This is a genomic window from Enterobacter sp. 2VL, from assembly GCF_005503595.1.
Classification (GTDB): domain Bacteria; phylum Pseudomonadota; class Gammaproteobacteria; order Enterobacterales; family Enterobacteriaceae; genus Enterobacter; species Enterobacter cancerogenus.
The window spans coordinates 169,658-225,911 of record NZ_SCNE01000006.1 but is presented as its reverse complement, the minus strand read 5'-3'; the positions used below and the strand labels follow the sequence as shown (position 1 = coordinate 225,911).

56 protein-coding genes (2 of these 56 cut by a window edge) are annotated in these 56,254 nt (G+C 55.7%); 36 read left to right on the top strand and 20 right to left on the bottom strand.

Going from position 1 to position 56,254, the window contains the following annotated elements; all coding sequences use genetic code 11:
- The 4 genes in view from FFS28_RS15950 to araD are tightly spaced (at most 2 nt apart) and all read left to right on the top strand, a layout consistent with a single transcriptional unit that may run on beyond the window.
- A protein-coding gene (locus FFS28_RS15950; protein ID WP_137903449.1) for an FGGY-family carbohydrate kinase crosses the window boundary here: on the top strand, positions 1-62 show its final stretch. The gene continues 1,444 nt to the left of window position 1, outside the view; 62 of the gene's 1,506 nt are visible here — the last part of the coding sequence; its start codon lies off the left edge, out of view; it ends in the stop codon at positions 60-62.
- Positions 59-712: a 3-keto-L-gulonate-6-phosphate decarboxylase UlaD gene (gene ulaD, locus FFS28_RS15945; RefSeq protein WP_102891737.1), complete on the top strand. Its 654-nt coding sequence runs from the start codon at positions 59-61 to the stop codon at positions 710-712. The genes FFS28_RS15950 and ulaD overlap by 4 nt, the downstream gene beginning before the upstream one ends.
- 2 nt (positions 713-714) lie before the next feature.
- The gene (locus tag FFS28_RS15940; RefSeq protein ID WP_101736793.1) at positions 715-1,575 is read left to right on the top strand and encodes an L-ribulose-5-phosphate 3-epimerase; all 861 of its coding nucleotides are present in this window, start codon (positions 715-717) and stop codon (positions 1,573-1,575) included.
- A complete protein-coding gene (gene araD / locus FFS28_RS15935; RefSeq protein WP_137903448.1) occupies positions 1,569-2,264 on the top strand; it encodes an L-ribulose-5-phosphate 4-epimerase in 696 nt (231 codons plus the stop codon). The genes FFS28_RS15940 and araD overlap by 7 nt, the downstream gene beginning before the upstream one ends.
- Here the strand turns inward: araD and FFS28_RS15930 are convergent, their stop codons facing one another.
- Positions 2,265-3,083, bottom strand: a complete 819-nt coding sequence (locus FFS28_RS15930; RefSeq protein ID WP_137273072.1) for a helix-turn-helix domain-containing protein — start codon at positions 3,081-3,083, stop codon at positions 2,265-2,267.
- Positions 3,084-3,306: 223 nt separating this feature from the next.
- Between FFS28_RS15930 and FFS28_RS15925 the strand changes: the two genes are divergently transcribed.
- Positions 3,307-4,707: an MFS transporter gene (locus FFS28_RS15925; protein ID WP_137903447.1), complete on the top strand. Its 1,401-nt coding sequence runs from the start codon at positions 3,307-3,309 to the stop codon at positions 4,705-4,707.
- Positions 4,708-4,717: 10 nt separating this feature from the next.
- Positions 4,718-6,673, top strand: a complete 1,956-nt coding sequence (locus FFS28_RS15920) for a glycoside hydrolase family 127 protein (RefSeq protein WP_137903446.1) — start codon at positions 4,718-4,720, stop codon at positions 6,671-6,673.
- A 63-nt stretch (positions 6,674-6,736) separates the two neighbouring features.
- On the opposite strand, the gene FFS28_RS15915 is transcribed toward FFS28_RS15920, so the two are convergent.
- Positions 6,737-7,477, bottom strand: coding sequence for a MipA/OmpV family protein (locus FFS28_RS15915; protein WP_137903445.1), 741 nt, complete (start codon positions 7,475-7,477; stop codon positions 6,737-6,739).
- 119 nt (positions 7,478-7,596) lie between these two features.
- Here FFS28_RS15915 and FFS28_RS15910 point away from each other — a divergent pair, with 119 nt between their 5' ends.
- Positions 7,597-8,559, top strand: a complete 963-nt coding sequence (locus FFS28_RS15910; protein WP_137903444.1) for a LysR family transcriptional regulator — start codon at positions 7,597-7,599, stop codon at positions 8,557-8,559.
- Here the strand turns inward: FFS28_RS15910 and aldB are convergent.
- Positions 8,556-10,094, bottom strand: coding sequence for an aldehyde dehydrogenase AldB (gene aldB, locus FFS28_RS15905; protein ID WP_088209015.1), 1,539 nt, complete (start codon positions 10,092-10,094; stop codon positions 8,556-8,558). The genes FFS28_RS15910 and aldB overlap by 4 nt on opposite strands.
- A 165-nt stretch (positions 10,095-10,259) precedes the next feature.
- Between aldB and FFS28_RS15900 the strand changes: the two genes are divergently transcribed.
- Entirely contained in the window at positions 10,260-11,135 is an 876-nt protein-coding gene (locus tag FFS28_RS15900; RefSeq protein ID WP_042321363.1) for an ROK family protein, read from the top strand.
- On the opposite strand, the gene selB is transcribed toward FFS28_RS15900, so the two are convergent.
- From selB to FFS28_RS15875, 5 genes are all read right to left on the bottom strand, one after another.
- Positions 11,132-12,988 (bottom strand): selenocysteine-specific translation elongation factor, encoded by a 1,857-nt coding sequence (gene selB, locus FFS28_RS15895; RefSeq protein WP_137903443.1) that lies wholly within the window; start codon positions 12,986-12,988, stop codon positions 11,132-11,134. The two genes, FFS28_RS15900 and selB, sit on opposite strands and share 4 nt — an antisense overlap.
- A complete protein-coding gene (gene selA, locus FFS28_RS15890; protein WP_137903442.1) occupies positions 12,985-14,370 on the bottom strand; it encodes an L-seryl-tRNA(Sec) selenium transferase in 1,386 nt (461 codons plus the stop codon). The genes selB and selA overlap by 4 nt, the downstream gene beginning before the upstream one ends.
- Positions 14,371-14,472: 102 nt before the next feature.
- Positions 14,473-15,081 carry a glutathione S-transferase gene (locus tag FFS28_RS15885; RefSeq protein ID WP_088209012.1) on the bottom strand — a complete coding sequence of 203 codons (609 nt, stop codon included), beginning with the start codon at positions 15,079-15,081 and terminating at the stop codon, positions 14,473-14,475.
- 89 nt (positions 15,082-15,170) lie between these two features.
- Complete coding sequence (locus FFS28_RS15880) at positions 15,171-16,307, bottom strand: HlyD family secretion protein (RefSeq protein ID WP_137903441.1); 1,137 nt, start codon at positions 16,305-16,307, stop codon at positions 15,171-15,173.
- A gap of 2 nt (positions 16,308-16,309) precedes the next feature.
- Complete coding sequence (locus FFS28_RS15875) at positions 16,310-16,666, bottom strand: DUF3302 domain-containing protein (protein WP_137903440.1); 357 nt, start codon at positions 16,664-16,666, stop codon at positions 16,310-16,312.
- 647 nt (positions 16,667-17,313) lie between these two features.
- On the opposite strand from FFS28_RS15875, the gene FFS28_RS15870 reads away from it, so the two are divergent.
- The 10 genes from FFS28_RS15870 (at position 17,314) to trmL (ending at position 28,340) form a co-directional block, all read left to right on the top strand.
- Entirely contained in the window at positions 17,314-19,221 is a 1,908-nt protein-coding gene (locus FFS28_RS15870) for a PTS mannitol transporter subunit IICBA (RefSeq protein ID WP_006177761.1), read from the top strand.
- Between the two features lie 102 nt (positions 19,222-19,323).
- On the top strand, positions 19,324-20,472 hold the full coding sequence (mtlD, locus tag FFS28_RS15865; RefSeq protein WP_042321357.1) for a mannitol-1-phosphate 5-dehydrogenase: 1,149 nt from the start codon (positions 19,324-19,326) through the stop codon (positions 20,470-20,472).
- Complete coding sequence (gene mtlR, locus FFS28_RS15860) at positions 20,469-21,059, top strand: mannitol operon repressor MtlR (protein ID WP_137903439.1); 591 nt, start codon at positions 20,469-20,471, stop codon at positions 21,057-21,059. The genes mtlD and mtlR overlap by 4 nt, the downstream gene beginning before the upstream one ends.
- Positions 21,060-21,116: 57 nt before the next feature.
- Positions 21,117-21,479: a YibL family ribosome-associated protein gene (locus tag FFS28_RS15855; RefSeq protein ID WP_006177758.1), complete on the top strand. Its 363-nt coding sequence runs from the start codon at positions 21,117-21,119 to the stop codon at positions 21,477-21,479.
- A gap of 507 nt (positions 21,480-21,986) precedes the next feature.
- The gene (gene nudI / locus FFS28_RS15850; RefSeq protein WP_058610504.1) at positions 21,987-22,412 is read left to right on the top strand and encodes a nucleoside triphosphatase NudI; all 426 of its coding nucleotides are present in this window, start codon (positions 21,987-21,989) and stop codon (positions 22,410-22,412) included.
- Between the two features lie 275 nt (positions 22,413-22,687).
- Positions 22,688-24,343, top strand: a complete 1,656-nt coding sequence (gene lldP / locus FFS28_RS15845; RefSeq protein ID WP_058610503.1) for an L-lactate permease — start codon at positions 22,688-22,690, stop codon at positions 24,341-24,343.
- Positions 24,340-25,113, top strand: coding sequence for a transcriptional regulator LldR (gene lldR / locus FFS28_RS15840; RefSeq protein WP_137903438.1), 774 nt, complete (start codon positions 24,340-24,342; stop codon positions 25,111-25,113). The genes lldP and lldR overlap by 4 nt, the downstream gene beginning before the upstream one ends.
- Entirely contained in the window at positions 25,110-26,297 is a 1,188-nt protein-coding gene (gene lldD / locus FFS28_RS15835) for an FMN-dependent L-lactate dehydrogenase LldD (RefSeq protein WP_137903437.1), read from the top strand. Before lldR ends, lldD begins: the two co-directional genes overlap by 4 nt.
- A gap of 177 nt (positions 26,298-26,474) precedes the next feature.
- A complete protein-coding gene (locus FFS28_RS15830; protein WP_137903436.1) occupies positions 26,475-27,815 on the top strand; it encodes an MFS transporter in 1,341 nt (446 codons plus the stop codon).
- Between the two features lie 45 nt (positions 27,816-27,860).
- Positions 27,861-28,340, top strand: coding sequence for a tRNA (uridine(34)/cytosine(34)/5-carboxymethylaminomethyluridine(34)-2'-O)-methyltransferase TrmL (gene trmL, locus FFS28_RS15825; RefSeq protein ID WP_006177750.1), 480 nt, complete (start codon positions 27,861-27,863; stop codon positions 28,338-28,340).
- Positions 28,341-28,363: 23 nt separating this feature from the next.
- On the opposite strand, the gene cysE is transcribed toward trmL, so the two are convergent.
- The 5 genes from cysE to FFS28_RS15800 all read right to left on the bottom strand — a co-directional run bounded on the left by cysE (position 28,364) and on the right by FFS28_RS15800 (position 31,475).
- Positions 28,364-29,185: a serine O-acetyltransferase gene (gene cysE / locus FFS28_RS15820; protein WP_006177749.1), complete on the bottom strand. Its 822-nt coding sequence runs from the start codon at positions 29,183-29,185 to the stop codon at positions 28,364-28,366.
- A 76-nt stretch (positions 29,186-29,261) separates the two neighbouring features.
- Complete coding sequence (gpsA, locus tag FFS28_RS15815) at positions 29,262-30,281, bottom strand: NAD(P)H-dependent glycerol-3-phosphate dehydrogenase (protein ID WP_006177748.1); 1,020 nt, start codon at positions 30,279-30,281, stop codon at positions 29,262-29,264.
- Positions 30,281-30,748 (bottom strand): protein-export chaperone SecB, encoded by a 468-nt coding sequence (secB, locus tag FFS28_RS15810; RefSeq protein WP_006177747.1) that lies wholly within the window; start codon positions 30,746-30,748, stop codon positions 30,281-30,283. Before secB ends, gpsA begins: the two co-directional genes overlap by 1 nt.
- A 32-nt stretch (positions 30,749-30,780) precedes the next feature.
- The gene (gene grxC, locus FFS28_RS15805; RefSeq protein ID WP_058610502.1) at positions 30,781-31,032 is read right to left on the bottom strand and encodes a glutaredoxin 3; all 252 of its coding nucleotides are present in this window, start codon (positions 31,030-31,032) and stop codon (positions 30,781-30,783) included.
- Between the two features lie 11 nt (positions 31,033-31,043).
- On the bottom strand, positions 31,044-31,475 hold the full coding sequence (locus FFS28_RS15800) for a rhodanese-like domain-containing protein (RefSeq protein WP_137903435.1): 432 nt from the start codon (positions 31,473-31,475) through the stop codon (positions 31,044-31,046).
- A gap of 247 nt (positions 31,476-31,722) precedes the next feature.
- Between FFS28_RS15800 and gpmM the strand changes: the two genes are divergently transcribed.
- Genes gpmM through FFS28_RS15775 form a run of 5 tightly spaced genes read left to right on the top strand, consistent with a single transcriptional unit; the run spans position 31,723 to position 37,656 of the window.
- Positions 31,723-33,267 (top strand): 2,3-bisphosphoglycerate-independent phosphoglycerate mutase, encoded by a 1,545-nt coding sequence (gpmM, locus tag FFS28_RS15795; RefSeq protein WP_137903434.1) that lies wholly within the window; start codon positions 31,723-31,725, stop codon positions 33,265-33,267.
- Between the two features lie 33 nt (positions 33,268-33,300).
- A complete protein-coding gene (gene envC, locus FFS28_RS15790) occupies positions 33,301-34,560 on the top strand; it encodes a murein hydrolase activator EnvC (protein WP_249357442.1) in 1,260 nt (419 codons plus the stop codon).
- A 3-nt stretch (positions 34,561-34,563) separates the two neighbouring features.
- The gene (locus tag FFS28_RS15785; protein ID WP_137903432.1) at positions 34,564-35,511 is read left to right on the top strand and encodes a divergent polysaccharide deacetylase family protein; all 948 of its coding nucleotides are present in this window, start codon (positions 34,564-34,566) and stop codon (positions 35,509-35,511) included.
- A gap of 9 nt (positions 35,512-35,520) precedes the next feature.
- Positions 35,521-36,726 (top strand): glycosyltransferase, encoded by a 1,206-nt coding sequence (locus FFS28_RS15780; RefSeq protein ID WP_137903431.1) that lies wholly within the window; start codon positions 35,521-35,523, stop codon positions 36,724-36,726.
- A 15-nt stretch (positions 36,727-36,741) separates the two neighbouring features.
- Positions 36,742-37,656, top strand: a complete 915-nt coding sequence (locus FFS28_RS15775) for a hypothetical protein (protein ID WP_137903430.1) — start codon at positions 36,742-36,744, stop codon at positions 37,654-37,656.
- A 26-nt stretch (positions 37,657-37,682) separates the two neighbouring features.
- On the opposite strand, the gene tdh is transcribed toward FFS28_RS15775, so the two are convergent.
- Both tdh and kbl read right to left on the bottom strand, forming a co-directional pair.
- Positions 37,683-38,711: an L-threonine 3-dehydrogenase gene (tdh, locus tag FFS28_RS15770; RefSeq protein ID WP_006177738.1), complete on the bottom strand. Its 1,029-nt coding sequence runs from the start codon at positions 38,709-38,711 to the stop codon at positions 37,683-37,685.
- A gap of 9 nt (positions 38,712-38,720) precedes the next feature.
- Positions 38,721-39,917, bottom strand: coding sequence for a glycine C-acetyltransferase (kbl, locus tag FFS28_RS15765; RefSeq protein WP_006177737.1), 1,197 nt, complete (start codon positions 39,915-39,917; stop codon positions 38,721-38,723).
- Positions 39,918-40,132: 215 nt separating this feature from the next.
- Between kbl and rfaD the strand changes: the two genes are divergently transcribed.
- Genes rfaD through FFS28_RS15735 form a run of 6 tightly spaced genes read left to right on the top strand, consistent with a single transcriptional unit; the run spans position 40,133 to position 46,334 of the window.
- On the top strand, positions 40,133-41,065 hold the full coding sequence (gene rfaD, locus FFS28_RS15760; protein ID WP_137903429.1) for an ADP-glyceromanno-heptose 6-epimerase: 933 nt from the start codon (positions 40,133-40,135) through the stop codon (positions 41,063-41,065).
- 9 nt (positions 41,066-41,074) lie between these two features.
- Positions 41,075-42,121, top strand: coding sequence for an ADP-heptose--LPS heptosyltransferase RfaF (rfaF, locus tag FFS28_RS15755; protein ID WP_101736779.1), 1,047 nt, complete (start codon positions 41,075-41,077; stop codon positions 42,119-42,121).
- A 3-nt stretch (positions 42,122-42,124) separates the two neighbouring features.
- A complete protein-coding gene (gene rfaC, locus FFS28_RS15750) occupies positions 42,125-43,108 on the top strand; it encodes a lipopolysaccharide heptosyltransferase RfaC (protein WP_137903428.1) in 984 nt (327 codons plus the stop codon).
- A gap of 3 nt (positions 43,109-43,111) precedes the next feature.
- A complete protein-coding gene (locus FFS28_RS15745; protein WP_137903427.1) occupies positions 43,112-44,221 on the top strand; it encodes a glycosyltransferase family 9 protein in 1,110 nt (369 codons plus the stop codon).
- 5 nt (positions 44,222-44,226) lie between these two features.
- Positions 44,227-45,135, top strand: coding sequence for a glycosyltransferase family 2 protein (locus FFS28_RS15740; protein WP_137903426.1), 909 nt, complete (start codon positions 44,227-44,229; stop codon positions 45,133-45,135).
- Positions 45,123-46,334, top strand: coding sequence for an O-antigen ligase family protein (locus FFS28_RS15735; protein WP_137903425.1), 1,212 nt, complete (start codon positions 45,123-45,125; stop codon positions 46,332-46,334). The genes FFS28_RS15740 and FFS28_RS15735 overlap by 13 nt, the downstream gene beginning before the upstream one ends.
- 23 nt (positions 46,335-46,357) lie before the next feature.
- Here FFS28_RS15735 and FFS28_RS15730 read toward each other — a convergent pair whose 3' ends face one another.
- Positions 46,358-47,314 (bottom strand): polysaccharide deacetylase family protein, encoded by a 957-nt coding sequence (locus tag FFS28_RS15730; RefSeq protein WP_137903424.1) that lies wholly within the window; start codon positions 47,312-47,314, stop codon positions 46,358-46,360.
- Between the two features lie 150 nt (positions 47,315-47,464).
- Between FFS28_RS15730 and rfaQ the strand changes: the two genes are divergently transcribed.
- The 7 genes from rfaQ to coaD all read left to right on the top strand — a co-directional run bounded on the left by rfaQ (position 47,465) and on the right by coaD (position 54,357).
- On the top strand, positions 47,465-48,532 hold the full coding sequence (gene rfaQ / locus FFS28_RS15725) for a putative lipopolysaccharide heptosyltransferase III (protein WP_137903423.1): 1,068 nt from the start codon (positions 47,465-47,467) through the stop codon (positions 48,530-48,532).
- Positions 48,532-49,659 (top strand): glycosyltransferase family 4 protein, encoded by a 1,128-nt coding sequence (locus tag FFS28_RS15720; protein ID WP_006177728.1) that lies wholly within the window; start codon positions 48,532-48,534, stop codon positions 49,657-49,659. Before rfaQ ends, FFS28_RS15720 begins: the two co-directional genes overlap by 1 nt.
- A gap of 2 nt (positions 49,660-49,661) precedes the next feature.
- Positions 49,662-50,759, top strand: coding sequence for a glycosyltransferase (locus FFS28_RS15715; RefSeq protein ID WP_006177727.1), 1,098 nt, complete (start codon positions 49,662-49,664; stop codon positions 50,757-50,759).
- Between the two features lie 14 nt (positions 50,760-50,773).
- Positions 50,774-51,763 (top strand): glycosyltransferase, encoded by a 990-nt coding sequence (locus tag FFS28_RS15710; protein ID WP_006177726.1) that lies wholly within the window; start codon positions 50,774-50,776, stop codon positions 51,761-51,763.
- A gap of 66 nt (positions 51,764-51,829) precedes the next feature.
- Positions 51,830-53,104, top strand: a complete 1,275-nt coding sequence (gene waaA / locus FFS28_RS15705) for a lipid IV(A) 3-deoxy-D-manno-octulosonic acid transferase (RefSeq protein ID WP_137903422.1) — start codon at positions 51,830-51,832, stop codon at positions 53,102-53,104.
- Positions 53,104-53,874: a glycosyltransferase family 2 protein gene (locus FFS28_RS15700; protein ID WP_137903421.1), complete on the top strand. Its 771-nt coding sequence runs from the start codon at positions 53,104-53,106 to the stop codon at positions 53,872-53,874. Before waaA ends, FFS28_RS15700 begins: the two co-directional genes overlap by 1 nt.
- A 3-nt stretch (positions 53,875-53,877) precedes the next feature.
- Complete coding sequence (gene coaD, locus FFS28_RS15695; RefSeq protein ID WP_006177722.1) at positions 53,878-54,357, top strand: pantetheine-phosphate adenylyltransferase; 480 nt, start codon at positions 53,878-53,880, stop codon at positions 54,355-54,357.
- Between the two features lie 42 nt (positions 54,358-54,399).
- Here coaD and mutM read toward each other — a convergent pair whose 3' ends face one another.
- The 4 genes from mutM to radC form a co-directional block, all read right to left on the bottom strand.
- Positions 54,400-55,209, bottom strand: a complete 810-nt coding sequence (gene mutM / locus FFS28_RS15690; RefSeq protein WP_137903420.1) for a bifunctional DNA-formamidopyrimidine glycosylase/DNA-(apurinic or apyrimidinic site) lyase — start codon at positions 55,207-55,209, stop codon at positions 54,400-54,402.
- 71 nt (positions 55,210-55,280) lie between these two features.
- Positions 55,281-55,448 carry a 50S ribosomal protein L33 gene (rpmG, locus tag FFS28_RS15685; protein ID WP_003024094.1) on the bottom strand — a complete coding sequence of 56 codons (168 nt, stop codon included), beginning with the start codon at positions 55,446-55,448 and terminating at the stop codon, positions 55,281-55,283.
- A 22-nt stretch (positions 55,449-55,470) separates the two neighbouring features.
- A complete protein-coding gene (gene rpmB / locus FFS28_RS15680; RefSeq protein WP_002436699.1) occupies positions 55,471-55,707 on the bottom strand; it encodes a 50S ribosomal protein L28 in 237 nt (78 codons plus the stop codon).
- A gap of 218 nt (positions 55,708-55,925) precedes the next feature.
- On the bottom strand, positions 55,926-56,254 hold the 3' portion of the coding sequence (gene radC / locus FFS28_RS15675; protein WP_006177720.1) for a RadC family protein. The gene runs 337 nt beyond the window's last position; the window shows 329 of its 666 coding nt (coding positions 338-666); the start codon falls outside the window, past its right edge; its stop codon occupies positions 55,926-55,928.

The following is a 56,254-nucleotide window of genomic DNA, read 5'->3' as shown; positions in this document are numbered from 1 at the left end:
ACCAGTTACTGATATCAGCACTACAGGGCTATCACGCCCGCGTTAAGGAGTACGACTTATGAGCCGACCATTACTTCAGCTGGCGCTCGACCACACTTCACTGTCAGCTGCACAGCGCGACGTCGCGTTATTAGCGGACTGCGTCGATATCGTCGAAGCGGGCACCATTCTGTGTCTGACCGAAGGGCTGAATGCGGTGCGTGCGCTGCGTCAGCAATGCCCGGACAACATCATCGTCGCGGACTGGAAAGTCGCCGACGCCGGAGGAACGCTGGCGGAACAGGCGTTCGGCGCAGGCGCCAACTGGATGACCATCATCTGCGCCGCACCGCTGGCCACCGTCGAAAAAGGGCATGAGGTGGCTCAACGCTGCGGCGGCGAAATCCAGATGGAACTGTTCGGCAACTGGACGCTGGAAGATGCCCGCGCCTGGCACCGCGCTGGCGTTAAGCAGGCGATTTATCACCGCGGACGTGACGCACAGGCCAGTGGGCAACAGTGGGGCGAAGCGGATCTCGCCAGAATGAAGGCCCTCTCCGATATCGGTTTGCAGCTCTCGATTACCGGCGGCATTACCCCCGCCGACCTGCCGCTGTTTAAGTCAATCAACGTTAAGGCATTTATCGCCGGGCGCGCCCTGGCAGGCGCAGAACATCCGCCGCAGGTGGCACAGGCATTCCACCAGCAAATCCGCGACATCTGGGGAGAGTAACCATGCGACAGCATCCGTTGGGTATATACGAAAAAGCGCTGCCGAAAGATCTCTCCTGGCCGGAACGTTTAGTTCTGGCGAAAAGCTGCGGGTTTGATTTTGTTGAGATGTCGGTTGATGAGACGGACGAGAGACTATCGCGTCTGGAATGGAATACTACGCAGCGCGCCTCTCTGGTCGAAGCCATGCTGGAGACAGGCGTGTCGATCCCGTCGATGTGTTTGTCCGCCCATCGTCGCTTTCCGTTTGGCAGCCGCGACGAAACCGTGCGTGAACGCGCCCGCGAGATCATGACCAAAGCCATCAGGCTGGCGCGCGATTTGGGCATTCGTACCATTCAACTGGCGGGTTACGACGTTTATTACGAAGAGCATGACGCAGGCACGCAGCAGCGCTTTGCCGAAGGGCTGGCGTGGGCCGTTGAGCAGGCTGCTGCTGCGCAGGTGATGCTGGCGGTGGAGATCATGGACACCGCCTTTATGAACTCTATCAGCAAGTGGAAAAAGTGGGACGAGATGCTGGCATCCCCATGGTTCAGCGTCTATCCGGACGTCGGCAACCTGAGCGCGTGGGGCAACGACGTCACCGCCGAACTGACGCTGGGAATTGACCGTATCGCGGCTATCCACCTGAAAGACACCCAGCCCGTTACCGCACAAAGTCCCGGACAGTTCCGCGACGTACCGTTTGGCGAGGGCTGCGTCGATTTCGTGGGCGTGTTTTCCACGCTGAAGAAGCTGAACTATCGCGGCGCGTTTCTGGTTGAAATGTGGACCGAAAAAGCAAAAGAACCGGTGCTGGAGATTATCCAGGCACGCCGCTGGATTGAAGCCCGTATGCAGGAAGGAGGCATGACATGTTAGAACAACTCAAAGCCGAAGTGCTGGCGGCCAATCTGGCGCTTCCCGTCCACCGGCTGGTGACATTTACCTGGGGCAACGTCAGCGCCGTTGACCGTGAAAGCGGTCTGATGGCGATTAAGCCTTCAGGCGTGGAATACGACGTGATGACCGCCGAAGATATGGTTATCGTGGATATCGCCACGGGCCAGGTGGTTGAAGGCAGCAAAAAACCCTCATCAGACACGCCAACCCACCTCGCGCTCTATCGCCGTTATCCGGAGATTGGCGGCATTGTCCATACCCACTCACGCCACGCCACAATCTGGTCGCAGGCAGGGTTAGATCTCCCGGCCTGGGGCACCACCCACGCGGACTACTTCTACGGCGCGATACCCTGCACCCGGCTGATGACCACGGCAGAAATTGAGGGTGAATATGAGTACCAGACGGGTGAAGTGATCATTAAAACCTTTGAAGAAAGAGACCTGAGCCCAATGCAGGTTCCGGCGGTGCTGGTGCACTCTCACGGCCCGTTTGCGTGGGGCAAAGATGCTGCCGATGCGGTACATAATGCCGTCGTACTGGAAGAGTGTGCCTACATGGGCCTGTTCTCGCGCCAGCTTGCACCGCAACTACCGGACATGCAGCAGGCGCTGCTCGACAAGCATTATCTGCGCAAGCACGGCGCGAATGCCTATTACGGCCAGTAATTACCCGGAATTAATATGTTCCTTACAGTACCGCCGTTTCCAGACGGCGGGCGTCAGCCCGGTATGTTTAGAGAATATCTGCCGAAAATAGCCAACGTCGTTAAATCCGCAGCGGGTGGCAACCTCGGTTATTGACGCTGCATCGCTTAATAACAGCTTTTCTGCTGCCCTGATGCGCTGGCGGTGAATGGCCTCGGTCAGGGTTAAATGAAAGGTTTTACGAAATACCCTGCCGAGATAATCGGCATTACAGTGCAACGCTTTTGCCAGCTGCGAGGTGGAAAGCGGCAAATGAAATTGCGTGCGAATAAGCTGTTTGGCTTTCCACGCAATGGCCGTACTCGCTTCATCGCTTTTATCTTCGTAGCCCCGGGAAAGTGAGACCTGCTGTAAAATCAGCAGCACGATGATTTCCAGCGCCACGCTTCGCTGTAATTTTTCCTGTTCGCTCAGGAATTGTCGAAATAGCGCGGTGACATATTGCGGATCCCTGACAACGCAATATTGCTCTATTTCGAGCGGAAACGCCTGCGGCAGGGATTCATTAACGCGCTCAATATCAAAGTGCAGCCAGTAGAAACGCAGATCCCCGGGAAAGTCTTCTGTCCCCACGTGTCGACGGCCCGGCCACAGCAGTAAACTCTCGCCCGCTTTTACCTCAAACACCCTGTCGTCTTCCTGAATCGTTAATGTCCCCTTTTCGACAAAGATAATCTCCCACGACGTTAATTTACGCGACGGATGGCGTCCCACGCCCCGGGAAATAAATAACCCTCCGTTTTGTACTTTAATCGGAAGCGCTATGGATAATTCAAGCATAGATATTCACCATTCCGCTTTTATCTCCGAAGAAATTGCGTTTATTTATTGAATAATAACAAATAGTGCCAGCGCTGCTCGATCGAACTCACATTTTCAACATCAGGTCGGAATCGTCATCTTTTTATACTTTTCCCTTCCCTTGTTGGCATAGCCGTTCAATGCAAAATAAAAGAGGTACCTTGCAAAAAATAAAAAAATTCGCTTACCGAGGAGTGACCTGATGACTTCCACACCGATTACAAAGTCTGATGTTGCACAGCGGGCGAGAGATGACCGTTTATCCATTCGCGAAAAAATAGGCTATGGCCTCGGCGATGCGGGCGGAACGGTGATCACCTGCTTAATTATGAATTTTCTGACCTTTTTCTATACCGACGTTTTTGGCCTGACCCCCGCGCTGGTGGGGACACTGTTTATTGCGCTGCGCGTGTTTGACGCCATTTCCGATCCGGTGATGGGGGTTATTGCCGACCGCACGCAGAGCCGCTGGGGGCGTTTTCGTCCCTGGCAACTGTGGGTGGCGGTTCCCATCGGGATTATCGGCGTTCTGACCTTTACCGTTCCGGACGCCAGCATGGGGGTCAAAATCGCCTGGGCGTTCGGAACCTATCTGCTCCTGTCCGTAGGTTATACCGCCATCAACGTGCCCTATTGCGCGCTGATCAACACCATGACCACCCGCCACAACGAAGTGATCGCCTGCCAGTCATGGCGCTTTGTGTTGTGCGGCGTCGCGGGGTTTTTGGTCTCGGTTGGGCTGCCGTGGCTGGTCGCAGAGCTGGGGCAAGGTAACACCGCCCGTGGCTACCAGCTTGGGGTCGGCGTGCTGTGCGCCATCGCCGTGATCATGTTCCTGTGCTGCTTCTTCTGGGTACGAGAGCGCGTGCCGCTGGCGCTGATGGGCAAATTCACGCTACGCGAGCATCTCGCGGGCCTGCGTAAGAACGATCAGCTACTGCTGATGCTGGTGATGTCATTTCTGCTGATAAACGTCTTTAACATTCGCGGCGGCGGATACATGTACTTCATCACCTACGTTTTGCAGGGAAGTACCGTTTATACCTCACTGTTTTTCACCATGGTGACCTTTGCGGCGATCCTGGGCGCGGTGATCGTCAATCCGCTGTCCCGGCGTATTGATACCGTCAAACTCTACTATTACACCAACCTGGTGCTGGCCGCTGTTGCCCTGGGTATGTGGTTCCTGCCGGGCGGGCCGGCCCATCAAACGCTCTGGCTGGTCGTCATTCTCAGCAACGGCGTGATCCTGGGCTTTACCCTGCCACTGCACTTCTCCCTGATGGCCTTCGCAGATGACTACGGCGAGTGGAAAAACGGCGTGCGTTCATCAGGTATGAACTTCGCCTTCAATCTGTTTTTCATCAAGCTGGCGTGGGCGTCCAGCGCCGGGATCATCAGCCTGGTGTTCATCGCAGTCGCCTACCAGCCGGGCGCGGGTAACCAGACGCCGGCCTCTTTGCAGGGCATTACCGCCATGGAGACGCTGCTCCCTGCTCTTTTCCACCTGCTGCTGGCGATCTCTATCCGCTGGTGCAGGCTTAATAACCCGATGATGTCGCGCATTGCCACCGATCTGCGCCAGCGTCACGTCTCGTCCTGAGGAGAATGTCATGACCCTAATGGAAGCCAACCTGCATAACCTGAAAATTAACGATCCGTTTCTCGGCCAGTACCAGCGGCTGGTGCGCGACGTGGTGATCCCGTATCAGTGGAATGCGCTGAACGACCGCGTTGCGGATGCGGAGCCAAGCCACGCCATCACCAACTTCCGCATTGCGGCAGGTCTGGAGGACGGGGAGTTTTACGGTATGGTATTTCAGGACAGCGACGTGACGAAATGGCTTGAGGCCGTGGCGTGGTCGCTGTGCCAAAAACCCGATCCCGAACTGGAACAAACCGCAGATGAGGTGATCGAACTTGTCGCAGCGGCGCAGTGCGAGGACGGCTATCTGAACACCTACTTTACGGTCAAAGCCCCCGGCGAGCGCTGGACCAACCTCGCCGAATGCCACGAGCTTTACTGCGCCGGACACATGATTGAAGCGGGCGTGGCCTGGTTTCAGGGTACCGGAAAGCGCCGCCTGCTGGAGGTCGTCTGTAAGCTGGCGGACCATATCGACAGCGTCTTTGGGCCAGGGGAAAACCAGCTGCATGGTTATCCTGGCCATCCGGAAATTGAGCTGGCGCTAATGCGGCTCTATGACGTCACGCAAGAGCCGCGCTACATGGCGCTGGTGAATTACTTTATTGAGGCGCGTGGCACGACGCCCCATTTCTATGATATCGAATACGAGAAGCGCGGCAGAACCTCGCACTGGCATAACTACGGCCCGGCCTGGATGGTCAAAGACAAAGCCTACAGCCAGGCCCACCAGCCGCTTTCAGAACAGCAAACGGCTATCGGCCATGCGGTGCGTTTTGTGTACCTGATGGCGGGCATGGCGCATCTGGCTCGCCTGAGTAACGACGACGGCAAACGCCAGGATTGCCTGCGGCTGTGGAGAAATATGGCCCAGCGCCAGCTGTACATCACGGGCGGGATCGGCTCGCAAAGCAGCGGCGAGGCCTTCAGCAGCGATTACGATCTGCCTAACGATACGGTGTATGCAGAAAGCTGCGCCTCTATCGGCCTGATGATGTTTGCCCGCCGGATGCTGGAGATGGAGGCAGACAGCCAGTATGCCGACGTGATGGAGCGGGCGTTATACAACACGGTGCTGGGCGGAATGGCGCTCGACGGTAAGCATTTTTTCTACGTGAACCCGCTTGAAGTGCATCCCAAAACGCTGGCGTTTAACCATATTTATGACCATGTCAAACCCGTCCGCCAGCGCTGGTTTGGCTGTGCCTGCTGCCCGCCGAACATTGCGCGCGTGCTAACGTCGCTGGGTCATTACATCTATACCCTTCATCCGGAAACGTTATTCATCAATCTGTATGTCGGGAACGACATCGCCGTCCCGGTTGGCGACCAGCAGCTGCAGCTGCGTATCAGCGGAAATTACCCGTGGCATGAGCAGGTTAACATTGAGATTGCCTCGCCCGTCCCGGTCACCCACACGCTGGCGCTCCGGCTGCCGGACTGGTGCGAAAACCCCGAAGTATTGCTGAACGGCGCAGCGGTGACGGGTGAGGTATCGCGTGGCTACCTCTACCTGCGCCGCAGCTGGCAGGAGGGCGATGTGTTAACGCTGACGCTGCCGATGCCGGTTCGTCGGGTGTACGGTAATCCCCAGGTTCGCCAGCAGGCGGGTAAAGTCGCGTTGCAGCGCGGTCCGCTGGTCTATTGCCTAGAGGAAGCAGACAACGGCGCCGGGCTGCACAACCTGTCCCTGCCCGCTGACAGCGAATTCCGTGTTTTTGAAGGAAAAGGCATGTTTGCCCATAAAATGGTGATTCAGGCAGAGGGCATCGCGCGGTGCGCCGCGCAGGCAAATTCAGACGCGCTCTGGCAGTACGATCGCGCCCCGGTACATCGTGAGCCACACACGCTGACCTTTATTCCGTGGTTTAGCTGGGCTAACCGGGGAGAAGGGGAAATGCGGATTTGGGTCGATGAAGGCTAAATAGCGGTAGTCTGTTGCCCTCTCCCACGAGAGAGGGCGTAAACCGTCACCCGGCTTTCGACATCAAAAACGCCAGGCCACGCCGGTCATCAGCGCGACGCTGTCGTCGCGGTCGATCATCGGGCTGTTCTTCACGTCGTCCGGTAAGACCGTGTATACCGCGCTGGCCGTGATGAACAGGCTTTTTGTCAGCTGATATTTCGCCGCCAGGCCAACGTATGGCGTCCAGCTGTCATTCGCGGTGTAATCATCCAGCCCTGAGCGGCGAGACTCGCTGCCGGATACGCCATAGTAATAGTCGTTATAGCTTTTATCGCTGTAGAACACGCCGACGGAGGGGGTCAGGATCAGGCGTTCCATGCGAATCGGGTGGAAATACGAGATTTCAGCGATCGTGCCGCCGCTTTCATCCATCGCGTCGCCGGAGAGCGCCAGTTTCAGGCTGCCCCAGCGCTCATGACGATAATATGCGCCGCCCATGAAAGCCGATGCCTTGCGCTCGTCCAGGCGTTTCATCTGGTGGTCGTCATTGTCGTCCGGATCAAAATGCAGGGGCATCCAGGAGGCAGTGAGGCTGAGTTCGTTTTTATCGTCCTTCCACATAATCCACCCACCGGTGGTTTGACGCACATAGAAACGATCGCCTTCATAGCTGATTAACGGCACGGCGGTCGTATTTTGGTTATACCCTTTGTAAGGCGATTCATTAAATACCGCCCCCGCCCCGAGAGAAAAAACGCCAGCCATTGCGGAGAATGACGAAAATAACGCGGCAGCAATCAGTAAATTATATTTAACAGTCATTCCATGTAATCCATTTATACGCAGGTAAGCGAGGCGCATAATAATGGTTACAAATTTACCAAAGCAACGCGACTGATTATATAATAGTATATCGGCAATGATATAAATGGATACGCAAGATGCTTAACCTGCAGTTAAAGCCGCGAGATTTAAAAATAATTTCTATCATCGCCGCAACGCGCAGCATTGGAGATGCCGCCGCTCTGCTGGGGATGGCGCAGGCCAACGTCAGCAAATATCTCTCTGATTTTGAAAACCGCATTGGCCTTAAGGTGTTCGAGCGCACCACGCGCCAGCTCGCGCTCACGCCGTTCGGCGAGGCGCTGTTGCCCTACATCAATGCGTCGCTGGATAAGAACAACCAACTCGTTAATTTTATTGCTGATTATAAACATGAGAAGCGAGGAAAAGTGACGATATACGCCCCGACGGGCATTGTGACCTACCTGGCGCGCAACGTTATCCACCTTATTGAAGACATTGGCGACATCCGCCTCTCGTTGAAAACCTATAATCTTGAGCGCAGTGAATTCTCCGAAGGCGTCTCTTTTCCCGACGACTGCGATATTTTAATTACCTACGCCCCGCCAAAAGATGAAAGTTTAGTGGCAACGGTGTTGAGAAAGTATTCCGTTACGGCGTTTGCAACGGTCGATTACTTAAAAAAACATCCTATTAGCAGCCCACAGGATTTAAAAGATCACTCCTGCATTCTCATCGATTCGATGATGGTTAATGAGGCCAATATCTGGCCTTTCCGCGTCCCTGGCAGTAACGACATCTGTGATTATAAAGTCACCGGCAATTATATTTGCGATAATACCCAAACCGCGCTGGAGCTGGCCCGTAATAATCTGGGCATTGTTTTTGCCCCGAAAGTGAGCCTGAAAAGCGAGTTAACGCAAGGGACGCTCGTCCCCTGCTTTCCACACCAGGACGAGTGGTGGCTCGATCTCACCGCCATTTTCAAAAAGCGCGAGTACCAGCCCTGGCGCGTCCAGTACGTCCTGGACGCCATTCTTGACTGCCTGCGCCAGCAGCTGGTTCAGGCCACCCCCGGGCGGCCTGAACAGGATGATTAGAACAGCCCTAACGGTTTATCGGAGTAACTGACCAGCAGGCATTTCGTCTGCTGATAGTGTTCCAGCATCATCTTGTGGGTTTCCCGCCCAATGCCTGACTGCTTATAGCCCCCAAAGGCCGCATGCGCCGGATAGGCATGATAGCAGTTGGTCCACACGCGTCCCGCCTGAATGCCGCGCCCCATCTTATAGGCCAGATTACCGTTACGGCTCCATACGCCAGCCCCTAAGCCGTACTGGGTGTCGTTGGCGATTTCAAGCGCCTCCTCCATGGTTTTGAAGGTGGTCACGGCCAGCACCGGGCCGAAAATCTCCTCCTGGAAGACGCGCATGCTGTTCTTGCCAGACAGGATCGTTGGCTCAAGATAGTAGCCCTCCTGCAGATCGCCGCCCAGAAGCTTACGACGGCCACCGGTCAGCACATCGGCACCCTCTTTTTTACCGATATCGATGTAGTTAAGGATGGTTTCCAGCTGCCCGTGGGAGACCTGCGCGCCCATCTGCGTCACGCTATCCAGCGGATTGCCGCTGCGAATCGACTCTACGCGCCGGATCGCCCGCTCCATAAAGCGCTCATAAATCGATTCCTGAACCAGCGCCCGGCTGGGGCAGGTACACACTTCGCCCTGGTTGAAGGCGAACAACGCAAACCCCTCCAGCGCCTTATCGAAGAAGGCATCCTCTTCATCCATCACGTCGGCAAAGAAGATATTCGGCGACTTCCCGCCCAGCTCCAGCGTAACCGGGATGATGTTCTGGGTCGCATACTGCATGATCTGCTGGCCCACTTCCGTCGACCCGGTAAAGGCCACCTTGGCGATGCGTTTTGAGGTCGCCAGGTATTCGCCAATTTCGCCCCCTGCGCCGTTGACCACGTTGATGACGCCCGGCGGCAACAGATCGCCAATCACTTCCATCAGCAGTAGCACGGAGAGCGGCGTTAAGCGTGCAGGCTTGAGCACCACGCAGTTGCCCGCTGCCAGCGCGGGGGCCATTTTCCAGCTCGCCATCAGCAGCGGGAAGTTCCACGGAATGATCTGCCCCACCACCCCTAGCGGCTCGTGGAAGTGATACGCCACGGTGTCGCTGTCGACCTCGCTGATGCCGCCCTCCTGGGCGCGGATGCAGGAGGCAAAATAGCGGAAGTGGTCGATCGCCAGCGGAACGTCTGCCGCCATGGTTTCGCGGATCGGCTTACCGTTATCCCAGGTTTCCGCTGTCGCCAGCAGCTCCAGGTTTTGCTCCATCCGGTCGGCGATTTTAAACAGGATGGCAGCCCGATCCTGCACAGAGGTCTGCCCCCACTTATCCTTGACCTTATGCGCCGCATCCAGCGCCAGATCGATATCACGCTTGCCGGAGCTGGCAATTTCACACAGCGGCTGCCCGGTGACGGGCGTCAGGTTGGAATAGTATTCGCCGTCGACGGGGGCCACCCAGTCGCCGCCGATAAAGTTGTCATAACGGGGTTTTAGCTTAAGAGGAAAACCATACTCGCCAGGCTGAATGCGCGATGAGGGAGGATTATTTGTCATGACCGTCTCCTTGCTGTTGGTGTACATCAAGGGTAGTTCCGGCTGGCTATTTTCTCGCCAGCCGGTGACGGGTTTACGAGCCGTATCACGGATTACCGTACTTTACGTTTCGTTTCTGCCGCTGAGCCATACTTAATAGCTTAAAGGCTCATGAGGAACGATGCGATGCAGCTATTTATTGGCTTTGACGTGGGCGGAACCCACATCAAACACGGCGTGATTGATGAAAACGGCAAGGAACTGACGTCTGAGGAGTACGACACCCCGGAGGATGAAGCATCCTTTAAACAGAAATGGAAAGCGGTGGTGGAAGCGTACCAGCAGGAGCATGACGTTGTCGGCATCGGGGTGAGCTTTCCAGGCCATATCAATCACCATACCGGCGAAGCGGCGAAAGCAGGCGCGCTTGAGTATCTTGACGGCAAAAACCTGTGTGCGCTTTTTGCAGAGCTGACCGACCTGCCCGTGACCATCGAAAATGACGCCAACTGCGCGGCGCTGGGCGAACGCTGGCAAGGGGCAGGGAAAGATTACGAGCATTTCGTCTGCATCACCATCGGCACGGGTATCGGCGGTGGGATCGTGATGGAAGGCGACCTTTATCGCGGCTCGCACTATCGGGCGGGTGAATTTGGCGTGCTTCCCGTCGGCAATAACGGCGAATGCATGCACGAGGTGGCGTCTGCCAGCGGCCTGATGAAGGCCTGCAGTCGCGCGTTACGGCTCAGCGAAGATGAAATGCCCCACGGTGAAGAGCTGTTTAAACGTATGGACAGCGACGTTCATCTGCGTGAGGCCATTGAAGAGTGGGCGCATTTTTTGTCCCGCGGCGTCTACAGCGTGATCTCCATGTTTGATCCGCAGGCGGTGCTGATTGGTGGCGGCATCAGCGAGCAGGAGAAAGTCTATCTCCTGCTCGATAAGTATTTACAGCGTTTTGAGGAGTGGGAGGCGCTCAAGGTGCCGATCCTGCCGTGTAAACTGGGCAATCAGGCGGGCCGCCTGGGAGCCGTCTGGCTGGCAAAGCAGAACCGCGCTTAACGCGCCTCACCTTGTTCCGGGAACAGCTGCGCGTCGCGAAGCAGATGATCGTTGCCCCGACGACGCGTAAAACCTGTCCGGTTGAAATATTCGAGGATCTGAATCGCCAGCTTGCGCCCCACGTTCAGCTGGTCGCGGAAGTCCGCCGCACAGGTTGACCCCTGCACCCGATCGCGATGGCGGATCAGGTTTGCAAACGCCAGAATGCGATCGTTGCGGTAATAACGATCTTTCACGATCGCCACAATCAGCCCCTGCTGCGCCGCATGCCGTAAGACCTGACGCATGGTCTGCTCGTCGGTGTGGGTTTCTCGCGCAAGATCGCGCACCCACCACGGCTCATCGCCGAACAACGACGCCGCTTTTTGCCATATGGCCTCTTGCTCGGCGGTGAAGCCGGCTTTGTGTTCCGGCAGGTGCAGCCAGCCGTGGTGGCTTTTGATCGCGCCGCTTTCGCGCATTTTTTCAATCAGCAGCAGCACCAGCGCTTCATCTTCCATCGGCAGCGCCATGCGACGCAGGCGCTCGCGCCCCGGACCGGGTTCATCCTGATGCTGCTGGTGGTAGGTGGCGAGCGTGTTCAACACTTTACGCTGCCAGCGTGCTGCGACCGGGGCATTGAGCAGGCTGTTTCCGGCCTGGATAAAGCCCTCTTCCTGCGTCAGTTCCCCCAGGCCTTCACCGCTCAGCTGGCGCGCCCAGGCGAAATCACTCAGGTTTACCGCGCCGCGTTCGAGATGCGTTAGCAGCGCGGCTTTATCATCGTCGGCTTGCTCCAGCGCCGCCAGCCATTGCAGGTATTCCGGCTTACGTTTCCCGCGACGGGGCGGATCCAGCGTCACCACCCGCGCCCCGGCCAGCGTTTCCCGCGCCGAGATATCGCGCAGCACCAGGCGGTCGTTATCCGCGAGCCACAGCGGGGAATCAAGTACCAGCTCGGCGAGGTTGTTTTCCAGCAGCGATACCCGCCCGGTAATATGGCTGGCGGCATGATGGATGTGCAACGGCTGCCACTGCGTCAGCGGCGTGAAGCTGTGCAGAGAGACAATGACCCGTTCAGACGGCTCCGGTGGCGCAGCGGATAGCAGCCAGTCGCCACGGTTAAGGCGGTCTTTTTCAGCATCGCCCGCAATGTTCAGCGCGATGCGCTGCCCGGCATGGGCGTGTTCCACCGGCTGATTCTGGGCATGCAGACCACGCACGCGCATCGGCTTATTCACGCCCGTCAGCCAGAGCGTATCGCCGACGTTCACTTCTCCGCTCAGCGCGGTGCCTGTGACCACCAGACCCGCCCCTTTGACGGTAAACGCCCGGTCGATGGCCAGGCGAAAGCGGTGATGGCTCGCGCGCTGGCGCGACGGCAGCTGCTGCAAATGGTCGCGCAGGGCATCAATCCCGCGCCCCTCGGTCGCCACGGTGACAAAAAGCGGCGCATCGGCAAAACCGTATTCGCGCAGCACGCCCTGCACCTGCTCCCTGACCTCGTCCCTGCGCGTGTCATCCACGCGGTCGGCTTTGGTGAGGGCAACGGTGAGCTGCGGATTGCCCGTGAGCTGTAGGATCGCCAGATGTTCACGGGTTTGCGCCATCACGCCGTCATCGCAGGCCACCACCAGCAGCGCATGATCGATGCCGCCGACCCCGGCCAGCATGTTCGACAAAAACTTTTCGTGCCCCGGCACATCAATAAAGCCCAGCACGCGACCATCCGGCTGCGGCCAGTAGGCATAGCCCAGATCGATGGTCATGCCGCGTTTTTTCTCTTCCGGCAGGCGGTCAGCATTCACGCCGGTAATGGCCTGCAGCAGGGTGGTTTTTCCGTGGTCAACGTGACCGGCGGTGGCAATAATCATTTCAACAGCATCTCCAGAAACTGCTCTTCATCTTCAAGACAGCGTAGGTCTAACCACATGCGTCCGTCGTATATGCGTCCGATAACCGGCGCAGGCAGCGCGCGCCAGCGGGCCGATAACGCCTCAAGCTGGCTGCCGCGTCCGTCGCGTGGTGTAAACGTCAGCGCGGCGCTCGGCAGTCTGTCTACCGGCAGCGAGCCGCTGCCAATCTGCGACTGGCAAGATTCAACGCGCACGTCAAACCCGGCATAGTGCGGGGCAACCTGCGACAGCAGTAGCTCGCCCTGCGCACGAATCGAGGCGGCATCCCGCGCCAGCAGACGCAGCGTTGGCAGCCGTTCGGCCAGCTTCTCCGGGTGGAGGTAGAGCCGCAGCGTCGCTTCAAGCGCCGCGAGGGTCATTTTGTCGGCACGCAGCGCGCGCTTGAGCGGATGCTGTTGCAGCTTCGCAATCAGCTCACGTTTGCCGACGACGATCCCGGCCTGCGGCCCGCCCAGCAGTTTATCGCCGGAGAAGCTCACCAGACTTACGCCTGCCGCAATCGTCTCCTGTACCATCGGCTCTTTCGGCAGCCCGTACTGGCTTAAATCCACCAGCGAACCGCTGCCGAGATCGGCAATAACCGGCACGTTCAGTTCACGCCCGATAGCGGCCAGTTCGGCCTCGTCGACCGTTTTAGTGAAACCTTCAATATGGTAATTGCTGGTGTGGACCTTCATCAGCAGCGCGGTATTTTCGTTGACCGCCGCGCGATAATCTTTTGCATGGGTGCGATTGGTGGTGCCCACTTCGTGCAGCGCACAGCCCGCCTGACGCATGACATCCGGGATGCGGAACGCACCGCCAATCTCCACCAGCTCACCACGCGAGACCACTACCTCTTTGCCGCTGGCCGTCGCTGCCAGCATCAGCAGCACAGCCGCCGCGTTGTTATTCACGATGCAGGCGTCTTCGGCACCAGTGAGCTGGCAGAGCAAATCCGCCAGCGCCCGATCGCGATGGCCCCGGCCAGCGCCATCCAGATCATACTCCAGCGTGACCGGCGAACGCATGGCCTGAGCAACCGCCGCGACCGCCTCTTCGGCCTGCTGCGCACGACCCAGGTTGGTATGCAGCACCGTTCCCGTCAGGTTAAACACCGGACGCAGAGCACCCTGCGCGTTAGCCGTCAGCCGCCGTTCCGCCTCCTGCCCCCAGTCCGCGCACCAGTCCGGTAAGGCATTCTCTGCCTGAATATGTTCCCGCACCTCTTCCTGAAGCAGACGCAGCATATCGACCGTCGCGGTATGGCCGAAACGGTCGACGACGGTTAAGAAGTGGGGATCACGCAGAAGCCGATCGGTAGCAGGAATGTGGCTGTAGAGAGAACGATGAGTAGTCATGGATGCGCCCGGCGAATGGATATCATCCCCCCTCCCGACGGGAGAGGGAGTTAACATGGGAGGGATTGTAACGCCTCTGGCCGCTAAGTGTTATAACCCGCATCAAGCCTTTGGCGGTTCGGTACGGGCAAAGCTTTCGCGCTGGAAAAGGGTCTCAGCGAGCTTCACCAGCAGCGGACGGTCTACGCACCAGCCAGGCGAAACCCGGCGGAAGTTGAGGTAGCCAATGGCGCAGGCAATGGCAATGGTTCCCAGGTTGAGATCGTCATTCTGAATTTTCCCGTCCCGGATCAGCTGTTCACAATGGTCCAGGCTGCGGCTGATTTTTTCCCGCTGACGCAGCAGCTCCGTTTCCGACTGCTGGGCTGCTGGCCTTGCCTGCTCGCGCACGGAGGCAAGTGCCGCGTCCATAATGCCGTCCGCCAGGGCTTCTGTTTGCTTCATCGCCAGCGCCGCTTTCGGATCGGCTGGCAGCATCGCGGGCGCGATCCCCAGCAGTTCGATGTATTCCGCAATAATTGGGGAATCAAACCAGCATTCGCCCTCATCCGTCACCAGCGCCGGGACTTTTCCCAGCGGATTGTACTGCGCCACGCCGTTTTCGGCGTTGTAAGGCTGTTCATTTACGAATTCAAACGCAATCCCCTTCTCCAGCAGGAGAATTGAAATTTTACGCACGAAGGGACTGGTATAGCTGCCGACGAGTTTCATTGCCTGATCCTTGATGCCGCGAAAAACGTCAGTATGGAACAATCGATGGAAAAAGGCAGGTATGCGTATCGCATTCCTGCCCGTGAAGATCAGTGATCGAGGTAGAGATAGTGCATCCAGCTGGTCATCCGCAGCAGCACTTTACGCATCACGGAGACGTGCGCGAAGTGATCGGAGTAAACCGCCACCTGGGCATAGATGCCATCGGGAAGGGCATCAACCTGAGCGTCCGGCTTAAGTTCGATCAGCGCAAGGACACCATCCGAGCCGGGCACGACTGACAGCGATTGCAGTGCGCCCTGTGCCTGGTATGAGCCACCGGGAACCACGGGCAGGATCCCGGTGAGTTTACCGGTGAATACCTGCCCCGGCAGCGCGTTAAAGACCACCTCGGCCTCATCGCCCGGCTTCAGGCGCAGCAACGAGTTCTGGCGGAACTGCGCGACAATCTGACGTTTTTGTTCAGGGATAAAGACCATCACCGGGCGCAGCGGCAGCGCCGCCGCATACGTCCCCGGGCGGATCAGCACCTGCGTCACGTAGCCATTGCTCGGCGCACGCACGGTGGTCTGATCAAGGTTGTATTTGGCTTCAGCCAGCTGCGCGCGCAGGGACACAATCTGCGATTGCTCTCCATTCACCACGCTGTCTAACTGGCTTTGGATCTGCATCTGCTCGGCCACAGTGCCTTTAACCATCGCATCCTGAGCCAGATAATTTTGCCGCGCATTATCAATGTCGCTTTCGGAGAAAGGGTTAACCTTTGCCCGGCTGCCTTTCAGGTAGCGCTGATAGTCTTTATACAGACGGTCACGCTCAGCGGAGACGCGGGTGGTATTGGCCTGCGCTTCAGAGAGCTGTGCTTTTAACACGCTGATATTGTAGGTGGCGGTCACCAGGTCCGCCTGAAGCCGGTCGACGCGCGCCTGATAACGTACCGGGTCGAGCGTAAATAACACCTCACCTTTTTTAATGAGCTGGTTAGTTTTATCCGTGACGTTATTGACCACGCCCGTGACCTGCGGGGTAATCGGAATAGAGATAACGGCTTTTTGCGCCGTATATGTATAGGGGTGGTTATAATTCATTAATAAGATAAGGCCAGCAACAATAAACACTCCACCCAACGCCGCTGTGGCGAGCGTCCATTGATTTACCGGAATTCGAAATATTTTAAAAATGGCCCAGGCAAATGCCACGTAAGTCAGGATAATTAATAAATCCATGATTAGCGCTCCCGCGTAGTCTTTTCAGCCGGGACGTGCACTGAAGCCAGTTTTTGCTCAAGGTGAGCGACGCGTTTAGCCAGGGCTTCGACATCCGGGGTTCGCTCGGGAGGCTGCATGTGGTTCTGCATCCCCCAGCCGCGTTCTGGCTGGTATAGCGTGGCCCAAATCCACAGAAACGGCCAGATGGCATGGAGGGTAAACAGGCTGATCCACCCGGCCGTGTGGATGGCATCGGCATGTGGATGGTTACGCTTTTTGGCCATGTTATAAGGAATATCATGAATGGCAATGATTCCATAAAACAGAACCAGAAAGACAAAAATCAATACGCCCAGCGCAAAATAGTTGAGAAACATAATTTCCTCACTCACACGACGACAACGCATTAATGTAATAAAAAGGTATGCACACAAATTAATTCATTAGACATCACTTTCAGAAATGATATTTATGAGCCGGGGAGTAGTTTTTTTATATCTCCATGCAAGTTTATCAGCGTGTCAAAATACAGGCTGAATAATTGTCATATAAACTTACATTATGAGCGTAATCCAGGTTTCGCCTTTTCGCCATACCACAAAAAGAGTGTCTCGTTTAGCTTTGGGTGTGATCGGCCGTTTAAGGCAAACCCGAATGCAGAGTTGATGGCCGAGCGCATCAGGACAAATCTGCATGCAAATATTTTGTGAATTCAATCACAATACCGAAACAAACACGCGGCGAGCAAATGTGATGAGAATCACAAAACACCGGGTATTTTGCTTATTTTATGCCCGTTGTATTTTTTTTATGCACGCGTTATGTGATCGCGATCACTTCATTAAATGGCATACCCCCTACATTTACGTGATTGAGATCACACAAATTTTCGGTGTCTGGACAGTTGAACGATTCAATGCCAGATTTCACAGCATCAGAACAGGGCCCGGCTACCTCTGCCGCCGCACATTAACGATAAACCTCGGGCCGTAAGCCTAAGCGTAAACATAAGAAGGGGTGTTTTATGTCATCCGATTTCAAGATCAAAGTTCAAAGCTTTGGTCGTTTTCTCAGCAACATGGTGATGCCAAATATCGGCGCGTTTATCGCGTGGGGTATTATCACCGCATTGTTTATTCCGACAGGGTGGTTGCCTAACGAAACGCTGGCGAAACTTGTTGGCCCAATGATTACCTATCTGCTGCCGCTGCTCATCGGTTATACCGGTGGTCGTCTGGTCGGCGGAGATCGCGGTGGCGTAGTGGGTGCCATTACGACCATGGGCGTGATCGTCGGCGCGGATATGCCGATGTTCCTCGGCGCGATGATTGCCGGTCCTCTGGGCGGCTGGGCGATTAAGAAATTCGACGTCTGGGTGGATGGTAAGATTAAGTCCGGCTTCGAAATGCTGGTGAACAACTTCTCTGCGGGCATCATCGGGATGATCCTCGCAATTCTGGCGTTCCTCGGCATTGGCCCTGCGGTTGAAGTTCTGTCCAAAATTCTGGCGGCAGGCGTTAACTTCATGGTGGCGCACGACATGCTGCCGCTGGCGTCTATCTTTGTTGAACCGGCGAAAATCCTGTTCCTCAACAACGCCATTAACCACGGTATCTTCTCCCCGCTGGGTATCCAGCAGTCGCATGACCTTGGCAAGTCCATCTTCTTCCTGATTGAAGCGAACCCGGGTCCGGGTATGGGCGTTCTGCTGGCGTACATGTTCTTTGGTCGCGGCAGTGCAAAACAGTCTGCGGGCGGCGCGGCAATCATCCACTTCCTGGGCGGTATCCACGAAATTTACTTCCCGTACGTGCTGATGAACCCACGTCTGATCCTGGCCGTTATCCTCGGCGGTATGACTGGCGTATTCACGCTGAGCGTGCTCGGTGGTGGTCTGGTTTCTCCAGCCTCTCCAGGCTCTATCCTGGCGGTACTGGCGATGACCCCGAAAGGCGCTTACTTCGCTAACATCGCCGCTATCTGTGCAGCGATGGCGGTCTCCTTCGTGGTCTCGGCTATCCTGCTGAAAACCAGCAAGGTGAAAGAAGAAGACGATATCGAAGCGGCAACCCGTCGTATGCATGACATGAAAGCAGAATCCAAAGGCGCAACGCCGCTGGCGGCTGGCGATGTCTCTAACGACCTGAGCCACGTACGTAAAATCATCGTTGCCTGCGACGCCGGTATGGGTTCCAGCGCAATGGGTGCAGGCGTACTGCGTAAGAAAGTGCAGGATGCGGGCCTGACCAACATCTCCGTCACCAACAGCGCGATCAACAGCCTGCCGCCGGACGTTGACCTGGTGATTACGCACCGCGATCTGACCGAGCGTGCGATGCGCCAGGTGCCTCAGGCACAGCACATTTCGCTGACCAACTTCCTCGACAGCGGCCTGTACGCCAGCCTGACCGAACGTCTGGTTGCTGCGCAGCGTCACGAAGATAATGAAGTGAAAGTGCGTACCAGCCTGCAGGACAGCTTTGACGAGAGCAATGCGCACCTGTTCAGACTGGGCGCGGAAAACATCTTCCTTGGCCGTACCGCTGCCACGAAAGAAGACGCCATTCGCTTCGCGGGTGAGCAGCTGGTTGCTGGCGGGTACGTTCAGCCAGAATACGTTGAAGCGATGCTGGAACGTGAAAAACTGACGCCAACCTACCTCGGCGAATCCATTGCGGTTCCACACGGTACGGTTGAAGCGAAAGACCGCGTGCTGAAAACCGGCGTCGTGTTCTGCCAGTATCCGCAGGGCGTACGCTTCGGTGAAGAAGAAGATGACATCGCCCGTCTGGTGATTGGTATCGCCGCTCGCAACAACGAGCACATCCAGGTGATTACCAGCCTGACCAACGCCCTGGATGACGACACCGTCATCGAGCGTCTGGCCAACACCACCAGCGTAGAAGAAGTGCTGGCGCTGTTGAACAAGTAAGTCCGTTCTCTTCCCTCTCCCCGTTGGGGAGAGGGCTAGGGTGAGGGGAAAAGTTCCTCACCCCAGCCCTCTCGGGTAAAAACATTAATGAAGGTTAACACTATGAAAGCATTACATTTTGGCGCAGGTAATATCGGTCGTGGTTTTATCGGCAAACTGCTGGCAGACGCAGGCATTACGCTGACATTCGCCGATGTGAACCAGGTGGTGCTCGACGCCCTGAATGCCCGTCATAGCTACCAGGTCCACGTTGTCGGCGAAAACGAACAGGTTGAGACGGTGTCTGGCGTGGATGCGGTGAGCAGCATTGGCGACGAGGTTATCGACCTTATCGCCCACGTTGACCTGGTCACCACCGCCGTCGGCCCGGTTGTGCTGGAGCGCATTGCCCCTGCCGTGGCGAAAGGCCTGGCAAAACGTAAAGCGCAGGGCATTGAAACGCCGCTGAACATTATCGCCTGTGAGAACATGGTGCGCGGCACCACGCAGCTGAAGGCCCACGTCATGGCCGCCGTGGCGGACGAAGACAAGGCCTGGGTTGAGGCGCACGTCGGTTTTGTTGACTCCGCCGTGGACCGCATCGTTCCGCCGTCAGAATCGGCTACCCACGATCCGCTGGAAGTCACCGTTGAAACCTTCAGCGAGTGGATCGTTGATAAAACCCAGTTTAAAGGCGCGCTGCCGACCATTCCGGGAATGGAATTAACCGACAACCTGATGGCATTTGTCGAACGTAAACTCTTCACGCTTAACACCGGGCATGCTATAACCGCGTACCTCGGCAAATTGGCCGGTCATCAGACCATCCGTGATGCAATCCTTGATGAGAACATCCGTGCGGTGGTGAAAGGCGCAATGGAAGAGAGCGGCGCGGTGCTGATTAAACGCTACGGTTTTGATGCCGATAAACATGCAGCCTACATTCAGAAAATCCTCGGGCGTTTTGAGAATCCGTACCTGAAAGATGACGTCGAGCGCGTGGGACGTCAGCCTCTGCGCAAACTGAGCGCGGGTGACCGTCTGATTAAACCGCTGCTGGGTACGCTGGAATACGGTCTGCCGCATGCCAACCTGGTGAAAGGGATTGCCGCCGCAATGCACTATCGCAGCGAGCAGGACCCGCAGGCACAGGAACTGGCGCAACTGATTGGCGATGAAGGCCCTCAGGCTGCGCTGGCGCAGATCTCTGGTCTGGACGCCAACAGCAACGTGGTCGTGGAGGCGGTTAACGCTTATAACGCAACCAAATGATGCAGAATGCGGCGCAGGTTAGCCTGCGCCCAAATTACAGATTGTCAGATATGCAGGCAATAATGGAACAAACCCAGGCCTTTGAAAACCGTGTGCTTGAGCGTCTGAATGCTGGCAAAACCGTACGAAGCTTCCTGATTGCTGCCGTCGAGTTACTGACCGAGGCAGTGAACATTCTGGTGCTTCAGGTGTTCCGCAAAGACGACTACGCGGTAAAATATGCTGTAGAACCGTTACTGGACGGCGACGGACCGCTGGGCGATTTATCGGTGCGCCTGAAGCTGATCTACGGTCTTGGCGTGCTGAGCAGGCCCGAGTATGAAGATGCCGAGCTGATGATGGCGTTGCGCGAAGAGTTAAATCATGACGGTAATGAATACGCCTTTACCGATGATGAGATCCTCGGGCCGTTCGGCGAGCTGCACTGCGTGACCGCCCTGCCCCCGGCACCCCACTTCGATAACAGCGATCCTGAGCTGTATGCGATGCAAAAGCTGCGTTATCAGCAAGTTGTTCGCTCTACCATGGTCCTTTCCCTGACTGAGCTGATTTCACGAATCAGCTTAAAAAAAGCGTTTCAGAAGTAAGCCTGCGCACTTTGTTGTATCCTTCCCGGTAAATCCCCCGAATTTAGAGTATGTGTTATGAAAGAAGTCGAAAAGAACGAGATTAAACGCCTGAGCGACCGTCTGGATCTGATCCGTCACCAGATGGCGGGCCTCTCGCTGGTTGATTCCGCCGAGAAGTACGCCGAACTGGAAAAAGAGGTCACAAAGCTGGAAGCAGAAATTGAGCGCCTGCGCGAAGTTAAAGGCCAGAAGCTGAGCAAAGAAGCGCAGAAGCTGATGGATATGCCGCACCGCCGCGCGATCACCAAAAAAGAGCAGGCCGACATGGGCAAGCTGAAGAAAAGCGTCCGTGGCCTGGTGGTGGTTCACCCGATGACTGAACTTGGCCGTGAAATGGGCCTGAAAGAGATGACGGGCTTTTGTAAGACGGCATTCTGATTTCATAGCATGCTTCAGCCACCCAATGCATTCCCATCCAGAATGCATTGGGTTTCTTAATGCTCAACATCTCCCGCTGTCTTCCTGTTAAAGCCAACGCGTAGTATCAAAATCGTTCCATCTAAAAGCACAACTACTTCACCTCTGTTAAATCCGATTCTGTCCTCCTGGTATAAAAATAACTTTAAAAGCAACACACATATTTTTTTTAAAATAAATCTTCAAAAAAACGATTTCCCCAAATATCCATGAGTTGGTCCTCTTTCAGCGAGAGGGATAAGGCCAATGTTGCTCTTAACGTAATATTAATGAGTGATGAAATTCACATTTTAAGGCTAGAAAGCGTTTCCGAGTGAGAAAAAGAAAAGTACTTGGATAACCGGCCAGCATACCTCGATAACCTGCCAGAGCATCTTCGCCAGCGAGTGATGGTATGTAACCATCCTGATGATATTGAGGCTTTTTCTGATATGATAATTCAGAAAACAACGTTTTTAAGGAGCTAAAATGCGCCAGAGAATAATCGTGTGTCCTGTTATCCAAAATAACGGTGAGTTTCTGCTTTGTAAAATGGCATCGGACCGTGGGGTTTTTCCGGGACAGTGGGCGCTGCCTGGCGGTGGCATGGAACCGGGTGAAACGATGGAAACCGCGCTAAGGCGTGAAATCATGGAAGAATTGGGTGAAGAGCTTAATATCACTGACATTCGACCGTGGGCATTCCGTGACGATACTCGAACTAAAACCTATCAGGACGGCACTACTGAAGAAATTTATATGATTTATCTTATCTTTGATTGTATTAGTGCTAACCGAAAAATTACCTTCAATGAAGAATTCCAGGAAATCACCTGGGTGTCCCCTGAAAAATTAAAAGACATGGACTTGAACGAAGCGACCCGGATCACCTTTACGCAAAAAGGACTTATTTAACGGGTATCCCCTTGTCTATTGTGTGCGGAGTAAGCTAGCCCAAGCCTTACCCCGCCCAAAATTGGCCCAACCAATCCCCCTTTTGACTGTCCACTGGTTCACACTTCTGCCATTACCGCTCACAAAACCATTGCTCACACATAACATTTGATTAACCATTTGTTGTCATTAACCCTACATCACCTTATTGGCAGGACCACTTTTACACTGACGGTGACGCAGAGATGAGCACAGACTCACCGCCGAACCGATCGTGTGGTCCTCAGGAGACCTGCATGAGCCTCTGGCAACAAAACTACGATCCGGCCGGGAATATCTGGCTGTCTAGCCTGATCGCATCGCTTCCGATCCTGTTCTTCTTCTTCGCGCTGATTAAGCTCAAGCTGAAGGGCTACCTTGCCGCAACCTGGACCGTGGCCATCGCCCTGCTGGTGGCGTTGCTCTTCTACAAAATGCCGGTCGACCGCGCGCTGGCGTCGGTCGTGTATGGCTTTTTCTACGGCCTGTGGCCGATAGCCTGGATCATCATCGCGGCGGTGTTTGTCTATAAAATCTCGGTGAAAACCGGGCAGTTCGACATTATCCGCTCGTCGATTCTTTCCATCACGCCTGACCAGCGCCTGCAGATGCTGATTGTCGGTTTCTCGTTCGGGGCGTTCCTCGAAGGGGCGGCAGGCTTCGGTGCGCCGGTGGCGATTACCGCCGCGCTGCTGGTCGGTCTGGGCTTTAACCCGCTGTATGCCGCTGGCCTGTGCCTGATTGTGAACACCGCGCCGGTAGCGTTTGGCGCGATGGGGATTCCGATTCTGGTCGCCGGGCAGGTCACCGGACTGGACAGCTTCGAGATCGGCCAGATGGTTGGCCGCCAGCTGCCGTTCCTCACCATTATCGTGCTGTTCTGGATCATGGCGATTATGGACGGCTGGCGCGGCGTGAAGGAGACCTGGCCTGCGGTGATGGTCGCGGGCGGCTCTTTCGCTATCGCCCAGTATCTTAGCTCTAACTTCCTCGGCCCCGAGCTGCCGGACATTATCTCTTCGCTGGTGTCGCTGGTGTGCCTGACGCTGTTCCTCAGACGCTGGCAGCCGGTGCGTATTTTCCGCTTTGCCGATATGGGCGCGTCCCAGGTCGATCAAACCCTGGCGCGTACGGGGTATACCCCAGGGCAGATTGTTCGCGCGTGGTCGCCGTTCCTGTTCCTGACCGCTACCGTAACGCTGTGGAGCATTCCGCCGTTTAAAGCCCTCTTCGCCCCGGGCGGCGCGCTGTACGACATGGTGATTAACATCTCTGTACCGTTCCTCGACAAGATGGTCGCCCGCATGCCGCCGGTGGTTCACGATGCCACGCCGTATGCGGCGGTCTACAAGTTCGACTGGTTCTCCGCTACCGGTACGGCCATCCTGTTTGCCGCTATCCTTTCCATTGTGTGGCTGCGCATGAAGCCTGCCGCCGCGGTACAGACGTTTGCCAGCACGCTGAAAGAGCTGGCGCTGCCGATCTACTCCATCGGGATGGTGCTGGCGTTCGCGTTTATCTCGAACTACTCCGGGCTGTCGTCGACGCTGGCTCTGGCTCTGGCACATACCGGGCACGCCTTCACCTTCTTCTCGCCGTTCCTCGGCTGGCTGGGGGTGTTCCTGACCGGGTCGGATACCTCATCCAACGCCCTGTTTGCGGCCCTGCAGGCGACGGCGGCACAGCAGATTGGCGTCTCCGACGTCCTGCTTGTCGCAGCTAATACCACGGGGGGTGTGACCGGGAAGATGATTTCGCCGCAGTCCATCGCCATTGCCTGTGCCGCGGTGGGACTGGTAGGGAAAGAGTCGGATCTGTTCCGCTTTACCGTAAAACACAGCCTGATATTTACCTGCATGGTGGGGGTGATCACCACGCTGCAGGCCTATGTCTTAACCTGGATGATTCCATGATAGTGATGCCCAGACGCCTGTCCGACGAGATTGCCTCTCGCGTGCGGGCGCTGATTGAAGAACAGCAGTTGGAGGCGGGCATGAAATTGCCCGCCGAGCGCCAGCTTGCCGCCCAGCTTGGTGTGTCGCGCAATTCACTGCGCGAGGCGCTGGCGACGCTGATCAGCGAAGGGGTGCTGCTGAGCCGTCGCGGCGGCGGTACCTTTGTGCGCTGGCAGCATGACGACTGGTCCGAACAAAATATCGTTCAGCCGCTGAAAACGCTGATGGAGAACGACCCGGACTACAGCTTCGATATCCTGGAAGCCCGCCACGCCATCGAAGCCAGCACTGCCTGGCATGCCGCGATACGCGCAACCGAGGCCGATAAAGAGAAGCTCAAAATCTGCTTTGAGGCGACACAAAGCCGTGACCCGGATATCGCTTCCCAGGCGGACGTGCGTTTTCACCTGGCGATTGCCGAAGCCTCGCACAACGTGGTTCTTCTGCAAACCATGCGCGGCTTCTTTGACCTGCTGCAATCCTCCGTTAAACAGAGCCGCCAGCGCATGTATCTGGTCCCGCCCGTTTTTGCTCAGTTAACCGAACAGCACGACGCCGTGCTTAACGCCATTCTGGCCGGCGACGCCGAGGCCGCACGCAAAGCGATGATGGCGCATCTCAGCTTCGTACATACCACCATTAAACGCTTCGATGAAGATCAGGCCCGACAGGCGCGTATTACCCGTCTGCCTGGCGACAACGATATTTCCAGGGAGAACAAAGCATGATTATTTCAGCAGCCAGTGACTATCGCGCCGCGGCGCAGCGCATTTTGCCGCCGTTCCTGTTCCACTATATCGACGGCGGCGCGTATGCCGAATATACCCTGCGCCGCAACGTGGAAGATCTGTCTGAAGTGGCTCTGCGCCAGCGCGTGCTGAAGAATATGTCCGATCTGAGCCTTGAGACGAAGCTGTTTAACGAAACGCTCTCCATGCCCGTCGCGCTTGCTCCGGTTGGCCTGTGCGGCATGTATGCCCGCCGCGGTGAAGTCCAGGCGGCAGCGGCGGCGGATGCCAAAGGCATTCCGTTTACGCTTTCCACCGTTTCCGTTTGTCCGATTGAAGAAGTCGCCCCCACTATCAAACGCCCAATGTGGTTCCAGCTGTACGTTCTGCGCGATCGCGGCTTTATGCGCAACGCGCTGGAGCGCGCCAAAGCGGCGGGCTGTTCCACGCTGGTCTTTACCGTCGATATGCCCACGCCGGGCGCGCGCTACCGCGACGCCCACTCCGGCATGAGCGGCCCGAATGCTGCGATGCGCCGTTACTGGCAGGCGGTGACCCATCCGCAGTGGGCGTGGGACGTGGGGGTCAATGGCCGCCCGCACGATCTGGGGAACATCTCAGCGTATCTGGGCAAACCGACCGGGCTGGAGGATTACATCGGCTGGCTGGAGAATAACTTCGATCCGTCGATCTCCTGGAAAGACCTGGAGTGGATCCGCGAATTCTGGGACGGCCCGATGGTGATCAAGGGGATCCTCGATCCGGAGGATGCCCGTGACGCGGTGCGCTTTGGCGCAGACGGGATTGTGGTCTCAAACCACGGCGGGCGTCAGCTCGACGGAGTGCTCTCTTCCGCGCGCGCCCTGCCCGCCATTGCCGATGCGGTAAAAGGCGATATCGCTATTCTGGCCGACAGCGGCATTCGCAACGGGCTGGACGTGGTGCGCATGATCGCTCTCGGCGCTGACAGCGTGTTGCTTGGTCGGGCTTATCTGTATGCCCTGGCCACCAGCGGCCAGGCGGGCGTGGCGAACCTGCTGGACCTGATCGAGAAAGAGATGAAAGTCGCCATGACGCTGACCGGCACGAAATCGATTAGCGAAATCAGCAAAGATTCGCTGGTACAGGAGCTGAGTAAATTACCCGCCGCGCTGGCTCCGCTGTCGCAAGGAAACGCGGCCTGATCTGTTTCGCGCTTTCCACTTCACGCGTTCAGTCGGTATCCGGCTGAACGTTTTTTTGTGCAAAATAACACCCGCATAACATTTTGGATAAGTTAATTTGACATCTCTGCGCCGATCGCAGTTGTATAGACAAGCAAATACAACAGCATAAAAAAACATCACATCGGAGAGTCGCGTATGACGTATTCAGGCAAGGTGGATATCCAGCAGGTGATTGATGACAGCCCCTTTTCCCGGCTCCACTGGGTGCTGATTGTTCTGGGGTTTCTGGTCCTGGCAATAGACGGCTTTGATACCGCCGCGATGGGCTATATCGCCCCGACGCTCTCGACGGAGTGGGGGATCGCCAAACAGGATCTTGGCCCCGTGCTGAGTGCCGCCCTGCTGGGTTTGTCGCTGGGGGCACTCATTGCCGGGCCGGTTTCCGATCGCATTGGCCGCAAGCGCGTGCTGGTCTTCTCCTGCCTCTTTTTCGGCCTCTCGAGCCTGGCAACGGCCTACGCCCAGAGCCTTAACTCGCTGACGATCTGGCGGTTTTTCACCGGCCTTGGCCTGGGCGCGGCGATGCCGAACGCCATTACGCTGATTTCAGAGTTTGCGCCGCAGCGCTGCCGTTCCCGGGCCATTAATACCATGTACTGTGGGTTTCCTCTGGGCGCGGCAGGCGGCGGAGCCATTTCGTCCTGGCTAATCCCGAACCACGGCTGGCAAAGCGTACTGTTGGCCGGGGCGATTGCCCCCCTGGTGCTCACCGTGCTGCTGGCGCTGCTGTTGCCGGAATCGGTGAAGTATCTGGTGCAGCGTGGTAAAGACGTTATGCAGATCAAGCGCATTGCCGCTCGCTTCGCCGCCGCGCCGCTCGACGCGGTAACGGGTTTTTATCTGGCGGAGGAGCGCGCCGCGCGCAAAAAAGGCAGCGTCGCGCAACTCTTCTCAATGCCCTGGCTTCCCGGCACGCTGATGCTCTGGGTCACCTATTTCATGGGCCTGGTGATTTATTACGTGCTGCTGAGCTGGATGCCGACGCTGATGCTCGGCATGGGCTACCCGCTGGCGGAATCCGCCTGGCTCACCTCGCTCTTTACCTTCGGCGGCACCGCCGGGATCCTGCTGGCAGGCTGGATGATGGATCGCTGGGAAGCGCACAAGGTGGTGGCGGGCGGGTTCTTCATCACCATGGTGTTAATTCTTACGCTGGGGCTGGAGCACAACCACATCGTGCTGTTTGGCGGGCTTATTTTCCTGATGGGGATCACCATGAACGGCGCGCAATCCGGGATGCAGACGCTGGCCGCCACGTTTTATCCTACCGACTGCCGTGCAACCGGCATCGCATGGATGCAGGGGATAGGCCGGTTCGGCGGCGTGGCGGGCACGATGACCAGCGCGCAGCTGCTCTCGTTGCAGTGGCACGCGGACAGCATCCTGATGTTCCTGAGCCTGCCCGCGCTGCTGGCCGCCGCGGCTACGGTCTTTAAAATGCTGTGCTGCCGGTCGCAGGATCCCGGCATCGCGTAAGACCGCTGCTTTCTGCTATTCTGCCCCCGCAATTAAGGGGGCAGCATGCTTAACATCGTTTTATTCGAACCAGAAATTCCACCAAATACCGGTAATATCATTCGCCTGTGTGCCAACACGGGCTTTCGTCTGCATATCATTGAGCCGATGGGCTTTGCGTGGGATGACAAACGCCTGCGTCGCGCGGGGCTGGATTACCATGAATTTACCGCCGTGGTTCGCCATCCTGATTACGCTGCCTTCCTGGACGCGGAAAAACCACAGCGCATGTTCGCCCTGACGACCAAAGGCACGCCCGCGCACAGCGCCGTAAGCTATCAGGACGGTGACTATCTGATGTTTGGCCCGGAAACACGCGGCCTGCCGGCGACAATTCTGGACGCCCTGCCTGCCGAGCAAAAAATTCGTATTCCGATGATGCCGGACAGCCGCAGCATGAACCTGTCAAATGCGGTGTCGGTGGTGGTGTATGAAGCGTGGCGCCAGCTTGGGTATCCCGGCGCGATATTAAGGCAGGCCCGGTAAGCGCAGCGCCACCGGGCAGAGACTCAGATGCCGTCACCATACTCGAAGGTGTGGTGAATGCCGTTGAAGTGCTGATCCATGTCCATTGACGGTTTTTCGCTGTCTGGCTTACCGACGATACGCGCCGGTACGCCAGCGGCGGTGGTGTGCGGTGGAACGGGCTGCAGCACCACGGAACCCGCGCCGATTTTCGCGCCGCGCCCCACTTCGATGTTGCCGAGGATCTTGGCACCCGCGCCAATCATCACCCCTTCACGGATCTTTGGATGGCGATCGCCGCTGGTTTTTCCGGTACCGCCCAGGGTCACCGATTGCAGAATCGAGACGTCATCTTCGATCACCGCCGTTTCACCCACCACGATGCCGGTGGCATGATCGAGCATGATCCCACGGCCAATTTTCGCCGCCGGGTGAATATCCACCTGGAAGGTCACGGAAACCTGGTTTTGCAGAAAGATAGCCAGCGCGCGGCGGCCCTCGTTCCACAACCAGTGGCCGATGCGGTAGGCCTGAAGCGCATGGAAGCCCTTAAGGTACAGCAGCGGCGTAGAATATTTGTCGACAGCCGGATCGCGCGTGCGCACGGCCTGAATATCGCAGGCGGCAGAGGCGATCATCTCCGGGTCGGCGGCATAGGCCTCTTCCACCACTTCGCGGATGGCAATAGCCGGCATGATTGAGGAGGCCAGCTTGTTGGCGAGCATGTAGCTCAGGGCGCTACCGAGGTTTTCGTGCTTGAGCAGCGTCGCGTGGTAGAAACTGGCCAGCATGGGCTCGCAGTCAGCTAAAGCTCGCGCTTCGGCTTTAATATTGTTCCAGACGATATCCAGTTCTTCACACGGCATTGCTTGCTCCAGACGTAATAGTACGATCGGCCAGTCTCTGCTGGCCGTATCGTTGGGTGACAACGGTTCCCTGCGGCTAGTTGCTGCTGCGCTCGTCCTTGCGCGAACGACCTAACAGGGTCAATGCTGCCTCGCGCGCATTTTTTCCGCAATACAATACCTGATAAATTTCCTCGGTTATTGGCATTTCGACACCAAAACGGTGTGCCAACTCGCGGACTTCTTTCGTATTGCGGTAACCTTCCACCACCTGACCAATCTTCTCCTGCGCGCCTTGTACATCCATGCCTTGCCCAAGCATCATGCCAAAGCGGCGGTTACGCGACTGGTTGTCGGTACAGGTCAGCACCAGATCGCCCAGACCGGCCATCCCCATAAAGGTGGACGGGTCGGCACCCAGCGCCGCGCCAAGACGCGACATCTCGGTCAGGCCACGGGTGATCAGCGCCGTACGGGCGTTTGCGCCAAACCCAATGCCGTCTGACATTCCGGCACCGATCGCAATCACGTTTTTTACCGCGCCGCCCAGTTGAACGCCGATGAAATCCGGGTTGCTGTACACGCGGAAGCTCTTGCCGCAGTGCAGCAGTTGCTGGAGATCGTCTGAGAACGCCTGGTCGGTTGAGGCCAGCGAGATGGCCGTCGGCAGGCCAGCGGCCAGCTCTTTGGCAAACGTCGGCCCGGAAATCACCGCCAGCGGAATGGCATCGCCCAGCGCTTCGCGGGCAACGTCCTGCAGCAGCCGTCCGGTTTCGGCTTCCAGCCCTTTCGTCGCCCACACCACGCGCGCATCGGGGCGCATCAGCGGCTTAACCTGACGCAGCACCTGGCCAAAGACATGGCTTGGCACCACAATCAGAATGTTGCGGCTGGCGGCCAGCGCGGTCGCGAGGTCGCTTTCGAGGTGCAGGGAGTCAGGAAACGGAACGTCCGGAAGAAACGCCACATTGCAGCGGTCGTGTTGCAACGTCGCGATATGTTTGGGATCGTGGCCCCACAGGACCACGTCGTGACCATTTCTTGCCAGAGTGATAGCAAGAGCGGTGCCGTATGAGCCGGCACCGATCACAGTCATTGAAGCATTAACAGTGCTCATCAGGCATCCTGATGTTGTTCGGCACCTTCGCCAGACTGCTGCTGCAGATAGTTCATAAACAGCGCATCAAAGTTAACTGGCGCAAGGTTCAGTTGTGGGAACGTACCGCGAGAGACCAGGCTGGTGATGCATTCACGAGCATACGGGAACAGGATGTTCGGGCAGTATGCACCCAGGCAATGCGCCATCTGGTTACCTTCGATACCGCCGATGGAGAAGATGCCGCCCTGCTGTACTTCGCACAGGAATGCAGTTTCTTCGCCCAGTGAAGCGGTCACGGTCACGCGCAGTACGACTTCATACACGTCATCCGCCAGCTGGGTGGATGCGGTATCAAGATCAAGTTTAACCTCTGGCTGCCAATCTTTCTGGAAAACGTGCGGCGCATTTGGCGCTTCGAAAGAGACATCTTTGGTATAGATACGCTGGATCTGGAAACTCATTTCGGTGTTGTTTTGTTCTGACATGGAAAAACCCTTTTTAATTGTCCTAAAGTCTCTTAGCGCAGCAGAGGATCGAGTCCGCCGCTGGCGTCGAGCGCATACAAGTCATCACAGCCGCCAATGTGCTGCGCATCAATAAAAATCTGCGGAACCGTCGTGCGACCACTACGTTGAATCATCTCTTCGCGTTTGATCGCGTCACCATCAATCGGCAGTTCCTGGAAGGTTACGCCTTTGCTGTTCAGCAGCGCTTTTGCACGGTGGCAGAATGGACACGTTGCTTTGGTGTAGATCTCGATATTGGCCATCACTTAACTCCTTATTTACCGCGAACCAAAGGAAGGTTTTCCCCGCTCCAGCCGGAAATACCTTCTTTCAGCACAGAGACGTTTTCGAAGCCCGCTTTATGCAGCAGGCTGGCAGATTCCTTCGCCTGCATGCCGGTCGCGTCAACAACGATAATCGGCTGGGCTTTATGCTTATCAAGCTCACCGACGTTGTTGGCTTTGATTTCAGCGGGCAGCAGGTTGATCGCACCGGCGATGTGGCCCTTGCGGAAATCATCACGCTGACGCAGATCGACCACCACGGCATCTTCTTTGTTAATCAGACGCGTGGCTTCACCCCGGGTGATCACCTTAATTTTAGACGTTAGCCCCTTAAAGGTCGTGAACAATACGGCGGCCAGCAGGCCAATCCACGCGATGCTCAGAACCGGGTGGCGGCTAACAAATTGCATAATTTCTTGCATGGGGGGTAACAACTCCCGACTAAGTGATAAAAAAACCAGGACAGGAGTATACCTGTGCGTTGTGGCAAATACAGCCAGCGACAATAAGCTAATCGATTTTCTGCGGCATGCCACGAAAAAAAAGCCTCAAAATGACCCGAGAAGCGCCTTGCCCCTCTCCTTTCTTTGATCTTCTGCGGCTATTTGATCGATTCAGCTGTAGTAAAATTACGCATATTTTTCGTCTCTTGAGCATGAGGTTGTCGCAATGTCGGTTTCTAAAAAACCTATGGTACTGGTAATTCTGGATGGCTATGGCTATCGCGAGGACAGCCAGGATAACGCCATTTTCAACGCCAAAACCCCGGTCATGGATGCGCTGTGGGTAAAACGTCCCCATACCCTGATTGATGCATCAGGCCTGGAAGTGGGTCTGCCGGATCGCCAGATGGGTAACTCCGAAGTTGGACACGTCAACCTGGGCGCGGGCCGTATCGTTTACCAGGATCTGACCCGCCTGGATGTTGAAATCAAAGAACGCACCTTCTTTGCCAACCCAACGCTGACGGGTGCCGTGGATAAAGCCGTCGCGTCAGGCAAAGCCGTTCACATCATGGGTCTGCTCTCTGCGGGCGGCGTTCACAGCCACGAAGACCACATCATGGCGATGGTTGAGCTGGCAGCCGAGCGCGGCGCGGAAAAAATCTATCTGCACGCTTTCCTCGACGGCCGTGACACCCCACCTCGCAGCGCGAAAGGCTCGCTGGAAGCGTTTGAAGCGAAATTCGCCGCGCTGGGTAAAGGCCGCGTAGCTTCCATCATTGGCCGTTACTACGCCATGGACCGCGACAACCGCTGGGATCGCGTTGAGCAAGCCTATGACCTGATGACCCTGGCGAAAGGTGAATTCCAGTTCGCTACTGCGGTTGAAGGCCTGGAAGCGGCTTACGCGCGCGATGAAAACGACGAGTTTGTGAAAGCAACCGTGATCCGCGCCGAAGGTCAGGCCGATGCGGCGATGGAAGACGGCGATGCGCTGATCTTCATGAACTTCCGTGCTGACCGCGCGCGCGAAATCACCCGTGCGTTCGTGAATAGCGATTTCGACGGTTTCGCCCGTAAGAAAGTGGTGACTCTCGATTTCATCCAGTTGACCGAATACGCTGCCGACATCAAGGCTCCTTGCGCCTATCCGCCTGCATCTCTGGCGAACACCTTTGGTGAGTGGATGGCGAAAAACGACAAGACGCAGCTGCGTATCTCCGAAACCGAGAAATATGCTCACGTCACCTTCTTCTTTAACGGCGGTGTCGAAGAGCCTTTTAAAGGCGAAGAGCGCATTCTGATTAACTCACCAAAAGTCGCGACCTACGATCTGCAGCCAGAAATGAGCTCTGCCGAGCTGACCGAAAAGCTGGTAGCGGCCATCGAAAGCGGCAAGTACGACACCATCATCTGTAACTACCCCAATGGCGATATGGTGGGTCATACCGGCGTGATGGACGCGGCGGTTAAAGCGGTTGAAGCGCTGGACCACTGCGTTGAGCAGGTGGCGAAAGCCGTTGAATCCGTTGGCGGCCAGCTGCTGATCACCGCCGACCACGGTAACGCAGAGCAGATGCGCGATCCGGCGACCGGCCAGGCGCACACTGCCCACACCAACCTGCCGGTTCCATTGATTTATGTTGGTGATAAATCAGTGAAAGCAGTGGAAGGCGGTAAGCTTTCCGACATCGCGCCAACCATGCTGACGCTGATGGGCATGCCGATCCCTGAAGAGATGACTGGTAAGCCGCTGTTCATCGTGGAATAATCGCTCCCCATGAGGGGAAAGGCGATTTTTTCAATCACATGGGTCGTGAAGCCGCTTCGGCTATCAGTCAGACCTCTGCTTTACGCCAGCGCGCTCAGCGCTGGCGTATTGCTGTGCGCCACGTCCGCCCACGCGGATGACCGCGACCAGCTCAAATCTATTCAGGCCGATATCGCCGCCAAAGAGCGCGCGGTACGCCAGCAACAACAGCAACGCGCCGCTTTACTTGCCCAGCTTAAGAAGCAGGAAGAGGCTATCTCCGCCGCCGCGCGTAAGCTACGTGAAACCCAGAACACGCTCGCTCAGTTGAATAAGCAGATCGACGAAATGAACGCGTCGATTGCGCGACTGGAGCGCCAGCGCGATGCGCAGGAGCGCACGCTTGCGGCTCAGCTTGATGCGGCCTTCCGTCAGGGTGAACACACCGGCCTTCAGCTAATCCTCAGCGGTGAAGAGAGCCAGCGCGGCCAGCGTTTACAGGCTTACTTCGGCTATTTAAACCAGGCCCGTCAGGAGACCATCGCCCAGCTTAAGCAGACGCGCGAAGAGGTCACCAGCCAGAAAGCCGAGCTGGAAGAGAAGCAAAGCCAGCAGCAGACGCTGCTTTACGAACAGCAGGCCCAGCAGGCGAAGCTGGAGCAGGCGCGCAACGAGCGTAAGAAAACCCTGTCCGGGCTTGAGTCCTCCATTCAGCAGGGCCAAAGCCAGCTGAGCGAAATGCGTGCCAACGAATCCAAACTGCGCAACAGCATCGCCCGCGCCGAAGCGGCCGCCAAAGCGCGCGCCGAGAAAGAGGCGCGTGAGGCCCAGGTCGTGCGCAACAAACAGCAAGAAGCCTCGCGTAAAGGCACTACCTACAAACCCACTGAAAACGAACGCTCCCTGATGTCTCGCACCGGTGGTCTTGGCTCCCCGCGCGGGCAGGCCTACTGGCCGGTACGCGGGACTATCCTCCATCGTTATGGCGAACAGCTGCAGGGTGAGCTACGTTGGAAAGGGATCGTTATCGGTGCGTCTGAGGGTAGCGAAGTGAAAGCCATCGCCGATGGCCGCGTGATCCTGGCCGACTGGCTGCAGGGTTACGGGCTGGTGGTCGTGGTGGAGCACGGTAAAGGCGACATGAGCCTGTACGGCTACAATCAGAGCGCGCTGGTCAGCGTCGGCACTCAGGTGCGCGCCGGTCAACCTATCGCCCTTGTGGGCAGCAGTGGCGGTCAGGGCCGCCCGTCACTCTATTTCGAAATTCGTCGCCAGGGTCAGGCGGTCAATCCACAGCCGTGGTTGGGAAGATAAGTTTTGCTTCAATTTCGTCGATTGATTCTCTCCGTCGCCAGCGCACTGGCGCTGGCTGCACCGGTATATGCAGGCAAACTCGCCATCGTGATTGATGACTTCGGTTATCGTCCACACTACGAAAACCAGGTGCTGGCGATGCCGTCAGCCATCTCTGTTGCCGTCCTCCCCAATGCGCCACACGCGCGGGAGATGGCAACCAAAGCCCACAATAGCGGCCATCAGGTGTTGATCCACCTGCCCATGGCCCCGCTCAGCAAGCAGCCGCTGGAAAAAGACACCTTACGCCCCGAGATGAGCAGCGATGAGATCGATCGCATCATCCGCGACGCCTACAACAAAGTGCCGTATGCGGTGGGGCTGAACAACCATATGGGCAGCGCGATGACCTCCAGCCTGTACGGTATGCTGAAGGTTATGCAGTCGCTTGAGCGCTACAATCTCTATTTCCTCGACAGCATGACCATTGGCAACAGCCAGGCCATGCGCGCCGCGCAGGGAACGGGCGTGAAGGTGATTAAGCGCAAAGTGTTCCTGGACGATACCCAGAACGAAGCGGACATCCGCGTACAGTTTAACCGGGCGGTGCAACTGGCCCGCCGGAATGGCTCGGCGATCGCCATTGGCCACCCGCATCCGTCCACGGTGCGCGTTTTGCAGCAAATGTTGCCGACGCTGCCTGCCGATATCACCCTGGTGCGCCCGAGCGATCTGCTCAATGAGCCGCAGGTCGATACGTCCACACCTAACGGCGGACAACAAACCGCCCCTGCGCCGCGAAATCCGTTCCGCGGCGTGAAAAGCTGTGCGCCGAAAAAACCGCTTGAGCCGGTCAATGCGACCCGCTTCTTTACGGTCATCGGGGAAAGCGTAAGCCAAAGCACGCTGGTGAAATATGTTCAGCACCAGTGGCAGGGCTGGAGTAGTAACACTTCAGTGACAGGCAATTAAGGTAGAAAGATGCCGCAAAAATATAAAATCCTGCTCCTTGATACCGGTAAAGAATGGGGCGGAGGCACCAACAGTATGCTCGAACTGTTAAAGCGTATCGATCGCGATAAGTTCGACATTACCTGTTGTTTTTACAGCGACTACAGCCGGGCCGAAGGCCAGACGATTGGGCAGGTACTGAAGGGTATCGATATTCCCCTGATCGTCATCCCTCAGCGCAAACAGCCCGTCTGGGCGAAGGTGGCGAAAGAGCTGGGCCGTAGCCTGTTGTTTTTCTCGCGCAGCGCCCGGGTGGCGTTTACGCGCCGCATTGATACGCTGTGGCGTATTCAGCCTAACGTCCGCCGCATTGAGGCTCTCTTCAGGGAAGGGGGGTTTGATACGCTGTACATGAACAATCAGCCCGGCTCCAATGAAGAGGGATATCTGGCGGGCGCCAGACTGCAGGCGCGCGTCATCCAGCACTGCCGCATTGAACCCGTGCTGACCCCACCTCTGGTTAAGCTTGTAAATGCCCATGCCGATAAAATTATCGCCGTCTCGCATGGCGTCGAGCGCGTTTTGCTGGAGCATGGCGTTCGCCCTGAGCTTTGTACAACCGTCAATAACGCGATCGATATCCACCAGCCCTTGCCCGACCGCCTTGCCATGCGCCATCGCCTGCACCTGGAAGATGACACCTTTGTGTTTGGCAGCATAGGGTCGCTGATCCCGCGTAAATCGAATCACCATACGCTGGAAGCGCTGGCGACCTTTAGTCGCAAGCATCCTGAGGCGAAATGGAAGATGGTGCTGGTTGGCGAAGGCGCTGAGCGCCGCGCGCTTGCCGCACAGGCCAGCGAACTGGGTATTGAACACAACGTGATTTTCACCGGTTTTCAGAACACGCCGTTTGATTACCTCGCCACGTTTGACGCCTTTATTTTGGCCTCGAAGAGCGAAGGATTACCGCGCGTGGTACTTGAAGCCATGCTGCTCAAGATCCCGGTGATTGGCTCGCAGGTGACGGGGACGGCTGAACTGATTGACCACGGGTCGACAGGTTTGCTGTTCCCCTGGAGTGATGTTTCGCTGCTTGCTGAACATCTGGAGAATATCTGGCACGATGCTGGCCTGCGCGCCCGGCTGGCTGCGGCTGCGCATGAGAACGTTTGCCAGGCCTATGCAATCGAAAGCTATGTTAACGGTGTCGAAGCCGTCCTTGGTGCGCAATAACCCAACGAGATGAACATGTTTAAATTCCTGAATGCTCGCTACCGCCATATCACCGGGCGACACAACATTCCCTACGCCTCCCTGCCTGTCAGCAGCAGCCATGTTACGGTGGATTCCATCGTGATCCCCTGCACCGGCGCAGATTTTGTTGAAGAGGCGTTACTGTCGGCCACCTTCGCCGAGCGTTATGCCACCGGCGTTAGCGAGATCGTTATCGTTAGCGATCAGCCAGAGTCCGCTTTCGGCGAACTGCCGCTAAAAACGCGCGTTGTCACGCTCACGCTTCCCGTGCGCGAAGCGCATTATCGCTACAAGCAAATCTATCTTAGCCGTCTGGTGAAGCTTAACGCCCCGCTGCAGGCGCGCGGTGAGGGCGTGTTAATGATCGATTCCGATCTTAATTTACTTCAGATGCCTGAGATCAGCATGGCCGACATGCATATCTACTCCAGCTTCCGTCAGGGCAAGATGATCGCCAAACTCAACGGCGCACCCGCGGAGAAAGTGCCGGCGTATTACAAAGAGACGGTGCGCCCGTATCTGGTCGATCACGTTAACGGCGCCTTCCTTGCCGCCACCAAAAAGACCTGGCGACGCATCTGCCCGCTGTGGTTGACGCTGTTCCAGGATACCTGGGAGCTGATGGATGATACGCAGCCGCCGACCGATCAGTTGCCGCTCGCCGCGCTGCTGGACATGCTGGATGTGAAAACGGTCAATCTGGGTGACTGGATGAACTGGCCGGTCTCCAAGAAGATCGGCGGGCAGGAAGCCGTTGTGCCAAAAGAGGTGATTGGCGCGCACGGTGGTTTCCCTCTCTCCGAATGGCAGAAGTATCTTGAATCGCCGGATAACAAACTGCTATTCAAAGGCCAGGATTACACCCGCAAGGTGCGCTACCTGACGGACGAAGAGAAAAAGAAACAGTAAAAAAGGGGCCTGAGGCCCCTTTTCTCTTACTTATCCCAGCTCAGGATGACTTTACCGGACTGGCCGGAACGCATCGCGTCAAAGCCTTTCTGGAACTCATCGACAGAGAAGTGATGGGTGATAATCGGGGTCAGATCCAGTCCAGACTGGATCAGCGCCGCCATCTTGTACCAGGTTTCAAACATCTCACGACCATAAATGCCTTTGATGAACAGCCCCTTGAAGATGACCTTGTTCCAGTCGATAGACATATCTGACGGCGGAATACCCAGCATTGCAATACGCCCGCCGTGGTTCATGGTATCGAGCATGGTGCGAAACGCCGGTGGCGCACCGGACATCTCCAGACCCACGTCAAAGCCCTCGGTCATGCCCAGCTCGGCCATCACGTCGTTCAGGTTCTCCTTAGAGACATCCACCGCGCGGGTGACGCCCATTTTACGCGCCAGCGACAGGCGATACTCATTCACGTCGGTGATCACAACGTTGCGTGCACCCACGTGTTTTGCCACCGCCGCCGCCATAATCCCGATCGGGCCAGCGCCGGATACCAGCACGTCCTCACCTACCAGGTCAAACGAGAGCGCCGTATGCACCGCGTTGCCGAACGGATCGAAGATGGAGGCCAGATCGTCAGAGATGTTGTCCGGAATTTTGAACGCGTTAAACGCCGGGATCACCAGGTATTCTGCAAAACAGCCGGGACGGTTGACACCCACGCCCACGGTGTTGCGGCACAAGTGGGTGCGTCCACCGCGGCAGTTACGACAGTGGCCACAGGTGATATGACCTTCGCCAGAGACGCGATCGCCAATTTTGAAGCCTTTAACTTCCTGGCCGATACCGACCACTTCACCAACGTATTCGTGCCCGACAACCATCGGGACAGGAATGGTGTTCTGTGACCATTGATCCCAGTTGTAGATGTGAACGTCCGTACCGCAGATGGCGGTTTTACGAATTTTGATCAGCAGATCGTTATGACCGACTTCCGGCTCCGGCACGTCGGTCATCCAAATCCCTTCTTCCGCTTTCAGTTTGGATAACGCTTTCATCACACGTCCTCAGGCAATGACGCCCAGCTGTTTACCGATGCGGGTAAAGGCTTCCACCGCACGCTCAATTTGTTCAGGTGAATGCGCCGCAGACATCTGGGTGCGGATACGCGCCTGACCTTTTGGCACCACCGGGAAGAAGAACCCGGTGACGTAAATCCCCTCTTTTTGCAGCTCGCGGGCAAAGTTCTGCGCCACAACCGCATCGCCCAGCATCACCGGGATGATCGCGTGGTCTGCACCGGCCAGGGTGAAACCTGCGGCACTCATTTTTTCACGGAACAGACGGGCGTTGGACCACAGACGGTCGCGCAGTTCGGCGCCGGATTCCACCATCTCCAGCACCTTAATGGAGGCGGCGACAATCGCCGGGGCCAGGGAGTTGGAGAACAGATACGGGCGGGAGCGCTGGCGCAGCCACTCGACCACCTCTTTACGCGCAGCGGTATAGCCGCCGGACGCGCCGCCGAGCGCTTTGCCCAGCGTGCCGGTGATGATGTCCACGCGACCCATCACCTCACAGTATTCGTGCGAGCCACGGCCATTCTCACCCACGAAGCCGACGGCGTGAGAATCATCGACCATCACCAGCGCGTCGTATTTGTCTGCCAGGTCGCACACGCCTTTCAGGTTGGCAATCACGCCGTCCATAGAGAACACGCCGTCGGTGGCAATCAGCACATGGCGGGCACCGGCTTCACGCGCCTCTTTCAGGCGCGCTTCCAGCTCGGCCATGTCGTTGTTAGCGTAGCGGAAGCGCTTCGCTTTACACAGGCGCACACCGTCGATGATGGAGGCGTGGTTCAGGGCGTCGGAGATAATCGCATCTTCTGCGCCGAGCAGGGTCTCAAACAGCCCGCCGTTGGCGTCGAAGCAGGAGGAGTACAGAATCGCGTCTTCCATCCCAAGGAAGCTCGCCAGCTTTTTCTCAAGCTGCTTGTGGCTGTCCTGCGTACCGCAGATGAAGCGCACGGAGGCCATCCCAAAACCGTGGGTGTCCATGCCATTTTTGGCAGCAGCAATCAGCTCCGGGTGATTCGCCAGGCCTAAGTAGTTGTTCGCGCAAAAGTTGATCACGTGGCTGCCGTCGGCAACGGTGATGTCCGCCTGCTGCGCAGACGTGATAATACGTTCTTCTTTGAACAACCCTTCCGCACGTGCGGTGTCCAGGTCGCTGTTTAACTGTTTGTAAAAATCACCACGCATTGCAATTCTCCAGACTCGGCAAATTTCGGCACATATTACCCAAACCTATACTTGATGACGAGATGACGCAGTATCTCTTGTCGTTTTTGCAGCATAAATCACGCGTAACCCTGCTGCATATCGGTGAATGGCTGAAGGGTCGCCATACAAATGATATGATATGAATATTAGCGTCCGGGATTGTCCCCGGGCTCCACACTTCAAAGGTTACAGTTATGATCATCGTTACCGGCGGCGCGGGCTTTATCGGCAGCAATATTATTAAGGCCCTCAATGACAAAGGCATCACCGACATCCTGGTGGTGGACAACCTGAAAGACGGCACCAAGTTTGTGAACCTGGTGGATCTGAACATTGCTGACTACATGGATAAAGAAGATTTCCTTATCCAGATTATGGCAGGCGAAGAGTTAGGCGACATCGAAGCCATCTTCCACGAAGGCGCATGCTCCTCCACCACCGAGTGGGACGGCAAGTACATGATGGACAATAACTATCAGTACTCCAAAGAGTTGCTGCACTACTGCCTGGAGCGTGAAATCCCGTTCCTGTACGCATCATCTGCGGCAACCTACGGCGGACGCACGTCAGACTTTATCGAATCCCGTGAATATGAGCAGCCGCTGAACGTCTACGGCTACTCCAAGTTCCTGTTCGATGAATATGTCCGTCAGATCCTGCCAGAAGCGAACTCCCAGATTGTTGGCTTCCGTTACTTTAACGTCTACGGACCGCGCGAAGGCCACAAAGGCAGCATGGCGAGCGTCGCGTTCCACCTGAATACCCAGTTGAACAACGGCGAAAGCCCGAAACTGTTTGAAGGCAGCGACGGCTTCAAGCGTGACTTCGTCTACGTGGGCGACGTCGCGGCCGTGAACCTGTGGTTCTGGGAAAACGGCGTATCCGGCATCTTCAACCTGGGCACGGGCCGCGCCGAATCCTTCCAGGCCGTGGCCGACGCCGCGCTGGCCTGGCATAAGAAAGGCACCCTGGAGTACATTCCGTTCCCGGAAAAACTGAAAGGCCGCTATCAGGCATTCACCCAGGCCGATCTGACTAACCTGCGTGCTGCGGGCTACGATAAGCCGTTCAAGACCGTTGCCGAAGGCGTAACGGAGTATATGGTCTGGCTGAATCGCGACGCGTAAGAAGTAAGCATGAAGATACTGGTGATCGGCCCGTCCTGGGTGGGCGACATGATGATGTCGCAAAGTCTCTATCGCACGCTCAAGGCGCGCTATCCCCAGGCGATAATCGACGTGATGGCACCCGCGTGGTGCCGTCCGCTGTTATCGCGTATGCCGGAAGTGAATGAAGCGATCCCGATGCCGCTCGGCCACGGGGCGCTGGAAATCGGCGAACGCCGCAAGCTCGGTCATAGCCTGCGCGAAAAGCGCTATGACCGCGCCTGGGTGCTGCCTAACTCATTCAAATCTGCCCTCGTGCCTTTCTTCGCGGGCATTCCGCACCGCACCGGCTGGCGCGGTGAAATGCGCTACGGCCTGCTGAACGACGCGCGCGTGCTGGATAAAGAAGCCTGGCCGCTGATGGTTGAGCGCTATGTGGCGCTGGCCTACGACAAGGGCGTGATGCGCAGCGCGAAAGACCTGCCGCAGCCGCTGCTCTGGCCGCAGTTGCAGGTCAGCGAGGGTGAGAAATCCCATACCTGTAACGCCTTTAACCTCTCTGCCGAACGGCCGATGATCGGCTTTTGCCCCGGCGCAGAATTTGGCCCGGCTAAACGCTGGCCGCACTATCACTACGCGGAACTGGCGAAACAGCTGATCGACGAAGGCTTTCAGATCGTCCTGTTTGGTTCGACGAAAGACCACGAGGCGGGCAACGACATTCTCGCCACGCTCAGTACCGAACAGCAGGCATGGTGTCGCAACCTGGCCGGTGAAACGCAGCTGGAACAGGCGGTGATCCTGCTGGCCGCCTGTAAAGCCGTGGTCACTAATGACTCCGGCCTGATGCACGTCGCCGCCGCGCTGAACCGCCCGCTGGTGGCGCTTTACGGCCCAAGCAGCCCGGACTTTACCCCGCCGCTGTCGCATAAAGCGCGGGTCATTCGCCTGATCGACGGCTACCATAAAGTGCGTAAAGGCGATGCGGCAGAAGGCTATCATCAGAGCCTGATCGACATCACGCCCGCGCGCGTCCTCGAAGAGCTTAACGACCTGCTGCTGAGCGAAGAAGGATAACGGATGCGGGTATTGATCGTTAAAACCTCATCAATGGGCGACGTGTTGCACACGCTGCCGGCCCTGACGGACGCCGCGCGCGCCATTCCCGGCATTCGCTTTGACTGGGTGGTGGAAGAGGGTTTCGCGCAAATCCCGGCCTGGCATGACGCGGTTGACCGGGTGATCCCGGTTGCCATTCGCCGCTGGCGCAAGGCGTGGTTCTCCGCGCCGGTTAAGGCCGAGCGCAACGCCTTTCGCGACGCGGTGCAGGCTCAGCGCTACAACGCCATTATTGACGCGCAGGGGCTGGTGAAAAGCGCCGCGCTGGTCACGCGTCTGGCGCACGGCGTAAAGCACGGTATGGACTGGCAAACCGCCCGCGAGCCGCTGGCAAGCCTGTTCTATAACCGTCGCCATCATATCCCGAAGCAACAACACGCGGTGGAACGCACCCGGGAGCTGTTTGCTAAAAGCCTCGGCTACAGCAAGCCTGAAACGCAGGGCGATTATGCGATATCGCAGCATTTCCAGCGTGACGCGGATAACCGTGCGACGCCTTATGTGGTATTCCTCCATGCCACAACGCGGGACGATAAACACTGGCCGGAAACGCACTGGCGAAGATTGATTGAATTAATGCAACCTACCGGCATCCATATTAAACTGCCCTGGGGCGCTGAACACGAGCGCCAACGTGCAGAACGTTTAGCGGCAGGTTTTTCGCACGTAGAAGTGTTACCTAAGCTCACACTGGCAAAGGTTGCTGCAGAGCTGGCAGGTGCGGAGGCTGTCGTGTCCGTTGATACGGGGCTGAGCCACTTAACCGCAGCATTGGATCGCCCTAACATCACGCTATTCGGACCCACCGATCCCGGGCTGATTGGCGGCTACGGTAAAAACCAACATCAGATGGTCAGCCCTACTCAGCAGACGAGAGACATTACCGCAGATGCTATTTTTTCATTTTTACAGAGCAGCCATCGGCTTTCCAACAGGGATATTTAACCCATGAGTTACGTATTTCTGCTGATTTTACTTTTCCCGGTGAAACTCATCCGGAAGCTGTTTCGCAAAGACACGGGTAAGAACCTGGTCATTCAGACAGCCAAAATCGGTGACTTTGTTAATGCCACGCCTCTTCTGGCGTACCTGCAAAAAAGCGATGTGTTGATCAGCCGAAGCGTGGCTGCGCTGGCGAAGCATGATGACACTATCGATCAGATTTTTTTTATTGAGCAACAAAAGCGTAATTTGTGGCGTAAGCTCTGCTTTGCCTGCAGGATCATGAATGACTATGACAATGTGTATCTCCTGCAGCCCAACAGCGTGAATCTCTTTTTCGCCGCCGCCTGTAATGCCAAAAATAAACAATTCTTAAGCACCTATACCCGCCGGTGGTACCACGGTATTTTCTATGCCACTGCCGACGGCACCGTTGAGCACGGCAAAAAGACGTTGTCGGTCACCAACTACCTGAAACTGGCCGACCGCTCGCTAACGTGGCAAGATTCCCCGAAGCACGCCACAAAGCCTCTGTTTAAGCCCGCCGTTTATCCGGAAGTCCTCGATAAACCCGGCGTCATTCGTATAGGCATCAGTATTGCCGCAGGCAATAAAGCGAAAACGGTCCCGCCGGTCATCTGGAAGCGTATTGTTGATAAGCTCGCCGATCTGCCGTGCGAGTTTTATGTGTTTGGTGCACCCAGTGAGCAAGAGTGGCTGGACGATATTACGCGTGCGTTCGGCGAAATCCCTAACTTCATCAACCTCATCGGCAAGATTTCCCTTGAAGAGCTGCCGTGGGCAATCTCCACAATGGATTGCTACATCGCGTCTGATTCCGGGAATATCTATATCGCAGATGCAGTCGGCGTGCCGGTAGTGGTGTTGTTCGGACCTTGCTGCCACTATGAACAGCGTCCGCTGGGCAATGTGTTACTGATTGGCAACGACGACAATATCAACTCCTACGTCTTTGAAACACGCTACTACTTCAGCCAGCCAAAAGAAGAGTTGTTTGCGGTAACCGAAGAATCCCTGCACCAGCTCAAACTCTTTATTTCGACTCTACCGACTGCTCGCACAACCGAACATGCCATTGATGCTCAAGGAAATTAATTTTTATGGCTTTTCTCAGCATCATTATTGCAGCGCATAATACCGAAGATACACTGGATGCCACCCTACATAGCCTGCGGGATGCAATTGCGGATGCGGGCGATGAGGTAGAAGTTATTCTCTTTAATGACCATTCAGACGATGCCACGCAAGATATTATTGAGAAGTGGTTACCAGAATTTCCGAATGCGATATCGCGGAAAGTTGAGTATCGCAACGTAGGTCGTGTTCGAAACGCTGCTGTCTCGCTGTCATCCGGCGAATACATCACCATGCTCGACAGCGACGATCAGCTTAAGCCTCGGAGTATCAGCGATGCCGTGGCGTTCCTGAAAGCACAGCGTCCTGATATGGTGCTGACACGCCTGCTGGAAGTTCGTGATTTACGAAAAATCACCGCCAACTGGCAGGGGTTTTCACCTGTCGCCTTGTCTCAACAGGATGCGATAAAACGCTTTTTGCAGCATAAAGATTTCCAGGCCCACCTTATTGGCCAGTTCATTCACCGCAGGCTTTACCAAAGCAACCCGATTCCTGCGATGATCTGCTATGAAGATTTTGCCGTATTTCCTGGCATGCTGATGCAATCGCAAAAAATATTTTACCAGCGGCAGGGATACTATTATTACATCAAGCGTCGTAACAGTTTATCGAGCCAACTTAACGCCAGTAAAATCGCTACGCTTGTTGAATGCACGATGCAGATGGAAAAAACGTTTCCACAGCAATTTACTCATCTTATTCATTGTCACTGGTTTGACATCTACAGCAATCATCGAAAATTATTGTCAGAGCATCAATTACAACTTGTGAAACAGCGGGTGAAATCACTTTATTCCTTGTCATTTTTCATGTCCAGCGACGTTCGTTTCAGTTACAAAAAAAGGGTTATTGAGGCATTATGGAAAAAATAAAGTTAAGACTTTATCATTTAACGCTCATGCTGAGCCTTATCTCTTTGGCGTTAGTACTGGTTAGTTCAGGAAAACAAAGAGAATTTTTTTATATAGCCGTCTATGCCAGCATTATCGGTTTAGCCTTTGAATATAAAAAAATTACATGGCGGCCTTTCAGTATAGCGCTTCCTATTTTACTGGTGGGATTACTTAACCTTATTTGGTATTTCGCATACGAATATCATAATGTTGGTATCAATGTTTACAGTGATTATCTTGGTGCGTGCAAAAAATTAATCCTTGGAAGTATTTTAGTTTTTTATCTGGATCGCTTTAAGCTTTACGTTACAAAAGAAAGTTTCCAGAAGTATTTTCTGATCGCCACCGCAACAGGATTTGTACTCGCGACAAGTTATGGATTTTATCAGGCTTTACAGGGAATCAATCGCGTAGAGATGGCGATTAATCGACCAACCATCGCGGCCTATGTCTATTCTGTGCTTTCATTAGCCTTTGTATATAGCCTTTACCTTCTGAAAAATGTAAAGATGTACGTTCTGGCGGGAGTGGTTGTCTTAATTTCCTACGTCCTGATTTTATTAACTGCTACGCGTGCCGCCATGGGTCTTTATCTCATTTTGGCTATCGTTTTAACGCTTCTCCATTTCAGAAAAATTCATCTAAAACCGCTATTAATCTTCTTATGCATCGTTGCAGGCATAATAATCGTTAGTTATAAGCCCTTAATTTCACCAAAGATTGAACAAACAGAAAGTGAGTTAACAAATTATCAGAAAGGGCATGATGCGACGTCCCTGGGAGCCCGTTTCTCTATGTGGAAAGTTGGATTCTTTAACGGCGTTGCACATCCGCTGGGCCAGTCTATTGATAGCAGAGAATCGTGGACACGAAGTTATGTCAAAGATGGTCATTCAGATGTAACGGCTGCTCTCGGGTACTTGCGAATTCACCTGCACAACGAATTTATCGAGAAATACTCGCTGCAGGGCATTCCAGGCGTGGCTATCCTGCTGTTTTTGTTTGTTTCTGTTATCGTTTACGCGCTAAGAAACAGAAACGGCCTGCTATTAACCACCATGCTTCTGTTACTACTTTATGGCCTGACGGATGTCATATTGCTGAGTTCAGAAGCGTTAATTTTCTTTATGACGCTGTTCGCGTTAAGTACGCCGTTCTCGCAACCAAAGCACCCGTAATCATCATGCCCGCCTGGCGGGCATTACTGTTTTTTGTGCTGATAAAACTCAGCCAGCGTCATCCCCACAGTCTTATCCGATAACCAGGTAAAGAGCGTTTCTAAATCCTGATATAAACCTTCGATCGCCGCATCGTCTTTAAACGTTGGGCTTCCGCCCGGCATAAATTCAGACGAGTGAAGCATAAATTCCACGTAGTCATTTCCCTGAGACAAACATTGCTGCGCAACCTGAATCATCTGCGAGGCATTGCCACCCGAAGGACGCAGCCAGTTGACGGAAGGCGAGCGGTATTTCCCGCGAAGGCGATCGTAGCCCTGCTTAACGGTGTTCAGCCAGGCGGGATGTTTATACTGAATGCTCATCGGGACTTCGAGTAATGGGCTGTTACCCGGCCGGGCAATGTTCTCGACGTCCATGAAGTAGGCGTGGTCAGGAAAAGCCTGATAATTCGTTCCGCCCTTTCCTTGCGGGGCACCTTTTGCATTGCGCCAGTTCACGCGCGGCGTGACGGAACAATCCACCTGATAACCCAGCTCGATCAGCAATTGGGCGTAACGGCTATCGAACGCCCAGCGCCCGGCACGGTGGCTGAGCATTTTGGTCTGAAATGTCTCTTCCAGCAGCTCAGTCATGAACAGCACTTTTTCGCGCATGACCTCGTCCGGGAACTCAATCAGATACGGCTGCCAGCGCCAGTCATCCCCGGTGAGATCGTGCTCCGGCGGGCTATTCCACGCATGAAGGTGCATACCCACCTCCCCCGCGCCGCGGGCGATAACGTCTTTAGCAAACGCGATGAAAACCGGTTCAATCGCCATCTCATAGTTCGTCAACCAGACGGGCTTAAAGCCAAAACGCTCGCAGAGCGACTGGAACCGAGCCAGGTAGCGTGCGTTTTCCGTTTTAATAACCCGATGGTTTTGCCAGAGATTATCGCCTTCAGTATCAATCGTGATGATAAACGCTGGTTTTTTCATAATGAACCCGTGAGACAGATAAGTTAGCGCTATGTTACGCACGCCACAAAGCTGGAGTAAACCCTTGCAAAGAAATTCCTGACATTATGGAGAAAGAGTGCAACTCGTTACCAGGTCTATTAGAATTGCCAACAGTACAACGCTGATAAGATGATGATGAATAACTTACCTGACATGCCTGATTTGCGCATTTTACTTATCAAACTTCGCCATCATGGCGACATGTTACTCACCACACCCGTCATTGATTCGTTACGCCAGGCATGGCCGCAGGCACAGATTGACGTGCTGCTTTATGAAGAAACCCGCGATATGCTCGCCGCGCATCCGGCCATCGGTACCATCTATGGTATCGATCGTAAGTGGAAGCAGCTGGGAACATTGAAGCATCTTCAAAAAGAGTGGCAGCTACTTTGCGCGTTAAGAGCGCAACATTATCATCTGGTTATCAACCTTGCCGATCAGTGGCGCAGCGCGATTGTGACGCGTTTTACCGGCGCACCTGTTCGTATCGGGTTCGCCTTCAATAAACGCAATACTGCCTTCTGGCGCTTTTGCCATACTGCATTAGCCCCCGTCACAAATCACAACGCGTTACACACCGTCGAACAAAATCTCTCCATACTTTCACCGTTACCGGTGGTTCCCCAGCCAGCCGTCACCATGGCTTACCGTTCAGAAGACTGGGAGAACGCGCGGCAAAAGCTCGCGCAAACGGGTGTGGGGGATGACTACATCGTGATTCAGCCTACGTCGCGCTGGTTCTTTAAATGCTGGGACGAAGGCAAAATGGCGCAAACCATTACGGCGCTTCAGCAGGATGGTCACACCGTCGTGCTGACTGCCGGGCCGGATAAAAAAGAGATGGCGATGATTGATCGCATTCTTGCCGCCTCGCCGAAAACCGGCGTCGTCTCGCTGGCGGGCCAATTAACGCTGCGTCAGCTGGCCTCCCTCATCGATCATGCTCAATTATTTATTGGCGTGGATTCCGTGCCGATGCACATGGCCGCCGCGCTGCAAACGCCGTGTGTCGCGCTTTTTGGCCCGTCCAAACTGACGTTCTGGTCGCCGTGGCAGGTAAAAGGGGAGGTGATATGGGCAGGCGATTACGGCCCGCTCCCCAACCCGGACGCCATTGATACCAACACCAAAGAACGCTACCTCGACGCCATTCCTGTGGAAGCCGTCGTCTCCGCGGCAAGGAGATACCTGTAATGAAACACCATCGTCTGGCGATTGTTCGCCAAAAATATCGCCCGGACGGCGGAGCGGAACGTTTCGTCTCCAGAGCCCTTACCGCGTTAAGCAACCAAAACCTTGAACTCAACGTCATCACACGCGAATGGCAGGGCGAGAAGCAGGACGACTGGCATATCCACATCTGCGACCCGCGCAAATGGGGCCGCATCAGCCGCGAACGCGGATTTGCTCATGCCGCGCGCGCACTCTGGCAACAGCAGCAGTTTGATATTGTTCAAAGCCATGAGCGCATTCCAGGCTGTGACATTTATCGCGCAGGCGATGGCGTGCATCGGCGCTGGCTGCTGCAGCGCGCGCGTATCCTGCCCGCCTGGCGTGCACACATGCTCATGCATGACCGCTATCACCGCTATGTGATGAACGCCGAACGTGAAATGTATCAGGCACCCGAGTTGAAAGCCGTTATCTGTAATGCGGAGATGATCAAGCGCGAAATCGTCGAAGACTTTGATATTGACGCAAAAAAGATACATGTGATTTATAATTCAATTGATTCGTGCCGCTTCGTTCCAGTAGAAGAGGTACAACGTGCGGCATTGCGTCAGCAGTTTGGGGTGCCCGCTGACGCAACCGTGTTCTGCTTCGTGGGATCGGGGTTTGAACGAAAAGGGTTAGCCAGCGCCATACGTGCTATTGCGGGAACCGCAGCATGGCTGATTGTGGTTGGACAGGATAAAGCAGAGCGTCGTTATCGCGACCTTGCCCGGTCATTAGGCTGTGAAGGGCAAATTCGCTTTCTGGGTATGCAAAAAGAGACGCTGCCATTTTACCAGCTATCCGATGGTTTACTGTTGCCAACGCTGTATGATCCCTTCCCTAACGTCATACTGGAAGCGATGGCCTGCGGTTTACCGGTCATTACGTCGACCAGCTGCGGTGGGGCAGAATTTATTGAGCAAGGCCAGAACGGCTTTTCCTGTGACGCACTTGATATCAGCACATTGAAGGAGGCGATAGCGGCCACCCCTTCACTGAACAACAATAACAACATGGGGCTTGCGGCGCGTGAACGCGTGAAAGAGGCGACTCCCGAAAAACTTTCAAGCCAGCTTATTTCGCTTTATCAAAAATTACTGGATTAATAATGCGCATCCTAATGATTATTGATGGTTTACCCGGTGGAGGCGCCGAAAAAACGGTTCTCACACTCTCCAGCGGACTGATAGAAATGGGGCACCAGGTCTCCCTTTTCTCTTTGCGGAAGGTGTGCGACTACGCCATTCCGGAGGGCATCGATTTTCAGGTTATTCAGGATACGTGCACCAAACCCTGGCGCAAGCTGACGGAGATCCCACGCCGTTCACGGCTGCTGGGTCAGGCGGTTGAGCGAGCCGAGCGCAGCGGTAAATTTGATGTGATTTTCTCCCATCTGCACAAAACTGACCGAATCGTGGCGCATTGCAGTGCGTTAGAGCGCGATAAGGTCTGGTTCTGCGTTCACGGCATGTTCTCCTTCTCCTACCTGCGCCATCGAAGCGGCCTGTCACGCTGGTTCAAGCATTTTAAAATTCGTCATACCTATGAAAACCGCAACGTTGTCGCCGTTTCGGCTGCCGTACTGAAGGATTTGTCCCAGACGCTGGCCATCGATCTTCGCCGCCAGGCGGTCATCCACAATCCGTTCGATATCCCCGAAATTCAGCGTCTGGCAGACGCTCCCTTTGAGATGCAGGGGCAGGATTACATCATCCACGTTGGCCGCTTCCATGAGCACAAACGTCACGATCGCCTGTTGCGGGCGTTCGCACTGAGCGGCCTGGATACCACGCTGGTCATGATGGGAAATGGTTCCGAGGCGAAAATTCAAAAACTGCAGCAGCTTGCCAGCGAACTGGGCATTGCTAACAAGGTCCTGTTCCGCCCGTTCGAGTCTAATCCCTATCCCTGGATCCATGGGGCACGCCTGTTAGTGCTCAGTTCCGACTGCGAAGGTTTTGGTAATGTGCTGGTTGAAGCGATCATCTGCCAGACGCCGCCCGTGAGCACTAACTGCCCAGGCGGCCCCGCTGAAATTCTCACGGGAACTTTAGCGCGCGGGCTGACAGAGATGAATGACGAATCACTGGCAAAAACGCTGGCGGATATTTACACCACGCCGCCGGCCGTCGATCGCGAAACGATAGCATCGTTCGGCATCAACGCCATTTGCCAGCAATATATTGCTTTGGTCGACAATCAATAATAATCAGGTTTTTTATGCAAAATTCAGTGCCATTATTAAGCGTGGTGGTTGCCGTTTACAACGGTGAAGCTTTCCTGGATCAGTTCTTTACCTGCCTTACGGATCAGCGTATCGACGATATGGAAGTGATCATCGTCAACGATGGTTCCACCGACGGTTCGATGCAGATCGTCAATAAGTGGCGCGAAAAACTGCCGCAGATGCAGGTGATTGAACAGGCAAATCAGGGGGTCTCTGTCGCCCGTAACACCGGTCTGGCCATTGCCACCGGGCAATATCTTTCCTTCCCTGATATTGATGATGTCTTCAAGCCCGGCATGTACCAGCACCTTCTTGAGATGGCCGTCACGCAGAACCTGGATGTCGCCACCTGTAACGGGAACTACGTCTGGGAAAATAATAAAAAACCTTCGCGTCCTATCTTCCCGGAAGACAAACTGGCCTCAACGGGGGTGATGACCGGGGCGGCATGGCTGAAAAAAGCGCTCGATTCCCGCAAGTTTTTGCATGTCACCTGGCTCAATATCTATCGCCACGACTTTATCCGCCAGAACGGCTTTCGTTTTGAACCCGGCCTGCGCCACCAGGATATTCCGTGGACCACCGAAGTACTCCTCGCGGCAGAGCGGGTTCAGTACACCAGTGAACGTTATTATGACTACTACATTCACTCCGCATCGGTGTCGCACACACCAGACAATGACGACACGCTGATCCGTTCCGCGCGCCATTACATGAAAATCCTTCAGATGCTTGATGCCATTAATCAGCGCTATCCGGATAAAATCAAAAATATCCCCGCCTGCCACTGGCAAATTGCCAAAGAGGGGCTTGGGATTATTCATACCTTCGATAACATGAAGGATGAAAAGAAAAAGTCGATGATTATTAAAGAATTCTTCGATACTGGCATCTGGAAGCTCATCTGGAAAAGTGCAAAAAGTCCGCGACTGCGCTGGCGCCTGGGCCGACGTTATTTCCGTTTGAAGCGGTATGTGGCATAAGAGATAGCTTTACCTGGCTTAAATGCTTAGAATTTGCCCGCCGAAACTGAAAAAACGGATAATCGCTTGGAATTGTTGTATACCGCCCTGCTCTACATCATTCAGCCACTGGTGTGGCTGCGACTGTTGCTTCGTAGCCGTAAAGCGCCTGCGTACCGTAAACGCTGGGCTGAACGCTATGGCTATTGCCGCAATAAAGTGGCCCCGGACGGTATTTTGCTGCATTCCGTTTCTGTCGGTGAAACGCTGGCGGCGATCCCGCTGGTTCGCGCCCTGCGTCACCGCTATCCCTCCCTGCCGATCACCGTCACCACCATGACGCCGACCGGCTCCGAGCGCGCCCTGTCCGCGTTTGGTAAAGATGTGCAGCACGTCTATCTGCCTTACGATCTCCCGTGCGCCATGAACCGTTTCCTTAATACCGTTCGCCCGAAGCTGGTGATCGTGATGGAAACCGAACTGTGGCCGAATATGATTTCCGCCCTGCATGCCCGTAAAATTCCGCTGGTGATTGCCAACGCGCGCTTGTCTGAACGTTCCGCGAAGGGTTACGGCAAGCTGGGTAAATTTATGCGTCGCCTGCTCAGCAAAATTACCCTGATTGCGGCACAGAACGATGAAGACGCGGCACGGTTCACGGCGCTTGGTCTGAAACGCAATCAGCTTGCCGTGACCGGCAGCCTGAAGTTCGATATTTCCGTTACGCCGGAGCTGGCGGCACGGGCGGTGACGCTGCGTCGCCAGTGGGCACCCCGTCGTCAGGTGTGGATTGCTACCAGCACCCACGACGGTGAAGAAGAGATTATCCTCCAGGCGCATCGCAAGCTACTGGAGACCTTCCCTGATCTGCTGCTGATCCTGGTGCCGCGCCATCCGGAGCGTTTCAAAGATGCTCGCGAAATGGTACAGAAAGGCGGTTTCAGCTTCACCCTGCGCAGCACCGGTGAGATCCCTTCCGGCAGCACCCAGGTGGTAATTGGCGATACCATGGGCGAGCTTATGCTGCTGTACGGCATTGCCGATCTGGCGTTTGTCGGCGGCAGCCTGGTTGAGCGCGGAGGCCATAACCCTCTGGAGCCAGCGGCGCACGCCATTCCGGTACTGATGGGGCCACACACGTTCAACTTCAAAGATATCTGCGCGAAATTGCAGCAGGCCGATGGCTTAATTACCGTGACGGATGCGGACTCGGTGGTGAAAGAGGTTTCAACCCTGCTCACCGACGAAGACTACCGTCTGTGGTACGGCCGCCATGCTGTTGAGGTACTGCATCAGAATCAGGGCGCGTTGACCCGTTTGCTGCAGCTTCTGCAACCTTACCTGCCTCAGCGGAGCCACTGATGTCTGCGCGTCTGTCGGTCGTCACGATCGCCAAAAACGCTGCCGACCTGCTTCCGGACTACCTGGCCTCCGTTTCATGGGCGGATGAAATCATCCTGCTTGATTCCGGCAGCACCGATAACACGGTAGAAATGGCGCGTGCGGCAGGCGTAAAGGTCTATGTCGACACCGACTGGCAGGGCTACGGTATCCAGCGCCAGCGCGCGCAGGCCTGCGCCACCGGCGATTACGTGCTGATGATCGATACCGATGAGCGCATTACGCCGGCGCTTCAGCAGAGCATTCAGGCCATCCTGGCCGCCCCACAGCCTGGCGCGGTCTACAGCATTGCACGTCGCAACTACTTCCTCGGGCGGTTTATGCGCCACAGCGGCTGGTATCCTGACCGCGTTATGCGCCTTTACGAGCGCACCCGTTATCAGTACAACGACAACCTGGTGCATGAGTCTCTGGCCTGTGAGAACGCCCAGGTTATCCCGCTGTCGGGCGATCTGCTGCACCTCACCTGCCGCGATTTCGCCAGCTTCCAGCGTAAGCAGCTGAGCTACGCCACCGCATGGGCGCAGGAGCGCCACCAGCGCGGCAAGACAGCCTCGTTGACGGGCATCTTCACCCACACGCTGGGCGCGTTTCTGAAAACGCTGCTGCTGCGTGGCGGCGTGCTGGATGGCAAACAGGGTTGGTTACTCGCGGTGGTAAATGCCCAGTATACTTTCAACAAATATACCGAGCTGTGGGCGCTCTGCCGCGGCTACTCTGAGAAAACGTGAGCCATGAGCACAAAAGCGATTTATCCGGGTACCTTCGATCCGATCACCAACGGTCATCTTGATATCATCACGCGCGCAGCAAGCATGTTTGACAAGGTGATTCTGGCCATTGCCGCCAGCCCCAGCAAAAAACCGATGTTCGATCTGAACGAGCGCGTTGCGCTTGCCACCGATGCGATTTCTCATCTGCCGAACGTGGAAGTCGTAGGGTTCAGTGACCTGATGGCCAACTTTGCCCGCGCCCAGCAGGCCAACATTCTGATCCGCGGATTGCGCGCGGTGGCGGATTTTGAGTATGAGATGCAGCTGGCGCACATGAACCGCCATCTGATGCCGGAGCTGGAAAGCGTATTCCTGATGCCGTCGAAGGAGTGGTCGTTTATCTCCTCCTCGCTGGTGAAGGAGGTCGCGCGTCATCAGGGCGATGTGACCCACTTCCTGCCGGAAAACGTGCATCAGGCGTTAATGGAAAAGCTGAAGTAACCGTCGCCCGGTGGCGTGGCGCTTACCGGGCCTGATATACGCTTATTTCTGACACTGACGGCAATAGAACGTGGCGCGCTGGGCGTGCTTCGTTGCAATAATCGGTGTGCCACAGACTCTGCACGGCTCGCCTTTGCGGCCATAAACCTGCAACTCCTGCGCGAAATAGCCAGGCTTACCATCGCTCTGCAGGAAGTCCTTCAGCGTTGTTCCCCCCTGTTCAATGGAGCGCAGCAGCACCGCCTTAATCACCCTGACCAGCAGTTCGCACTCCTGCGCCGAGAGCGACGAGGCCAGCCGATCGGGATGGATCCCGGCAGCAAACAGCGATTCGCTGGCGTAAATATTCCCCACGCCCACCACCAGCTTGTTATCCATTAGCCAGGGCTTAATCGGCGCTTTCTTCTTCGCACACTTTACTCTCAGGTAATCAGCGTTAAACGCCTCAGAGAGCGGCTCCGGCCCCAGATGCGCCAGCGCGCTATGGCCTTCCAGCTCTTTGGTCCACAGCCATGCGCCAAAGCGGCGAGGGTCGGTGTAGCGCAGCACTTTGCCGTTACTCATGACAAGGTCAACGTGATCGTGCTTTTCAGCAGGCAGCTCTTCGGTGAGGATCCGCAGGCTGCCGGACATCCCCAGGTGGATGATGATCCAGCCGTCAGGCAGCTCCAGCAGCAGGTATTTCGCGCGGCGCTGCACGCTGATGACGGGCTTATCGCTTAACGCGTGAATTTCATCGGAAACCGGCCAGCGAAGACGACCATTGCGGACAACAGCATGAAGAATGGTCGCACCAACCAGATGTGGTTCAATGCCGCGGCGGCTGGTCTCTACCTCAGGTAATTCAGGCATGGTTCCTCCGTTGGATGCAGAATGCAAAAAACCCCGCAGTTGCGGGGTTTTTCAATACAAGGAATCTAAAATTATTTGATTTTAGCTTCTTTGTACAGTACGTGCTGGCGTACAACTGGATCGAACTTTTTCAGTTCCAGTTTTTCCGGCTTAGTACGTTTGTTCTTCGTGGTGGTGTAGAAGTGACCAGTACCAGCAGAAGAAACCAGCTTGATTTTCTCACGAATACCTTTAGCCATGATTTATTTCCTCTTTAAGTACTTAGTACTTTTCGCCACGGGCACGCAGTTCGGACAGAACTGTATCGATGCCTTTCTTATCAATAACACGCATACCTTTAGCAGATACACGCAGGGTGACAAAACGCTTCTCGCTCTCAACCCAGAAACGGTGAGAGTGCAGGTTAGGCAGGAAACGGCGTTTAGTCGCGTTCAGTGCGTGGGAACGGTTGTTACCGGTCACCGGACGCTTGCCAGTAACTTGGCAGACTCGGGACATGTCTATTCTCCAAAAATCAAATTAGCTCGAGCTTCGTATGGGGTATCGGCGCCTCGTCAGGCTTTACAGCCCGGTCATCGCATAGTTCTAAGTGAACTCTCGATTGCCAGGCCCAAATGCCAAACCCGAGATTCTCAAAGGTGGCGTAGTATACGCTGACTCGGCGGTGTGCTCAAGTCCCGAGCAGACAAAGATCCCAATGGATCGCGTAAAATGGTCTAAATCCAACCATGTTCTGCAAAAGAGAGGTACTCTCCGCGGCCAATTATCAGATGGTCCAGCACACGAATGTCCATGATTTGACAGCACTTGATAATGCGTTTGGTGATTTCTTTGTCAGCTCTGCTTGGTTCTGCACAGCCAGAGGGGTGATTATGCGCGAGGATCACGCCGGCTGCATTCACTTTTATCGCTTCCCGCACGATTTCTCGGGGATGGACCTCAACGTGGCTTAATGTACCCGAAAACAGGTGGCAATGCTTCAGCACCCGGTTTTTGTTATCAAGAAAGATCGCCATAAAGATCTCGCGCTCGGCGTCTGCCAGCT

What these genes read in the sequence shown, in the direction of transcription:
- ulaD (WP_102891737.1), top strand. Translation starts at nt 59, where the DNA reads ATGAGCCGACCATTACTTCAGCTGGCGCTCGACCACACTTCACTGTCA.
- FFS28_RS15940 (WP_101736793.1), top strand. Translation starts at nt 715, where the DNA reads ATGCGACAGCATCCGTTGGGTATATACGAAAAAGCGCTGCCGAAAGAT.
- araD (WP_137903448.1), top strand. Translation starts at nt 1,569, where the DNA reads ATGTTAGAACAACTCAAAGCCGAAGTGCTGGCGGCCAATCTGGCGCTT.
- FFS28_RS15930 (WP_137273072.1), bottom strand. Translation starts at nt 3,083, where the DNA reads ATGCTTGAATTATCCATAGCGCTTCCGATTAAAGTACAAAACGGAGGG.
- FFS28_RS15925 (WP_137903447.1), top strand. Translation starts at nt 3,307, where the DNA reads ATGACTTCCACACCGATTACAAAGTCTGATGTTGCACAGCGGGCGAGA.
- FFS28_RS15920 (WP_137903446.1), top strand. Translation starts at nt 4,718, where the DNA reads ATGACCCTAATGGAAGCCAACCTGCATAACCTGAAAATTAACGATCCG.
- FFS28_RS15915 (WP_137903445.1), bottom strand. Translation starts at nt 7,477, where the DNA reads ATGACTGTTAAATATAATTTACTGATTGCTGCCGCGTTATTTTCGTCA.
- FFS28_RS15910 (WP_137903444.1), top strand. Translation starts at nt 7,597, where the DNA reads ATGCTTAACCTGCAGTTAAAGCCGCGAGATTTAAAAATAATTTCTATC.
- aldB (WP_088209015.1), bottom strand. Translation starts at nt 10,094, where the DNA reads ATGACAAATAATCCTCCCTCATCGCGCATTCAGCCTGGCGAGTATGGT.
- FFS28_RS15900 (WP_042321363.1), top strand. Translation starts at nt 10,260, where the DNA reads ATGCAGCTATTTATTGGCTTTGACGTGGGCGGAACCCACATCAAACAC.
- selB (WP_137903443.1), bottom strand. Translation starts at nt 12,988, where the DNA reads ATGATTATTGCCACCGCCGGTCACGTTGACCACGGAAAAACCACCCTG.
- selA (WP_137903442.1), bottom strand. Translation starts at nt 14,370, where the DNA reads ATGACTACTCATCGTTCTCTCTACAGCCACATTCCTGCTACCGATCGG.
- FFS28_RS15885 (WP_088209012.1), bottom strand. Translation starts at nt 15,081, where the DNA reads ATGAAACTCGTCGGCAGCTATACCAGTCCCTTCGTGCGTAAAATTTCA.
- FFS28_RS15880 (WP_137903441.1), bottom strand. Translation starts at nt 16,307, where the DNA reads ATGGATTTATTAATTATCCTGACTTACGTGGCATTTGCCTGGGCCATT.
- FFS28_RS15875 (WP_137903440.1), bottom strand. Translation starts at nt 16,666, where the DNA reads ATGTTTCTCAACTATTTTGCGCTGGGCGTATTGATTTTTGTCTTTCTG.
- FFS28_RS15870 (WP_006177761.1), top strand. Translation starts at nt 17,314, where the DNA reads ATGTCATCCGATTTCAAGATCAAAGTTCAAAGCTTTGGTCGTTTTCTC.
- mtlD (WP_042321357.1), top strand. Translation starts at nt 19,324, where the DNA reads ATGAAAGCATTACATTTTGGCGCAGGTAATATCGGTCGTGGTTTTATC.
- mtlR (WP_137903439.1), top strand. Translation starts at nt 20,469, where the DNA reads ATGATGCAGAATGCGGCGCAGGTTAGCCTGCGCCCAAATTACAGATTG.
- FFS28_RS15855 (WP_006177758.1), top strand. Translation starts at nt 21,117, where the DNA reads ATGAAAGAAGTCGAAAAGAACGAGATTAAACGCCTGAGCGACCGTCTG.
- nudI (WP_058610504.1), top strand. Translation starts at nt 21,987, where the DNA reads ATGCGCCAGAGAATAATCGTGTGTCCTGTTATCCAAAATAACGGTGAG.
- lldP (WP_058610503.1), top strand. Translation starts at nt 22,688, where the DNA reads ATGAGCCTCTGGCAACAAAACTACGATCCGGCCGGGAATATCTGGCTG.
- lldR (WP_137903438.1), top strand. Translation starts at nt 24,340, where the DNA reads ATGATAGTGATGCCCAGACGCCTGTCCGACGAGATTGCCTCTCGCGTG.
- lldD (WP_137903437.1), top strand. Translation starts at nt 25,110, where the DNA reads ATGATTATTTCAGCAGCCAGTGACTATCGCGCCGCGGCGCAGCGCATT.
- FFS28_RS15830 (WP_137903436.1), top strand. Translation starts at nt 26,475, where the DNA reads ATGACGTATTCAGGCAAGGTGGATATCCAGCAGGTGATTGATGACAGC.
- trmL (WP_006177750.1), top strand. Translation starts at nt 27,861, where the DNA reads ATGCTTAACATCGTTTTATTCGAACCAGAAATTCCACCAAATACCGGT.
- cysE (WP_006177749.1), bottom strand. Translation starts at nt 29,185, where the DNA reads ATGCCGTGTGAAGAACTGGATATCGTCTGGAACAATATTAAAGCCGAA.
- gpsA (WP_006177748.1), bottom strand. Translation starts at nt 30,281, where the DNA reads ATGAGCACTGTTAATGCTTCAATGACTGTGATCGGTGCCGGCTCATAC.
- secB (WP_006177747.1), bottom strand. Translation starts at nt 30,748, where the DNA reads ATGTCAGAACAAAACAACACCGAAATGAGTTTCCAGATCCAGCGTATC.
- grxC (WP_058610502.1), bottom strand. Translation starts at nt 31,032, where the DNA reads ATGGCCAATATCGAGATCTACACCAAAGCAACGTGTCCATTCTGCCAC.
- FFS28_RS15800 (WP_137903435.1), bottom strand. Translation starts at nt 31,475, where the DNA reads ATGCAAGAAATTATGCAATTTGTTAGCCGCCACCCGGTTCTGAGCATC.
- gpmM (WP_137903434.1), top strand. Translation starts at nt 31,723, where the DNA reads ATGTCGGTTTCTAAAAAACCTATGGTACTGGTAATTCTGGATGGCTAT.
- FFS28_RS15780 (WP_137903431.1), top strand. Translation starts at nt 35,521, where the DNA reads ATGCCGCAAAAATATAAAATCCTGCTCCTTGATACCGGTAAAGAATGG.
- FFS28_RS15775 (WP_137903430.1), top strand. Translation starts at nt 36,742, where the DNA reads ATGTTTAAATTCCTGAATGCTCGCTACCGCCATATCACCGGGCGACAC.
- tdh (WP_006177738.1), bottom strand. Translation starts at nt 38,711, where the DNA reads ATGAAAGCGTTATCCAAACTGAAAGCGGAAGAAGGGATTTGGATGACC.
- kbl (WP_006177737.1), bottom strand. Translation starts at nt 39,917, where the DNA reads ATGCGTGGTGATTTTTACAAACAGTTAAACAGCGACCTGGACACCGCA.
- rfaD (WP_137903429.1), top strand. Translation starts at nt 40,133, where the DNA reads ATGATCATCGTTACCGGCGGCGCGGGCTTTATCGGCAGCAATATTATT.
- rfaF (WP_101736779.1), top strand. Translation starts at nt 41,075, where the DNA reads ATGAAGATACTGGTGATCGGCCCGTCCTGGGTGGGCGACATGATGATG.
- rfaC (WP_137903428.1), top strand. Translation starts at nt 42,125, where the DNA reads ATGCGGGTATTGATCGTTAAAACCTCATCAATGGGCGACGTGTTGCAC.
- FFS28_RS15745 (WP_137903427.1), top strand. Translation starts at nt 43,112, where the DNA reads ATGAGTTACGTATTTCTGCTGATTTTACTTTTCCCGGTGAAACTCATC.
- FFS28_RS15740 (WP_137903426.1), top strand. Translation starts at nt 44,227, where the DNA reads ATGGCTTTTCTCAGCATCATTATTGCAGCGCATAATACCGAAGATACA.
- FFS28_RS15735 (WP_137903425.1), top strand. Translation starts at nt 45,123, where the DNA reads ATGGAAAAAATAAAGTTAAGACTTTATCATTTAACGCTCATGCTGAGC.
- FFS28_RS15730 (WP_137903424.1), bottom strand. Translation starts at nt 47,314, where the DNA reads ATGAAAAAACCAGCGTTTATCATCACGATTGATACTGAAGGCGATAAT.
- rfaQ (WP_137903423.1), top strand. Translation starts at nt 47,465, where the DNA reads ATGATGATGAATAACTTACCTGACATGCCTGATTTGCGCATTTTACTT.
- FFS28_RS15720 (WP_006177728.1), top strand. Translation starts at nt 48,532, where the DNA reads ATGAAACACCATCGTCTGGCGATTGTTCGCCAAAAATATCGCCCGGAC.
- FFS28_RS15715 (WP_006177727.1), top strand. Translation starts at nt 49,662, where the DNA reads ATGCGCATCCTAATGATTATTGATGGTTTACCCGGTGGAGGCGCCGAA.
- FFS28_RS15710 (WP_006177726.1), top strand. Translation starts at nt 50,774, where the DNA reads ATGCAAAATTCAGTGCCATTATTAAGCGTGGTGGTTGCCGTTTACAAC.
- FFS28_RS15700 (WP_137903421.1), top strand. Translation starts at nt 53,104, where the DNA reads ATGTCTGCGCGTCTGTCGGTCGTCACGATCGCCAAAAACGCTGCCGAC.
- coaD (WP_006177722.1), top strand. Translation starts at nt 53,878, where the DNA reads ATGAGCACAAAAGCGATTTATCCGGGTACCTTCGATCCGATCACCAAC.
- mutM (WP_137903420.1), bottom strand. Translation starts at nt 55,209, where the DNA reads ATGCCTGAATTACCTGAGGTAGAGACCAGCCGCCGCGGCATTGAACCA.
- rpmG (WP_003024094.1), bottom strand. Translation starts at nt 55,448, where the DNA reads ATGGCTAAAGGTATTCGTGAGAAAATCAAGCTGGTTTCTTCTGCTGGT.
- rpmB (WP_002436699.1), bottom strand. Translation starts at nt 55,707, where the DNA reads ATGTCCCGAGTCTGCCAAGTTACTGGCAAGCGTCCGGTGACCGGTAAC.